This is a genomic window from Alkalicaulis satelles (assembly GCF_008630495.1).
In the GTDB taxonomy this organism is placed as follows: domain Bacteria; phylum Pseudomonadota; class Alphaproteobacteria; order Caulobacterales; family Maricaulaceae; genus Oceanicaulis; species Oceanicaulis satelles.
In genome coordinates this window covers 15001-71202 of the sequence record NZ_VWOJ01000002.1, presented here as the reverse complement: position 1 = coordinate 71202, position 56202 = coordinate 15001, and the positions used below count along the sequence as shown (strand labels likewise).

The following is a 56202-nucleotide window of genomic DNA, read 5'->3' as shown; positions in this document are numbered from 1 at the left end:
GCCGTGCTGACCGCCGGCGCGCTCTACTTCACCGCCGTGCAACCCGCCGTGACCGCGGCGCCCGCCGCCTCTGACGCGGTGTGGGCCGACTGGTCGCCCGAAGCGGTGGAGGAGGCGCGCGCCGAAGGACGCGCCGTGTTCGTCGATTTCACCGCCGCCTGGTGCGTGACCTGCCAGGTCAACAAGCTGGGCGCGCTGTCCGAGCGCGCGGTGGTGTCGCGCTTCAATGAGGAAAACGTGGCGCTGTTCCGCGCCGATTTCACCAACAGGGACCGGCGGATCGCCGACACGCTGGCGCAGCATGGCGCGGCGGGCGTTCCGCTCTATCTCATGTATCCCGATAATGGCGGCGAGCCTGACGTCTTGCCGCCATTATTGACCGGGAGCATCGTGATCCGCGCTGTGGAGCGCGCGATAAGCCGCCAGACTGACTGATCATCCATCAAGGGAGACTGTCTTATGAAGACCGCCAGCCTGAACCGCCGCAACCTGATCCTGGGAACCAGCCTGCTGGCTGCGTCCGCCCTGACCCTTTCGGTATTCGCCGGGGGCGCCAGCGCTGATCCCTTCCCGGGCAATCCCGCCCCGGCCTTCACCGGCCTGACCGCCACGGGCGAGAGCGTGTCCCTGTCTGACTTCTCCGGCCAGACCGTGATCCTGGAATGGACCAATCACGACTGCCCGTTTGTGGTGAAGCACTATAATCACGGCTCCACCATCCCTGACCTGCAGGCGCGCGCGGCCGAGGAAGGCCATGTCTGGCTGCAGATCATCTCCTCGGCGCCCGGCACCCAGGGCCATGTCAGCGCCGACGAGGCGATCGAGCTGAACGTGCAGCGCGGCGCGTCGCCCGCCCATGTCATCCTCGACGAGAGCGGCGTGATCGGCCGGGCCTATGATGCGCGCACCACCCCGCACATGTTCATCATCGATGGCGAGGGCGTCATCCAGTACGCCGGCGCCATTGACGACCAGCCCAGCGCCAATCCGGACTCGCTCGACGGCGCGCTGAACTATGTCAGCCAGGCGCTGGACGAGATGGCCGCCGGCCTGCCGGTCTCCATCAACGAGACCCGTCCCTATGGCTGCTCGGTGAAATACGCCGACGCGGAATCGTAAGATCCGCTCCGGCCACCGGCCTGTATACCGGACCCCGGCGCTGTGATCAGCGCCGGGGTTTGTTTTGGCCCTGACACGCTTTGCAAGGCTTGAACGGGCGCCCTAGTCTGCCCGCCATCCGCCCAGCCCGCCTTGAAGGAGACGCCCTCATGCGCACCGCTTTTGTGATCGCCGCATCCCTGATCGCGCTCGCCGCCTGCAGCCCGGAGCCCGCCCCTGAGGCCAATGGCGTCAATGGCGCTGAGGTCGAGGCCGCGCCGCGCGGGCCCTCCGCTCCGGTTTATCCCGAGAGCCGCGCCAGCGATCAGCGCGACACCTATCAGTCCGCGGCGCTGGGCGAGGTGGCGATCGCCGACCCCTATCGCTGGCTGGAAGCCGATGTGCGGGTATCGGATGAGGTGGCGGATTGGGTGCGCGCCCAGCAGGACGTGACCAACGCCTATCTCGAAGAATTGCCCGGCCGCTCGCGTATTGCAGAGCGCCTGACCGAGCTGTGGAACTATGAGCGCTACGGCCTGCCGTCCGAGCGCGGCGGGCGCTATTTCTTCACCCGCAATGACGGGCTGCAGAACCAGTCTGTGCTGATGGTCCAGGAGGGGCTGGACGGCGAGCCGCGCGTGCTCATCGATCCCAATACGTGGTCGGATGACGGCACGATTGCGCTGGCGGGGTCGGTGGCTTCGTCCGACGGATCGCTTGTGGCCTATCTCATCCAGGAGGGCGGGTCGGACTGGCGCACCATCCGCGTCATCGACGTGGATACCGGCCAGGTGCTGGACGATGAAATCCGCTGGGTGAAATTCTCGCCGCTGAGCTGGGCCAAGGACGGATCGGGCTTTTTCTACTCGCGCTATCCCGAGCCGGCGCCGGGCGAGGAGTTCACTTCGCTCAACATGGACCAGGCGATCTATTTCCACGCGCTGGGCACGGACCAGTCCGAAGACCGGCTGATCCAGGCCGACCCGGACAATCCCGAAGTCAGCTGGCGCGGATCGGTCAGCCATGACGGGCGCTATCTGGTGATCAATTCCAGCACCGGCACGGACGGCAATGGCGTGTGGATCCTCGATCTGGATGCCGAAGGCGCCGAGCCGGTGGAGATTTTCCAGGGCTTTGCCAATAACCACAGCTATGTGGGCAATGTGGGCGAGACCTTCCTGTTCCGCACCGATCTGGACGCTCCCAACCAGCGCGTCGTGGCGCTGGAACTGTCTGATCCGTCCGTGCGCCGCGATGTGATCGCGCAGGGCGATTTTCCCATCACCAGCGCCAGCCATGCGGGCGGGCATCTGATCGTCCAGACCATGCGCGATGTGGCCAGCGCGGTGACCATCCATGATCTGGACGGCGCCCTGGTGCGCGAGGTGGAGCTCCCCGGCCTGGGCGTGGCGGCGGGCTTCGCCAGCAATCCCGACAGCGCGGAGACCTTTTTCAGCTTCTCCAGCTTCAACCAGCCCGGCGCGCTCTACCGCCACGAGATCGATACCGGCGAGACGGAGGTGTTCCGCGCGCCCGAGCTGACCTTTGATCCCGATGACTATGTGGTCAGCCAGGTGTTCTTTGAGTCCACCGGCGCGGTGCAGGTGCCCATGTTCATCGTGCATCATCGCGACGTGACCCCGGACGGGGCGCGCCCGACGCTGCTGTTCGGCTATGGCGGGTTCAACATCCCCATGCGCCCGGGCTTTGACGTGCGCCGCCTGCAATGGATGGAGATGGGCGGGGTGTTTGCGCTGGCCAATATCCGCGGCGGGTCGGAGTATGGCCGCGACTGGCATGATGGCGGGCGCCTGGCCGAGAAGCAGAACGTCTTTGACGATTTCATCAACGCCGCCGAGCACCTGATCGAGACCGGCTGGACAAGCCCGGCCAATCTGGCCATCGAGGGCCGGTCCAATGGCGGGCTTCTGGTGGGTGCGGTGTCGAACCAGCGCCCGGACCTGTTCGCCGCCGGCCTGCCGGGCGTGGGCGTGATGGACATGCTGCGCTTCAATCAGTTCACGGCGGGCCGGTTCTGGGTGTCGGACTATGGCAGTCCGCAGGACCCGGCCATGTTCGACGTGCTCTACGCCTACTCGCCCCTGCACAATATCCCGGAAGGGCAGGGCTATCCGGCCACGCTGATCACCACCGCAGACACCGATGACCGCGTGGTGCCGGGCCATTCCTTCAAATTCGCCGCGGCGCTGCAGGCGGCGGATACGGGAGAGGCGCCCACCCTCATCCGCATCGAGACCAGCGCCGGCCATGGCGCGGGCACGCCGGTGTCAAAGCTGATCGAGGAAACCGCCGACAAATGGGCCTTCATCGCCTGGCATACCGGCCTGGCGATCGAGTAGGACGCACCAAACGCTCCGCCCCGTCCCGCCTCAGGCGGGGCGGGCGCTGAGCCCGGCCAGGATCTCGCATGCCCAGCGCCCCGCCGTGAGGGCGGTGATGGACGATACGTCGAGAGACGGATCAAATTCGGTGAGATCCACAAGGCGCACCCCGGGGTGAGCCGCGATCTGGCGGGCGGCGGCGAAGAAATCGTTCACCGCCATGCCGCCGGGCCGGGCGCCGGGCGCGCCGGGACATTGAGACCGGTCGATCACGTCGATATCGAAATCCACCACGATATGCGCGCAGCGCGCCGAGAGCTGGTCCAGAGCTTCGGCCACAATCGCGCCGACGCCGCGCGCACGCACATCGCTCATGGCGTGGACAGTGATCCCGGCGTTCTTGGCCGTTTCGTGCATGCGGCGCGTATTGGCGAAGGGGGCCAGGCCGATCTGGACAATGTTCTCGCCGGGCAGGCTGTCCTCCAGAAGGGCGCGCACGGGATTGCCATTGACCAGCCCGCAATCGGTGTCGCGCAAGTCGAAATGCGCATCCAGCGTGATCAGGCCCGTGGCTTGAAGATCGCCCAGCGCATGCACGCCCGGGCGCGTGACCGCATTATTGCCGCCCAGCATCATGACCAGCTCATGACGTTCGGCGAGGTTTGCGGCCAGCGCCCGCACCGGCTCGAACGCGTCGGCGGGGCGCACGCATTTGAGGTTCACATCGCCGGCGTCATGGACGGCGAGGGCGGCCAGATCTGTCCCGGTCTCCAGGTCATAGACCGAGAAGCGCTTCAGGGTCTCGCGAATCAGCCCCGGCGCCAGATCGCAGCGCCCCGGCGTCAGCGAGCCTTCGGCCAGCGGCGCGCCCATCAGGGCGGCGCGCGCCTGCGGGTGATGGCCCAGAAGATCGGCGATGGATCGCCAGCTGCGGCATTCCGATTGAGGCGCGTCGGCGGTCATCAGGCTCTCCCGCGCAGGCAAGGGGTGGATTTCCTGTGATTTTCGTAGCAGGCTGAAGCTGTATAGACAAGTTGGCGCCCATGACCGCGACCCTGTTTCATAACGCTTGCGCCGCCACGCTGGACCCGGCCCGGGAGGGTGTGTGGGGCGTGGTGGAACCTGCCGCCATCCTGAGTGAAAACGGGCGCATCACCTGGATCGGGCCGGAATCGGACCTGCCTTCGCAGCGCGCGTCCGGAGCTGAACGGATCGATCTGGGCGGACGCTGGGTCACTCCGGCGCTCATTGATTGCCACACCCATCTGGTTTTCGCCGGCGACCGTTCGGGCGAGTTCGAACAGCGCCTGTCGGGCGTCAGCTATGAAGAGATCGCCCGCGCCGGCGGCGGCATCCGCGCCACCATGACCGCCACGCGCGCCGCCAGCCTGGAGGCGCTGACGGACGCAGCTGAAGCGCGCATCCGCCAGCTCATGCGCGGGGGCGTGGCGAGCGTGGAGATCAAGTCCGGCTACGGGCTGGATATGGACACCGAGCGCGCCATGCTGATGGCGGCGACCGAGGCCGCCCGGCGCGCCGGCGTGCGCGTGCGGCGGACCTTTCTGGGCCTGCACGCCCTGCCGCCGGACTATCAGGGACGGCGCGCCGATTATGTGCGCTGGATGGCAGGCGATGTGCTGCCCGCCCTGCACGCCGAAGGCCTCGTCGATGCCGTGGACGCGTTCTGCGAGACCATCGGCTTTACCCCTGCCGAGACCGAACTGATGTTCGAGGCGGCGGCGCGCCTGGGCCTGCCGGTCTGTCTGCATGCCGAGCAATTGTCCGATCAGGGCGGCGCGGCGCTGGCGGCGCGCTATGGCGCCCTGTCGGCCGATCACCTGGAATATCTGAGCGAAGCGGGCGCGCAGGCCATGGCGCAGGCCGGAACCACTGCGGTGCTTCTGCCGGGCGCTTTCTATGCGCTGAAAGAGACAAAGCGCCCGCCTGTGGATTTGCTCCGCGCCCTGAATGTGCCCATGGCGGTGGCCACTGATCTCAATCCCGGCTCCTCGCCGCTGGTCTCGCCGGTGCTGGCCATGAACATGGCCTGCATCCTGTTCGGCCTCACCCCCGCAGAAGCCTTCGCAGGCATGACCCGGGACGCCGCCAAGGCCATGGGCGTGGCGGGCGAGGCGGGCATGCTGCGCGCAGGCCTGGCCGCCGATCTGGCCGTCTGGGATGTCAGCGGCCCGGCTGAAATCGTCTACTGGATCGGCCATCCGGGTCCGGAGCGCCTGTTCATCGCCGGGCAGGAGGCTAGCCTGTGAACGCACCCGAACCGCTCTATCAGCAGGTCAAGCAATATGTGCTCGAGCGCATCAGCTCGGGCGCGCTGGCGCCGGGCGAGCGCGCGCCGTCGGAATCCGAACTGGTGCGCGCGCTGGGCGTGGCGCGCATGACCGCCAACCGCGCGCTCAACGAGCTGCGCGATGAGGGCGTCATCATCCGCCGGGCGGGATCGGGCAGTTTTGTCGCCCAGCCGCGCGCCGAAGGGGCGCTGCTGACCTTGCGCGATATCGCCGAAGAGCTGGCGGACGAAGACGCGCCGCACCGGCTGGAGCTGTTGTCGCGTGAGCTCATCAGCGCCAGCGCGGCGGACGCGGCGCAGTTCAACACCGAACCCGGCGCAGCGCTGTTGCATCTGGTGATCCGCCATTGGCGGGGCGGGACGCCGCTGCTCATCGAGGACCGGCTGATTGATCCCGATGTGGCGCCGGGTGCGCAAACAGCCGATTTCGCCGCCGTGACCACCTATGCCTTCCTGATCAAGGCCGCGCCCTTGCAGGACGTGGAGCATGTGGTGCGTGCGGTGAACGCTGACGCCGCGCTAGCGCGCCGGCTGCACCTGGCGCCCGGTTCGGCCTGTCTGGAAATCCGCCGCCGCACCTGGTCGGACGGGCGCATCGCCTCACTGGCGCGCCTGACCTATGCCGGCGAACGTTATGAGCTGAGCGGCCATCCGGCCCGCCCCGCGGAAGGAGAGATGTCATGACCCGCGCCAATATCCGCGATATCCGCCCGCGCACCGGGCCTGAGCGCCGCGCGAAAAGCTGGGCCGCCGAGGCGGCCATCCGCATGCTGATGAACAATCTCCACCCGGACGTGGCCGAGCGGCCTGAAGACCTGGTGGTCTATGGCGGGATCGGCAAGGCGGCGCGCGACTGGCCCTCCTATGACGCCATTGTCGCCACGCTGGAGCGGATTGAGCCGGACGAGACCCTGCTGGTCCAGTCGGGCAAGCCGGTGGGCGTGGTGCGCACCCATGAGGATGCGCCGCGCGTGCTGATCGCCAATTCCAATCTGGTGCCGCGCTGGGCCAATTGGGAGCATTTCCGCGAGCTCGACCGCAAGGGCCTGATGATGTACGGCCAGATGACCGCCGGATCGTGGATCTATATCGGCTCGCAGGGCATTGTTCAGGGCACGTATGAAACCTTCGCCGAGGCCGGGCGCCAGCATTATGGCGGCGACCTTGCCGGGCGCTGGATCCTGACGGCGGGCCTGGGCGGCATGGGCGGCGCACAGCCGCTGGCCGCCGTGATGGCCGGGGCGTCCTGCCTGGCCGTGGAGTGTGATCCCGAGCGCATCGATTTTCGTCTGCGCACCCGCTATGTGGACGAGAAGGCGGATGATCTTGACGACGCGCTGGCGCGCATCGCGCGCTGGACGGCGGCGGGCGAGGCCAAATCGGTCGCCGTTGAAGGCAATGCCGCCGATATTTTCCCCGAACTGGTAAAGCGCGGCGTGCGGCCCGATCTGGTCACCGACCAGACCTCTGCCCATGACCCGGTCAACGGCTATCTCCCCTCGGGCTGGTCCCTCTCCCAATGGCGCGAGACGGCCGCGCGCGATCCCGAAGCGGTGACGCAAGCGGCGCGCGCCTCCATGCGCACCCAGGTGGAGGCCATGGCCGCCTTCGCCAAATCCGGCATCCCGACCGTCGATTACGGCAATAATATCCGCCAGATGGCGTTTGATGCGGGATTTGCCGACGCGTTCTCATTCCCCGGCTTCGTGCCCGCCTATATCCGTCCGCTCTTCTGCCGGGGCGTGGGCCCGTTCCGCTGGGCGGCGCTGTCGGGCGATCCCGCCGACATCGCGGCTACCGATGCGAAGGTGAAAGAGCTCATCCCGGACGACCGGCGCTTGCATCAATGGCTCGACATGGCCGGCGAGCGCATCGCCTTCCAGGGCCTGCCCGCGCGCATCTGCTGGGTGGGGCTGGGCGAACGTCACCGGCTGGGCCTCGCCTTCAACGAGATGGTGGCCTCGGGCGAGTTGAAAGCGCCGGTGGTGATTGGCCGCGATCATCTTGATTCCGGTTCCGTGGCGAGCCCGAACCGGGAGACCGAGGCCATGCGCGACGGCTCGGACGCGGTGTCCGACTGGCCGCTTCTCAATGCGCTGGTCAACACCGCCTCGGGCGCCAGCTGGGTTTCGCTCCATCATGGCGGCGGGGTCGGCATGGGCTATTCCCAGCATGCGGGCATGGTGATCGTCGCTGACGGCACGCCCGAGGCCGCGCGCCGGCTGGAGCGGGTGTTGTGGAATGATCCGGCCACCGGCGTCATGCGCCACGCCGATGCGGGATACGAGGAGGCGCTCGCCTGCGCGCGCGAGCAGGGCCTGGACCTGCCCATGATGGAGCCGCGCTGATGCCCGCTTCGCGCAAAACCGTCACCCTCACCCCCGGCGCGGTGACGCTGGCCGATCTGCGAGCCATTCACGCCGGCGCGGCGTTTTCGCTCGACGCGTCCGCCTGGCCCGGCGTGGAGGCGGCGGCCGCCAGCGTACGCCGCATCGTGGACAGCGGACACACCGTATACGGCGTCAATACCGGCTTCGGCCTGCTCGCCCAGACGCGCATCAGCACCGACAAGCTGGAAACCCTGCAGCGCAATCTCATCCTGTCCCACGCCTGCGGCGTCGGCCCGGCGCTGGAGCGCCCTGTGGTGCGTCTGATGATCGCGCTGAAGGCCGTCAGCCTGGCGCGCGGCCATTCGGGCGTCAGGCCGGTGGTGATCGAGCGCCTCATCGAGCTGTCCCGGCGCGATTGCCTGCCGGTGATCCCGGCGCAAGGCTCGGTGGGCGCCTCGGGCGATCTGGCGCCGCTGGCGCATATGGCCTGCCTGCTGATCGGGGAGGGCGAAGCCAGCTTTGAAGGCGAGCGCCTGTCCGGCGCGCAGGCTCTGGCGGGCGCGGGGCTGGAACCGCTGGTGCTGGGGCCAAAGGAGGGCCTGGCCCTGATCAACGGCACCGAGGCGAGCACGGCACTGGCGCTGGACGCGCTGTTCGCCGCTGAACGGGTCGCAGGCGCGGCCCTGGGCGCGGGCGCAATGTCGGTGGAGGCGCTGATGGGCTCTCACGCCCCGTTCGAGGCGCGTCTTCATACGGTGCGCGGACAGCCCGGACAGATCAAAGTGGCCGGACGCCTGCGCGCCCTGCTCGACGGCGGCGAGATGAAGGACGCCCATGCCGCGTGCGACCGGGTGCAGGATCCGTACTCTTTCCGCTGCCAGCCCCAGGTGATGGGCGCGGTGATCGATCTGCTGGCCCAGAGCGCGCGCACGCTGGAGACCGAGGCCAATGGCGTCAAGGACAATCCGGTGATCTTTCCCGATACGGACGAGGCCATATCGGGGGGTAATTTTCACGCCGAGCCGGTGGCCTTCGCCGCCGACCAGATCACCATGGCGCTGTGTGAAATCGGTTCGATCAGCGAGCGGCGCACGGCGGTGCTGGTGGACCCCAAGATGAGCGGGCTGCCGGCCTTTCTGGTGGAAGATGGCGGGGTCAATTCCGGCTTCATGATCGCCCAGGTCACCGCCGCCGCCCTGGTGGCGGAGAACCGCTCGCTGGCCTTCCCCGCCAGTGTGGACTCAGTGCCCACCTCGGCCAATCAGGAAGATCATGTGTCCATGGCCACCGGCGCGGCGCGCAAGGCGGGGCAGGCCGCGCGCAACGCCGCCTCCATCATCGCCGTGGAATTGCTCTGCGCCGCCCAAGGGCTCGATTTCCGCCGTCCGCTGAAGGCCGGCCCGCGGGTGGAGGACCTGCACGCGCGCATCCGCACGCACGCGGCGCATCTCGATGAGGACCGCTATATGGCCACCGATCTGCAAGCGCTCAGCGCAGCCGTGCTGGACGGTTCGCTGGGCGAAGCGGCGGCGTTCGAGTTGTGATCTGAAGGGGTGCGGTCGATCACATCGCGCCCGGTCTCCCCCCTCGCGTTTCCCCGGCGTGCGCCGGGAAAACGCTAAGGGGGAAGGATTGGGATAGCCGTCTGACGCAGGCGCCGCACCCCACACCGCCCCCCCAAAACAAAACGCCCCGCCGGCAGCGCCAGCGGGGCGTCATGGCGCGATCAGCGAACGCTATTCGCGCGCGATCAGGGTGAAGGTCACCGGCTCGCCGGCGGCGTTCTCGCCTTCCCAGCTATCGCCCAGCGACAGGTCTTCCATGAGCGGCTGGCAGTTGGCGTCGCCCGTGGCGCTGGAGACGCAAAACTCGCCGTCATCATTGATTTCCCACGTGCCGCCAGCGCCAATGCTGGTGGTGTAGGCGCCGTCAGCTTCGAAGAAGACGATATAGGTCAGCGCGCCGGTATCGACCTGCAGCGCATGTTCGGTCAGGGCGTCCACCGCCGGATTGGCGCTGGAGAGCATGATGGAGGCAAGGACAGTCGACAGCATGAGTACACACTCCTGTATGTCAGCACGGCGCATCATGCGCCGCTGCAGGCGCAGGGTTAACAAATTCTCAAAGCGCAGGGAATGGGGCTTGAAATCGGGCGCCTGCGCCAAACCCGCTCTTTCGGGCATGGCCGCAGCCTGATCTGCGGTGCTCAGACCGCCTTGACGGCGGTGGGTCTCAGCGCCGGGCGGGCGATGCCCAGTAGCGACTGGAGGCCGGGGATATCGAGCTGTTCGGGATTGGAGTCCGAGGCGTAGGACCAGCCATCGCGCACCGGTTCGGCGCCGGCTTCCTCCCAGGCGCGCTGCACGTCCTGCGCGCCCGGCGCCACCACCACATAGCGGTCGCCCGCATCCAGCGTGCAGCGCGAATCGTCGGGCGTGATCATCACTTCGTGCAGCTTCTCGCCGGGACGCGCGCCGATAATCCGGTGCGGCAGGCCCGGCGCGATGGCGCGGGCCAGATCAATGGTGCGCATGGAGGGCAGTTTGGGCACGAAAATCTCGCCCCCGCGCATATCGCTGAGCACCGAAAGGACGAAATTCACCCCCTGGTCCAGGGTGATCCAGAAACGGGTCATGCGCGGATCGGTGATCGGCAGGTCGCGCGCGCCACTGGACGCCAGCGACTGGAAAAACGGCGCCACCGAGCCCCTGGAGCCGACAACATTGCCGTATCTGACCACGCTGAAGCGCGTTTTTGACATGTCGCGGCGATTATTGGCGGCGATGAAAATCTTGTCCGAGGCCAGCTTTGTGGCGCCATAGAGATTGACCGGGGCCGCCGCCTTATCCGAGGACAGGGCGACCACTTTTTCAACGCCGCAGGCGATGGCGGCGCGCACGACATGCTCGGCGCCATGAATATTGGTCTGCACGCATTCAAACGGATTGGCTTCAGCCACCGGCACATGCTTCATGGCTGCGGCGTGAATGACGATCTGCGCCCCGCGCATGGCCTCGTGGACCCGGGCGGCGTCGCGCACATCGCCGATCACATATTCAAGAAAGGGAAAGGCCTCGGGGCTGAAGCGCTGGGCGGTTTCGTATTGCTTGAGCTCATCGCGCGAAAAGATCACCAGACGGCGCGGACGGAAACGGCGCGTCACCGTGTCCAGAAACTGATGCCCGAACGAGCCGGTTCCGCCGGTCAGGAAAAGGCTGGCGCCATCGAGATCGCAGGCCGTGCCGGAGAAATCGCGCAGCACGCGCGCGCCTGCGTCCGGCGATGCTCCCTGAAATCCGGCCATATGCTTCGCCCCGCAAGTGATTCTCTACACGCCAGTCTAACGCTGAACGGGGCCGGGTTAACGCTCCGTTTGCCGTCCGGCGCATGGGCGATTTTTCGCGATCATCCTAACCAATTGTAAGCGGTTCGCCGCTAACACTGCCCGCCTGCGGCGCGTGCGCGCCGCGATGAGCATGCTGGACGGGAGATCATGGCGTTTTCGGTGGATCTGCTTGGCGCCTGGTATGGCGCGCGCTCCGCCCGGCAGATGGCCGGGTTTGCAGGCGCGCCCAAAGGTGCGGGCGAAGCGGGCGCCAAGACCGATCCCAAGACAGGCGCCAAGCCCAAGGTGCTGCCGCCCTGGGACCCGCGCGGGTCGATCACGGCGCTGGAGACGCTGCGGCGCAATGTTCTGGGCAGTGGCCGGTTTTTCGACAGCGCCCTGTCCAATTTCGCGCGCAAGGATGTCAGCCGCGATGAAAAGCAGCTGTTCGCCCTTTATGAGGGCCTGCGCGGGCTGCAGGCGCTGGCCGATGCGGCCATGCAGCGCAATGTGAACGAGTTCGACCGCAATTTCTGGCAACGCCGGTTCGATGAGGGCCTGTCCCAGCTCACCGGGTTTTTCCAGGACCTGGATCTGGAAGGCGTCTCGGTCCTGCGCGGCAAGGAGCTCAGCAAGGCTGAAAGCGAGCTGGTCGTGTCGCGCGGCCTGTCGCAATACCAGACCAAAGCGTTCCATTCCGGCCCGTTCGACGCCGAGGTCGCGGCCTTCCAGGGCGATGTCGCCTTCACCATCACCGTGCGCAAGAATGGCGCAGACACCGATGTGGCCATTGATCTGTCCGAGCTGGGCGCCCAGCCGCGCACGCTTGATGCAGTGGTCGGGCTGATCAATCAGAAGCTTGAAGACGCCGAAATGCTGACCCGCTTCGAGCGCGTGCGGGTGGGAACGCCCAATGAGCGCGGCGTGATTGAGGGCAATGAGTGGGGCTTCAACATCCAGGGCATTCTCACCGAGCGCATCAGCTTCTCCGCCCCCGCCGCCGCGCCGGCGGTCTGGCTTGCCGGGGTGAGCGGGACGGGCGATGCCGCCGCTGGCCAGCTCAGCCGCATCAGCGGGCTGGACGCAGGCGGCAGCGTTGACTTCACCCGCCGCATCGAGGCGGACGCGGAGATCACCGAAACCACCAATGACCGCGGCGATACCCGCACGAGCCAGACAGCCAACCCCTTGAAAATACTTGATACCGCCCAGGCGCGCGATGGCGGGGTCTATGTGGTCGGCCATGCGGCGTCCAGCGTGTCCGGTCAGGCGCTCAAGGGCGAGCAGGACCTGGTGCTGCAGCGCTATGACACCACCGGCAAGCTGGTCTGGACCCGCACGCTGGGCGCGGCGGAGAGCGCCTCGGGCGCCTCGCTGGCGGTGGATGATGCAGGCAATGTGGTGGTGGCCGGTTCGGTCAAGGGCGGCTTGAGCGGCACAAACGCGCTGGGCGGGCAGGATTCGCTGGTGGTGAAATTCAACGCCGACGGCGTGGAGCAATGGGTGCAGCGCTTCGGCGGTCAGGCCGATGACCGCGCGCTCAGCGTCACCACCGGCGCGGACGGAACCATCTATGTGGCCGGCGAGACCCGGTCCGGCTTTGGCGGCATGGCCCATCAGGGCATGGTCGACGGCTATGTGCGCGCCATCGGCTCGGACGGAACCACGCTCTACACCCGCTCTGTAGAGGCCGGCGCCGGCATTGAGCGGGTGCGCGCTGTGGCCATGGCCGCCGATGGCGGGCTGATAACGGCCAGCGAGGTGGATGGCCGCGCCGTGCTGGTGAAATTCGCCGCTGGCGATGACGGCACGGGCGAGCCGGTCTGGCGTCAGGATCTGGGCGATCTTGATGGCGGGCGCATTGCGGGCCTGGCGGTGGACGAGGACGGGGCGATCTATCTCACCGGCGCAGCCGGCGCCGGGTTCGCGCCCAGCGATCCGCTCAATCCCAATGCCGGCGGCCGCGACGCCATGCTGGTCAAGCTCAATGACGGGCCTGAGCCTTCCGTGGCCTACACCACATTCCTGGGCGGGGAGGGCGACACCGCCGCCACGGCCATGCGCGTCGAGGACGGCAAGGTCTATCTGGCGGGCACGACCACCGACGCCCTGCCAGGCTCGGAGCAGTCGGGCGAGCGCAACAGCTTCGCCGCCGGGTTTGACGCCGCCACCGGCGCGCTGGACTGGACGCGCCAGATTTCCGGGCGCGGCGGGATGTCGGAAGCCACCGGCATCATGGTCGATCGCGGCGGCGACACGGTGCTCAACACGCTCGGCCTGCCCAATGGCGCCGTGGTCTATGCCGACAGCCGGGTGATCACCGAGCGCTCCAGCGTGCGCGCGGGCGATCATTTCTTCATCTCGGTGGATGGCGGGCGGCCCCGGCGCATCGAGATCGGCCCCAACGAGACCATGCGCTCGCTGACCTTCAAGCTGAACGCGGCCATGCTGTTCAACGGCTCGGCCGATGTGCGCCGCTCGCGCGAGGGCGACGGGCTGCGGCTGACGCCGAGAAAAGGCGTCACCATCGAGTTGACCCCCGGCGCCGATGGCCGCGACGCCCTGTCCGCGCTGGGCCTGCCCTCAGGCTCCATCACCGGCAAGGGTTCGCCGCGCGAGCGCAACAAGGATGCGACCTCGGACGCGCCGCCGGTCTTCGCGCTGGAACTGCCCGACCTGATGTCGATCCGTGACCGCGCCTCGGCCCAGGCCGCCTATGAGGCGCTGTCGGAGGCCCAGGCCAAGATCCAGCGCGCCTGGCGCGAGCTGACCATGGACCCGGCGCTCAAGGAAATGCTCAAGGGCCCCGCCAACGGCAAGCGTGGCGGGACCGTGCCCAGCTATCTCACCGCCCAGATCGCCAATTACCAGTCCGGCCTCGACCGCCTCATGGGCGGCGGCGGCGGTCAGACGCTGGGGTTTTTCTGAAGACCAATCAGGCCGTCTGATTGCACGCCAATGCGCCGACGGCGCCGTATTTGGCGGCGGACGGGCCGTAGCCGGCCTGGGCCTGTTTCTGGCGGGCGGCTTCCTCGGCGATGGCGCGCACCAGGCCTTCGGTCAGCACTTTGAGCGCTTCCACCGCGGCGTGATTGCGCGCCAGCGCGGTGTTGAAGCGTTCGGTGGCCTCTTGCAGCTTTGCCTTGAGGGCAGGCGTGATCCCGGTCAGGCGCTCGGGTTCGCGGGCGGCGCGCTGGGTCTCGGCGCGATAGAGCGTGGCCAGGCGCATTTTCTCGGTCTGGATGGTCACCGCTTCATGGGGGCGGCGCGCCTCGAACAGGCCGGTTTCCTGCTCCAGAAGGGCGATCAGGCGCTCGGTCAGGCGGATCAGCTCCGCAGCGCGTCCGTCGGGCGTGGTGGCGGCAAGTTCGCTCATGATTGATCGGCCTCCTGATAACGCAGCATTTCGCGGGCCAGCGAGTCGGCCAGGCCAATGCCGCCGGCTTTGGCGATCACCTTGGCGTATTCCTCGTTCAGCATGGAGCTGAAGGCGGCCTCGCCCGGTCCGCCGCCAAAGCTGGACTGTGTGCTCTCGCCCATCATCGCTTCGAGCACCTGGGCCAGGAACACCGCCTCGAATTCGCGCGCGGTCTCGCGGATCTGTTCGGGCGTGCGCGCCTGGCGCGGGTCCGGCGCGCCTTGCCCGGCGCGGGCGGTGAACAGGGCGGCGTGGAGCTGGGCGTCGGCGAGATTGTCCATCACAGCACCTCGATATCGGCCTGCAGCGCGCCGGCGGCCTTGATGGTCTGCAAGATGGTGATCAGGTCGCGCGGGCTGACGCCCAGCGCGTTGAGCCCGTCGACCAGCTCGCGCAAGGTCACCGTGCCTTGCAGCACGCCCATCTCGCGCTGGTCTTCCTCAACGGTCACGTCGGTGCGCGGCAGCACCACCGTTTCACCATCCGAGAAAGGCGCGGGCTGGCTGGCGATGGGGCTTTCGGCCACGGTCACGGTCAGCCCGCCCTGGGCGATGGCGACGGTGGACACGCGCACATTATCGCCCATCACGATGGTGCCGGTGCTCTCGTCAATGACCACACGCGCGCGCATATCGGCCTGGACGCGCAGCTGTTCGACCTCGGCCAGCAGCATCACCATATCGCCGCGAAAGCCCGACGGGCGGCTCAGCGCCACGGTGGAGGGGTTCTGCGCCGAGGCCGCGCTGGCGCCCAGATAGGCGTTGATGGCGTCAGCCATGCGCCGGGCGGTGGTGAAATCGGGATTGCGCAGGGACAGGCGGATCTCGCCGCGGCCGGCCAGATCAAACTCCATCTCGCGCTCGATCACCGCACCATTGGCGATGCGACCGCTGGTGGGCACACCGCGGGTCACGCTGGCGGCCTGGCCGCCGGCACTGAAGCCGCCTGCGGCCACCGAGCCTTGCGCCACGGCGAACACCTCGCCATTGGCGCCCATCAGCGGCGTGGCGATCAGCACGCCGCCCTGCAGGCTGTTGGCGTCGCCCAGCGCCGAGACCGAGACATCGATGCGCGTGCCCTGCATGGAGAAGGGCGGCAGCTCGGCGGTCACCATCACCGCGGCCACATTGCCGGTGCGCAGGTCAGCTTCGCGCACATTGATGTTGAAGCGCTCCAGCATGGAGTTCATGGCCTGGCGGGTGAAAGCGGCGTTGCGCAAAGTGTCGCCGGATCCGTCCAGACCCACCACCAGGCCATAGCCGACCAGCTGGTTGGAGCGCACGCCCTCCACATCGGCGATGTCCTTGATGCGCGGATTGGCCAGGCTGTCGCCGGCCAGGGCCGCAGCCAGAACGAAAGCGCAAATCAGGGCGGTCAGTCGGGTCATCATGGCAGGCGGCTCCGGCCAGCTTCGTCGCGTGTGCAGGCGTCCGTGCGAAAAGCGTGCCAGGGTTAACGATAAAATTCTCTCACTAAATCAATTAGATAGTTATTTTGCGCATGGGCGGGTTCTGCCGTGTGGCGTCTGAAGGCGGCAAAAACTGCCGCCCCGGACGGCGGGCTTAATCGCGCGTTAACCCAGGTTAAGCCAGCTTCGCATCCGGATCACCGCGTCAGGATCGCGCCCATGAAGATCAACGCTCCGCGCCCCGCACCGCCGGTCTCGTCCGCCCGCAAAACGCCGGGCGCGCGCGCCAGCGGCGATTTTGCGCCCGAGACGTCTGCCAGCGCTTCAGGCTCCGCTCTGGCGGGCGGTATCGGTGCGGCGGCCTCGGTCAATTCCATCGAGGCGCTGATGGCCCTGCAGGGCGCAGACGATTTCCAGGCCGCGCGCAAGCGCGCCACCGAACGCGCCTTCAGCCTTCTCGACGTGCTCGATGATCTCAAGCTGGCCATTCTCGACGGCGCCCTGCCGCGCGATACGCTGGAGCGTCTGATGGAAACGGTGCGTACCCAGCGCGACGCAACCCGCGACCCGCGCCTGGAAGCGGCCCTCGACGAGGTGGAGATTCGCGCCGCGGTGGAACTGGCCAAGCACGGCCGGTGACCCTTCATCTGCGCCAACGGCCTCAATGTTCACGAGAATTTCACACTGGCGCCAAACTTGCGCGATAACAGCGCCCGTCGATTGACTTGAGGTCTTTGCTGGATATTCTCCGCGCGCCCGGCTCGGGGAAGTCATGGAGTCGCGAGAATGGCCGTTACGGAATCCTCGATCGAACTGCCCAAGGGATACATCCCGAGCGATGGCGAGCCGTTCATGAACGATCGCCACAAGGAATATTTCCGCCGCAAATTGCTGGCCTGGAAAGACGAGATCATCCGCGAGAGCCGCTCCACCCTGTCAGCGCTTCAGGAAGATATCGGCGCGCTGCCCGACCTGGCGGACCGCGCCTCCACCGAGACCGACCGCGCGCTGGAACTGCGCGCCCGCGACCGCCAGCGCAAGCTGATCGCCAAGATCGACGCGGCCCTGCGCCGGATCGAGGACGACACTTACGGTTATTGCGAGGAAACCGGCGAGCCCATCTCGCTGGCGCGCCTGGATGCGCGCCCGGTGGCCACGCTGAGCCTGGAAGCCCAGGAGCGCCATGAGCGCTCCGAGCGCGTCCACCGCGACGATTGAAGCCTCAGGCCAGCTCCGCGCGGATCCAGCTTTCCGCCTCGTCCCAGCCGGGGAAGGCGCGCGCTTTCAATCCGGCCTTGTGCAGCATTTTGGTCATCATGAGCGCATGCATCATATTGGCCGGGCTGTAGACATAGGCCACCGTCACATGGCGGGGCATGGCCTCTGCGAAAATCTCCGCGATGGATGCGAATTGCGGCACGGTGTGCTCCAGCGCGCAATCGGAATAATCCAGGATCAGCCCGTCGCGGCCCTCTTCCTCCAGGCGCGCGCACAGGCGCGGCGCGTTGGCCCGGCTGGCGGCCACGGAATTGCGACCGCGCGTGCGGATGCACAAAACATTGGCGCCCTCCAGTTCAAAGCGCTCGATCTCAGGGCCGCTGGGCATGAGCGTCAGAACGGCCAGAGCAGGTTATAGACTTCCTGCCCGATGGGCGGGCGCTGCATTTCGGAGATATGCCCGCGTCCGCCATAGGATACCCGCGCCTCGGCGATCTTGCGGTGATCAATGGAATTGTCGGCGGCGATGTCCTGGGGACGTACGATCCCCGAGAGCAGCAGCTCGCGCACTTCGTTGTTGATGCGCACTTCCTGACGGCCATGGATCACCAGATTGCCGTTCCAGAGCACGTCCACCACGATGGCCGCCGCCGTCATGGTGATGGATTCCGACCGGTTCACGCTGCCCGTGCCCTGCATGGACGAGTTGGAGCCGAAGCGGGTCAGATTGGCCGGGTCGACCGCGTCATTGAAGAACCCGTCCAGCGCGGCTTCGCCGCCGAGGAAATTGGTCAGGTTGGAGCGCTCGGAGGTCTGGCGCGCGCGCGAGGTCTGGTTCTGCACCTGGGCGCGGTCGGAGATATTGATCTTCACCGTGACGATATCGCCCACATTGCTGGCGCGCGGATCGCCGAAGAAGGTGGTGGTGTTGGCGCTCCACAGCGAGTTGGCGTGACGCCGGGTCTGGTCGCGTTCAGCCATCAGCGTCTGGATGCGCTGGGCGCGCGCTGCGTCGATCTGGGCCGGGGTCATGCCTGCCGTGCTGACCGATCCGGTCAGCACCGCGGTGTTGTCCATGGGCGATAGCGGCGGGGGCTGGCCGATATAGGAGAGCCGGTCCTTGGCCGCGCAGGCGGTCAGGGCGGTGCTGACGATGACAATCGCGGCGGTGTTGGCGAGGGTGCGGCGCATGGCGCTCTCTCCTAGTTCATGAAGGCGGACGAAGCCGCGATGCGGGCCCGGCCGGCCCCTTCAGCGACCGCTTCGACGGTGCGGTTCGATTGCAGGTTCAAAAAGCGCGCGCTCTGGCCTTCGGCGGCGTTGTCCAGCGCGCGGGCGCGGGCGGTGAGGACGAGGCCGCCAACCTGATAGATCAGCTGCACTGTCTCCCCGCGCGTGATCATCACCGGGGCTTGCACATCAATGGCGCGCAGCGGCGTGTCGGCGCGCAGGGTGCGCCGGGCTTCCTGACCGACCAGGGCCTCCTCGCGCAATAGCGTGTCCGGGCGCACCTGGCTGGCGGGCCGTCTTTCCCAGCGGATATGATCTGAGGTGAGGGTTTCGCCCCGCGCCACGGCGCGCGCCAGCACCGGCACGTCGGTGACCGGCTGGACGCGTCCGCCCATACGCTCGGGCGCCGCTCCCGGCCAGGGTGCGATCTCGGCGCGGAACAGGCCCGCGCGCGCATCCACGTCAAGGCTGACCAGCTCCGGACCACCTGCGCTGTCCATGGGGGCGTGCAGGGTCTGGGTGCGGTTGGACAGCTCGATCAGGTGCGCCTGACCGGTCTCCACATAAAGCGCTTCCTCGATCAGACCGGTGATCTGGGCGGTGCTGACTGTGCGTCCGGCGCGCTCCACCGTGATGCGCATCACCCCGCCGGCATTGACCCAGTTGAGCCCCTGGCGCGCCGCCTCGGCGCGCACGAAAGCGGGATCCAGCGACAGGCGCTGGCCGGGGGCCGGGGCGCGCGCCAGCGCGGCCTCGCCCGCCTCGCCGGCATTGTCGAACAGATCGCCCAGCGTGATGACCCCGTCCGTGGTCACCAGCCGGTCCTTGAGCACCACGGTGCGCAATTCGCTGGCGGGCGCGCCGGGCGCAAGGGCCAGAACGAAGACCAGGGCGGCGATCAGGGCGGGCATGCGGATCAGAACGGTCATGGGTCAGCCTCAGCGCAGATTGGAGGACGCAGCGAGCATTTCGTCGGCGGCGCTGATCACCCGGGCGTTCATCTCATAGGCCCGCTGGGCCTTGATCAGGGCGGTCACCTCGGTGACGGCGTCCACATTGGAAGCCTCGATAAAGCCCTGATTGATCAGGCCGAAGCCGGGATCGCCGGGGACGCCGGGCTGGGGCGCGCCGGAGGCGGCGCTTTCGAGCAGGAGATTGCCCCCGATCTGCTCCAGGCCCGCCTCATTGGCGAAAATCACCAGCTCCAGCTGGCCGATCGTCTGGGGTTCGGCCTCGCCATCGAGCAGGATCTGCACCTGGCCTTGCTGGTTGATGATCATCTGGCGCGCTTCCTGGGGCACCACGATGCCGGGCTCGACCCGGTAGCCGTCAGCGGTGACCAGCTCGCCCTCCGGGCTGAGCGAGAAATTGCCCGCCCGGGTATAGGCGTCGCCGCCATTGGGAAGCTGGATGCGGAAATAGCCGTCGCCGGAAATCGCCACATCATAAGGATTGCCGGTCTGGGACAGGCTGCCCTGTTCGGTGACGCGGTAGACCGAGCCGGCATTGACCCCCAGCCCGATCTGCACCCCGGTGGGCACGATGGTGCCGGTGTCCGAGGAGTTGGCGCCGGGCTGGCGCAGGGTCTGGTAGAGCAGATCCTGGAACTCGGCCCGCTGGCGCTTGAACGCAGCAGTGTTCATATTGGCCAGGTTGTGGGCGATCACTTCGACCGCCAGCTGCTGGGCTTCCATTCCGGTGGCGGCGGTGGACAAGGCGCGCATGGGTTCAGTCTCCAGCTTGGTCAGCGTCAGGGCCGGCCAAGGCGTTCAATCGCCTTGCGGCTAAGTTCGTCTGCATCACGGATCATGCGGGTCACCGACTGATAGGCGCGGCTGACCTCCATCATCCGGGTCATCTCAAGGATCGGGCGCACATTGGAGGCTTCGCTGAAGCCCTGGCGCACCTCGGGGCGCGCATCGAGGCGTTCGGCATCGTCAGGCGCCTGATAACGGTTGTCCCCGGTCTTGGAGAGCAGGCCGGGCTGCTCGAACGCCGCCAGCGCCAGGCGCGGGCCGGGAATCCCGCCCTGGCTGAGCGCGCCATTGGCGCTGATCTCAACCGGGCCCAGCTCGCGATTGATCACGATGGGCGCGCCGCCTTCATCAAGAACGCGCGCGCCGTCAGCCGCTGTCAGCTCGCCCGCCGCGTTCAGGGTGAAGCGCCCGTCCCGGGTGAAGCGTTCGCCGGCGGGGGTGTCCAGAACAAAATAGCCCGGCCCGTCCAGGGCCAGATCCAGCGGACGGCCTGTCGGGGTCAGCACGCCCTGGGTGAAATCGCGGCCCATGGCCCATTCACCCACGAACTGCACGCGCGCCGGCCCGTCCTGATGGCGGGCGCGCGCGGCTTCGCGCGGCTCCAGCAGCACGCGCTCGGCCTTGAAGCCCTCGGTGCTGGCATTGGCGATATTATTGGCGGTGATGTCCATCTCACGGCGCAAGGTGAGCTGGCGGGACAGGCCGATCAGCATCGCATTGTCCATGGGGCGCCTCTCCTTCTGGCGTTGAGCCCCAGCCGCCGGTTTTGGCAGCCGTCGCTCACGTCAGCGCAAGGGCCGTGCCATGGTTAATCCATTGATTTATTTGACTTGAACGGCGTGCGCCCTGGCCTGGCGGGATCAGGTTTGCCGCCCCGCTGCACTCAAGGCGGCAATTTCTGCCGGGGACGGGCGGTTTCCCAACGAATCGTTAACCGCAGCGGCGGTTAATGCCCTCAGAGCCTGGAAAAACCTTTGCAGGAAGCCGCCGGGCGCGATGGAGCTGGCCATGGCCGAAGACGCCGAAACCGAAACCGGGACCGACGCTGAAGAGGGCGCCGAAGAGAGCGCCGCCAAGCCCAAGCCGGGCCTGATGAAGCTGGCGTTGTTCATCGGCCTGCCGGTATTGATCCTGGTGCTGGCGGGCGCTGCGGCGGCGCTGTTGTTCCTGGGCGGCGGGGATGAGGACGCCGAGAAGGAGACCGCCGAGATCGCCGAGCCTGATTACTGGGAGCAGGTACAGATCATCTCGCCTTTCGAGGAGGCGCTTCAGGTGTCCCTGAGCCGCCAGCAGGGGCGCTCGCCGACCCTGATCGTGTCGTTCAACATCTCCTATCTCGATCCCATGGTGCCTCAGCGCCTGAGCCAGCCGGAGCGCAAGCTGGCGCTGCGCGACAGCTATATCGAATTCCTCTTGACCTTAAGGCCGGAGGATCTGGACGGATCCATGGGCCATTTCCGTCTCAAGTCAGAGCTGGTGCGGCGCACCAATCTCATCCTTGCGCCGCACGAGGTGGAGGATGTGATGATCAACGAATTCATGCTGCAATAGCAGGAGGGCGGGCCTTGAGCGATATTGATCAGGACGCCCTGGCCGCGGAGTGGGAAGCCGCCGCCGCTGGCGACCAGCCGGACTTTGACGCCCTTCCGGGCGAAGAAGGGGAAGGCGATGCGCTGGCCTCCGAGTGGGAGGCCATGGTCGGCGACGACGCGCAGACTTTCCTGCCCACGCAAGGCGGCCAGGCCCAGGAGCGCATCCTCAATCAGGACGAGATCGATTCCCTTCTGGGCTTTTCGGTCTCCGATGACGAGGCGGGCGAGCGCTCGGGCATCCGCGCGATCATCAATTCGGCGCTGGTCTCCTATGAGCGCCTGCCCATGCTGGAGATCGTCTTTGACCGCCTGGTGCGGCTGATGACGACCTCATTGCGCAATTTCACCTCCGATAACGTGGAGGTGAGCCTGGACAATATCTCCTCCATCCGCTTTGGCGATTATCTCAACTCCATTCCCCTGCCGGCGATTCTGGCGGTGTTCCGCGCCCGGCAGCTGGACAATTTCGGCCTGCTGACGGTGGACTCCAACCTGATCTACTCCATCGTGGACGTGTTGCTGGGCGGGCGCCGGGGCACGTCGGCCATGCGCGTGGAGGGCCGGCCCTACACCACCATCGAACGCACGCTGGTCCAGCGCATGATCGAGGTGGTGCTCAATGATGCGCGCTCGGCCTTCGCCCCGCTGACCGAAGTGGATTTCGATCTCGACCGGGTGGAAACCAATCCGCGCTTCGCCGCCATCGCCCGTCCGGCCAATGCGGCGATCCTGGTCAAGCTGCGCATTGATATGGAAGACCGGGGCGGGCGCATCGAGATGCTGCTGCCCTACGCCACGCTGGAGCCCATCCGCAAAATGCTGCTCCAGCAGTTCATGGGCGAGAAGTTCGGCCGGGACAATATCTGGGAAAGTCACCTGGCCACCGAGCTGTGGTCGACCAAGGTGGAGGTCTCGGCGGTGCTCGATGAAATGTGCAAGCCGCTGGGCGAGGTGATGGCGCTGAAGGTCGGCGACACGCTGATGCTCGATACCGGTCAGGACGGCGCCATCGAGCTGCGCTGCGGGCCGATCCGTCTGACCCACGGCCGCATGGGCCGTATCGGCCACAATATCGGGGTCCGCCTTGATGCGCCGCTGTCGGCGGCGGCGCGCAAATCCATGATGGGGTTCACATGACGCTCGCCGCCCTCGCCTTTGAAGGCCTGATCTGCATCCTCCTGGCCGCCGCCGCCATCATGTGCTGGCGCGTGGACCGGCGCCTGCGCGCCCTGCGCGAGGGGCAGGACGGGCTGAAAGAAACCATTGCCGGGCTCAATGACGCCGTCGACCGCGCCCGCGCCAGCCTGGCGGCGCTGGACCGGGCCGCGCGCGAACAGGGCGCAGGCCTGAAGAGCGAGGTGGAACAGGCGCGCGCCATGGCCGACGAGTTGCGCCTTCTGGGCGCGGGCGCCGAGAGCCAGGCGGCCCGGCTGGTCGGGCGCCCCCAGCGCACAAGCGCGGCGCGGACGGCGGAGCCGGCGGCGGCGGATGCCTCGCGCCGGCGCCTTGAAACCCTCAAGGCCATGAGGTGAGCGTGATGAGTCCGCGTCCTCTGCTCTTGCTGTCGGTGCTGCTGGGCGGGCTTCTGGCGCTCAAGGCGCTGTCTTTGGCTGATGGCGCCATCAGCTGGATGTCGGGCGCCGCCCATGCGGTGGAGGACAATGAGCCTGCGCCCGCCGCGCGCGAGAGCGCGCCGCCGCCATTGCCGGCCTCACGGTCAGTGGAGGAGGAGCCGGCCATCGTCCTGCCGTCCCAGTCGGAGCTGGACCTGCAGAATCGCGTCGCCCAGCGTCTGCGCGCGCTCGACCAGCGCGAGGCGGAACTGGATACGCGCGAGCAGCTGATCGAAGTCGCCGAGCGGCGCATGGACGAGCGCGAGGCGCGGCTGATCGAGCTGCGCGATGACATTCACGCCCTTGTGGGTGAGCTCGACAGCCAGCGCGAGGCGCAGCTGAACGCGCTGGTGCGCGTTTATGCCACCATGGAGCCGGAAGCCGCCGCGCCGGTGATGCAGACCCTGATGGAGACCGATCGCGAGACCCTGCTCAAGATCGCCGCCCAGATGCAGGAATCCAACGCCCGGCGCTTCTCCCAGATCATGGAAAGCGCCAATCCGCGCTTCGTGGCCGAGCTGACCATGATGCTGGCCGCCCGGGCCCAGCCGCCCCAGACGCGGGCTGAACTGGAGGCTCGCCGTGTGGCGGCGGCGGACTGATGTCCCCATACTGGCGGCGGCGGCCCTTGCGGGGCTGGCCTCCGGCGCGCTCTGGGCGCAGACGCCCGCCAGCGTGTCGGTGGAGCGGCAAGGCCCGGTTGCGCGCGTTCTGATCACCTTGCCCGAAGAGGCGGGCGGCGCCCTGGACGCGCAGGCCGAGATCGCTGCGGGCGCCGTGCTCATCGCGCGACTGTCTGAACCGGTGGCGCTTGACGCCAACGCCCTGCGGGAGGCGGTCAGTGATTATGTCGCCATGGCGCGCCTGGATGCGGACGGCCGCACGCTGCGCCTGGCGCTCAACCGCGGTGTCGAACCGCAGGTGAGCGTGTCTCACAATGTGATTGCGCTGGACCTGGCGCCGCCGGGCGGCCCGGTGCTTGATCCTGTCGTAAGCCCGTATGAGCGCCGTCAGCGCGAGGCGGAGGCTGCGCGCCGGGCTGCGCAGGCTGAAGCCGAGGCGCGCGCCGCCGAGCTGCCGCCGCCTTTGCCGGTGAGCGTGCGCATCGGCGAGGCCAGTGACTGGACGCGCATGATTTTCACCTGGCCCGAACCGGTCGGCTGGACGCTGGACCAGGACGGGCGCGAGGGGCGGCTGAGCTTTGAGCGTGAGGCGGAGATTGATCTGTCCCGGCTCAACGGGGCGCCGCCGCGTTTCATCGATGCGGTGAGCCGCGAGCGCGATGGCGGGGCGCGCTTCACCCTGGTCTTCACGCTGCAAGAGGATGTGCGTCTGCGCGCCTGGAGCGATGCGCCGGGCGAGGTGACGGTGGATGCGGTGCGCGGCGAGGCCTCCGTTGACTCCGCTCTGGCCGCTCTGCAGGCCTATGCCGAGATCAATGGCGCCGGGCCGGCGCTGGCGGAGGCTGGTGAAGACGGCCCCGAGCCTGCGGATGCGGCGCCCGCCACGCAAGACACGGATGATTATCCGGACTTTCTTGAAGACGTGATCAGCGTGGAGCCGCCGCGCGTGGACCCGGTCCCTGCCGATGGGGTGGTGCGCGTGCGCGCCCAGCCGGGAACAGGCGGGGCGGTGAGCCTGCATTTCCCCTGGGAGGCGCTGCCGGGCGCGGCGGTGTTCCGCCGGGCGGGCGCCATCTGGATCGTCTTCGACGCCAGCGCCGAACTGGATATCAGCGCCCTTGAGACGGTCAGTTCCAGCCATATCCGGGCTGTTGAGGCCCTGCGGGGCGAAGATTACGCCGCTCTGCGCATCGACGCTGCGCCCGCCAGCCTGGCTGATGCGCGCGCTGCCGGGGCGGGGTGGACAGTGGTGCTGGACGACGCCCTGAGCGAAGCGCCCCAGCCGGTGCGCCTGGCCCGTGACACCGGTTTCGGGCGCCCGGCCGTGCTGCGCCTGTCGCTTCCTGGCGCCCGTCAGGTCGTCACGGTGGCCGATCCGGCAGTGGGTGATACGCTGCTGGTGCTCACCGCCGACGGGCGCATGGCCGGCGTTGCCGAGCCGCGCCATTTCGCCGACGCGGTGCTGCTGGCGTCCACCCATGGCGCCGCCGTGCAGGCGATTTCCGATGGCCTGTCCCTGAGCGTGCGGCCCGGCGGGGCGGAGCTGTCGCGCCCGGGCGGGCTGACCCTGTCGCGCGCCTCGGACCCATCCTTGAGGGCAGGATCGGACGCGCCGGTCTCGCCGGGATTTCTCGATCTGGCCGCCTGGCGCGGCGAACAGCCCTTCCTGGACGGGCGGCGCATGCATCAGCGCCAGGCCCGCGCGCTGGACCCGGAAAGCGTCCTGGCGCTGTCGCGCTTCCTGCTGGGCTGGGAGCTGGCCCATGAGGCCGCCGGCGCGGCGCGGCTGGCCGCCGATCTGCGCCCTGAATACGAGACGTCGCCGGAAATCGCAGCGCTTCTGGGGGCGGCGGCCTATATGGCCGGCCGCTTCAGCGAGGCCGAGCGTCATTTCGCCCATCCCGCCCTGGTCAATGACCCAGCCGCCAAGCCCTGGCAGGGCCTGCTGGCGGCGGCGCGCAGCGACTGGCCGCGCGCACGCCGCCTGTTCGAGGAAGGGCGCGAAGCGATGTTCTTCATGGACCCGGTCTGGCGCGCGCGCATCTCGGCGGCGGCGGCCAATGCGTCCCTGAACGCCCAGGACCTGGCGGGCGCCCAGGTGTGGCTGGACCGCGCCTTTGAAGAGACGCCGGACAAGCGCGCGCGCGCCGAAGCCGCCTTCGCCGAGGCGGGCCTGTCGGCGGCGCAGGGCGAGATTGAACTGGCTCTGGCGCGCTACGCCGCCCTGGACAATGACCCCTGGCGCCCGATCCAGGCGCGCGCCCGGCTGGAGCAGACCCGGCTGGAAATGGCCCATGGCCGCATCAACGCCGCAGAAGCAGCCACCCAGCTGGAGGGCCTGCTCTATCGTTGGCGCGGAGACGAGGTGGAGCAGGCGGTGGCGGGCATGCTGGGGCGCGCCTATGCCGAGGCGGGGCGCTATGACGAGGCCTTCGACATCATGGCCGCCGCCCAGGCGCGCTTCCCCGGCAGCCGGGTGGCGCGCCAGCTGAGCGTGGACATGCAGGCCGAGTTCGTGCGCCTGTTCGAGGGCGAGCGCTTTGACCGCATGGATCCGATGCAGGCGCTGGCCCTGTGGTACGAGCATAATGCGCTGACCCCGCAAGGTCCGGCAGGCCACCGCATCGTGCGCCGCATTGCGCGCCGTCTGGTGGATATCGGCCTGTACGACCGGGCCGCCGAACTCCTGGAGCACCAGTTGCGCCCGGACGTGACCATGACCAGCCTGGCGCGCGCCCAGATCGCCGGGGAACTGGCCCGGGTCCATCTCATGGACGGCAATCCTGAATCCGCCCTCAATGCGCTTGAGCGCACCCGCATGGCGGGCCTGCCCGGCGAGCTGGTGGCCTCGCGCCGCCTGTTGCAGGCGCGCGCGCTGGCGGGGCTGGGGCGCACCGATCATGCGCTGGAGCTGATCGAGACCGACCGTACCCGCGACGCGGACAGGCTGCGCGCCGACATCGCCTGGAATGCCCGGCGCTGGAGCGAGGCGGGACGGCGCCTGGAAGCCATGCTGGGCGACCGCTGGCGCAGGGATGAGGCGCTGGATGAGGGCGAGGCCCATGACGTGATGCGCGCCATCCTGGCCTATGCGCTGGCCGAGGACCGCGCCGGGCTGGAGCGGGTCGAGACGCGCTATGGCGCGGCCATGGCGCAGACCGGGCACGCCGATGCGTTTACGCTGGCCGCCGACAGCCGGTCGCGCGGCGCCGGGGCGGAGCTGGCGGCGCTGGCCAGCGCCCTGTCGGACGTGGGCGGCGCGCGCGCCTGGCGCGGCGGTTTCGGCGCCGGGCGCTGAGGGTTAGATCCGCCTGGCGTCTGCGGCTTCGGTCATCTGGTGGGCGATGAGGGCGGCCATCAGGTTCATGGAGCGCTTGGGCGTTTTGCCGTCCGCGAGCCTGAGGATATTGCGATAGAAGAACGCCATCACGCCAAAGCCCTGCACCGCTCGGCGCACATCTTCGGGCAGGGCGGCGGTGAAGATGGCGGGCATTTTCAACTGATTTTCCCAGGCGGGCAGCCAGTCCCATTCGCCATTGAGCAGTTTCAGCGGCGCGTCCGGATCCACGCAAAGCGGGCGGCCAAGCCCGATCAGCGCCACCTTGTCCTCCAGCGCCTCGGTCATGGCGCGCGCGGTTCTGAAACCGCCGGTCACCATGACCGGGATGGAGGAAGCGGCGATCATCTGGCGGGCATAGCTCATGAAATAGGCCTCGCGCGCCCTTGTGCTTTCGCGCGCATCGGCCTCGAACACCGGCTCAAGCCCGTCCAGCCCCATCATGCGCGGCTGTTCGTAATTCCCGCCTGAGATTTCCAGAAGGTCCACGCCCTCCTGCGCGAGCAGAGCGACGACCTGCAGGCAGTCTGCGAAATCATATCCGCCCTTCTGGAAATCGGACGAGTTGAGCTTCACGCTCACCGCCTTGTCGGGCCCCACCGCCGCGCGCACGGCGCGCACCGTCTCGATCAGCAGCCGGGCGCGGTTCTCCAGCGGGCCGCCCCAGCGGTCATGGCGCTGATTGACCCGCGGGCTCAGGAACTCGCTGATCAGATAGCCGTGGGCGCCATGGACCTGCACGCCGTCAAACCCGGCGCTGACCAGCGCGGCGGCGGTGCGCGAAAAGCGCGCGATCACGTCCATGATCTCGTCATCGCCGAGGGCGCGCGGTGCGGCGAACACCCCGCCGGGCAGGGCGACGGGTATGGCCGAAGGCCCCACCGGTTCGGGCGCGATGAGTTTCGGGCTCTGGCGCCCGGCGTGTGAGATCTGGGCGATCACCGCGCCGCCGCCTGCCTTGGCGGCCCCGGCGAAAGCAGCGAGCCCGGCCATGGCTTCAGCGCTTTGTTCACCGTCCACCACGATATTGGCTGGACGCTCGCGATAGCGCCGGTCCACCATGATATTGCCGGTGATCTGCAATCCCGCCCCGCCCTGGCCCCAGGCCTGGTAAAGCCGTGCAATGCGCGTCCCCGCCCTGCCGCCCGGCTCGGCCAGGCCTTCGGTCATGGCCGCCTTGGCCAGGCGGTTCGGGATTGTCACGCCGCACGGCAGGGTGAATGCTGAGCCCGTTATTGTCATGGCTGGAGATCTTCATGCTGGAAACGATGGGTCATCAGGGCGGGCTGGGACTGCGCCGGTTTCTGGGACGGCGCATGGCGCGCAAGGTGGGCCGCGCCTCGCTCTCGCGCGAGGCGCCGGTGGACGTGCAGCGCCAGCGCATGGACCATGCCGGTGACCGCCTGCCTCCGCCCAAGGGCGTGCATATTGACCGCATCAGCTATGCCGGCCTGCAGGCCCTGCGCTTCACGCCGGTGAAGCCGGCGCCGGGGGCGATCCTGTATCTGCATGGCGGGGGCTATTCGCGCGGATCGGCCCAGAGCCACAAGCCGCTGGTCGCGCGCCTGAGCACCCTGCTCAATATGAGCGCCATTTCGGTCGATTACCGCCTGGCGCCCGAGCACCAATGCCCGGCGGCGGTGGAGGACGGCGCTGCGGCGCTGGCTGAAATCTGCGCCGAAGCCGATGGCCCGGTCCTGCTGGCGGGCGACAGCGCGGGCGGCGGCCTGGCGCTCTCCAGCGTCATCCGCCAGCGCCAGGCGGGCGGGGTCATGCCCGCCGCCCTTTATCTCATCTCTCCGTGGACGGATCTGTCCTTGTCGGGCGCCAGCGTGAAGGCGCGCGCCGGCGCCGATCCCATGCTGACGCCGGGCAATCTCAAGGCTGGCGCCGATCTCTATCTCGGCCAGCTCGATTCGCGCGATCCCGAAGCCTCGCCCCTGTTCGCCGATCTTGCCGGCCTGCCGCCGGTCTTCATCCAGGTGGGCGAGGACGAGGTGCTGCTGGACGACGCCGTGCGCCTTCATGACGCGCTGGAAGCCGCCGGCGTGGAGACGCGCTGCGAGGTCTGGCAGGCGATGTGGCATGATTTCCAGCTGTTCGCGCCGCTGATCAGCGAGGCGGACGCCGCGCTGGCGCGGGCGAGGGACTGGCTGGCGCCTCATCTGGCCGCCGACCAGGCCTGATCATCGCGCCGGGCGAGGGTGCGGGCGAATCCGCTGGCGAGCCCGGCCCAGTTATTGGTGATCACCCCGTCGCGTGTCTTGTACCAGCTGGGACAATCCTCCGCCCAGACCGTGCGCGCGAGCTTCGCTTGCAGTTGTTCATTATAGGCGTCCTGAGCTTCGGCTGTGACCTCCAGCGTGCGCAGATCCTCCTTGAACAGACGGGCGATCTGGCGCGCGGCGTAGGCGCACTGGCGCTCGAGCATGTAGACGATGGAGTTGTGGCCCAGATTGGTGTTCGGGCCGTACAGGATGAACAGGTTGGGAAAGCCGTGCACCGCCACGCCGCGATAGGCGCTCGGGCTGGCGCCCCAGGCCTGGCGCAGGTCTGCGCCGCCGCGTCCGGTCACCGTGAGGGTGGGCAGAAAGTCTGTGGTCTGAAAACCGGTGGCGAACACCACCACATCAGCCGGTACGCGCTGTCCCCGGCCATTGATCAGCTCGCGCGCGCCCGCCCGCGCCACGCCGCTATCGTCCAGGGTGACGTGATCGCGCTGAAGCGTGGCGAAGACATCATTGGTCAGAAGTATGCGCTTGCAGCCCGGCGCATAGTCCGGCGTCAGCCGGGCGCGCAGGTCCGGGTCGCGCACCTCGCGCTTCAGCTTGCGCAGCATGTTCCAGCGCACAAAAGCGTTGGAGATGGTCCCTGACACAAAGGCCGAGTACCGGCTCTCATGGATCCAGAAACTGCCCGCCCGGTAGAGCGCCAGCCAGCCGGGTATATAGCGGAACGCGAAGCGCTCGGACGCCGTAAACGCGCGGTCGGGCTTGGCGATGATCCAGTTGGGGGTGCGCTGGAAAACGGTGAGGCGCCGGGCCTTGTCGGCCAGTTCGGGCAGCAGCTGGACGGCGCTGGCCGCATTGCCGATGACGGCCACGTCCTTGCCCGTCACATCAAGATCATCGGGCCACTGGGCGGCATGGACGGCGGCGCCGTCAAACCCCTGCATGCCCTGTATCGCCGGCGTGAAGGGCTCGCTGAGCTGGCCTACAGCGCTGACCACCGTGCGCGCGGTGAGGGTGCGGCCATCCTGAAGCGTGACCTGCCAGCGCCCGCCCGCCTCGTCGAAGGAAAGGGCGGCGACCGCCTCATTGAAGCGCATGCGCCCGCCCAGGCCGAACGCGTCTGCGGCGCGTTCGAGATAGGCGAGAATCTCGGCCTGGGGCGAGAATTTCCGGCTCCAGTCCGGGTTCGGATAATAGCTGAAGGAATAGAGATGGCTGGGCACGTCGCAGGCCGCGCCGGGATAGCGGTTGGCGCGCCAGACCCCGCCTGGCCCGTCTGCGCGGTCCAGGATCAGAAAATCGCGCACGCCCGCCCTGTCCAGCGCCCGTCCCATGGCGAGGCCGGCGAAACCGGCCCCGATGATCAGGACGCCGCACGTGCCAGGAAGGGCGTCAGTCCTCGGCGCCGGCATGGCCTTCGGCGTACATGGCGTCGATGAGCGCGCTGTTGCGCGCCGTCACCACATTGCGCCGCACCTTCATGGTGGGGGTCAGCTCGCCGGTCTCCACGGTCAGGGCCGCGGGCAGGACCCGGAACTTGCGCACATTCTCCACGCGCGCATAGCGCTTGTTGACTCCATCCACGGCGGTCTGGAGCGCGGCGGTAAGGGCCTCGCTGGCGCGCGCGTCCTCCACGCTGATGTCTTGCGTCTTGGCGAATTTGGCCAGCCCGTCCTCGCTCAGCGTGACCAGGGCGGTGAGATAGGGCCGCGCGTCGCCGACCACGACGGCATGCTCGATCAGCGGATCATTCATCAGGTCGGTCTCGATATTGGCCGGCGTGATATTCTTGCCGCCCGAAGTGATGATGATGTCCTTGATCCGTCCGGTGATGAAAAAGAACCCGTCCTCGTCCTTGCGCACCACATCGCCCGTGCGCATCCAGCCGTCTCGGGTGAAGGTGCTCTCGGTGGCCTCGTTATTCTTCATGTAGCCGGCGAAGACATTGGGTCCCTTCACCTGCAGCTCGCCCTCCTCGGAGATGCGCGCTTCCATATGGTCGATGAGCCGGCCCACCGAGCCCAGGCGCACCGCGCCAGGCTGGTTGAAACAGGTGGGCGCGCTGGTTTCCGACTGGCCATAGCCCTCATAGATCACCAGATCGAGCCCGGTGAAGAAGGTGAGAATCTCCTTCGAGATCGGCGCGGCGCCCGAGATCAGCATGCGCGCGCGCTCCAGCCCCAGGGCGGTCTTGATCTTGTTGAGCACCAGCGCGCGGGCGATGCCCATCTGCAGCGACAGGACCGGGCCGGGACTGCGCCCGTTGATGTCCGCGTCGTGATAGCGCCTGGCCACGCCCATGGCCCAGGCGGCGATTTTCGCTTTCGGGCCGGTGGCCTCGGCCAGGCGTCCGCGCAGGGCCTCGTGGAATTTCTCCCACACCCGCGGCACGCCGAAGAATACGGTCGGGCGCGCACCCTGCAGGTCCTCGGCCAGCGTTTCCATTGAGCGGGCGAAATAGAGATTGGAGCCCGAGGCCACGTGATTGTGCACGCTGGCCTGCTGCTCGGCGATATGGGCCAGCGGCAGGTAGGACAGGCCCGCATCCCCCTCGCGATGGTCGAACATCTGCGAGAGCATGCCTGCGCTCCAGGAGATATTGCCATGGCTCAGCATCACCGCCTTGGGCGGGCCGGTGGTGCCGGAAGTATAGATCAGCGAGCCGATGGTGGCCTCGGTAATGGCCTTGAGGCGCGCGCTGACGGCGTCGTCATGACGATCCTCGCCCAGCGCCATGAAAGCCTCCCAGCTCAAAACGCCCTCGGGCGCAGGCTCGGGACCCTGCATCATGATGATATGGGCGAGGTTCGGACACTCCGCCTTGAGCGCCAGCGCATTGCGCGCCTGCTCGGCGGTCTCGACCAGATAGACCGGGCTTTCGGAGTGCTGGAGGATATAGGCGATCTCCGGTTCCGAACTGGTCCAGTAGACCCCGGCCGGGCGCCCGCCGGCCATCATGGCGGCGATGGCGGTGATGGTCCATTCGGGCCGGTTGAAGCCCAGAATGGCGCACGCGTCATCGGGCTTGAAATCCAGCGCGATCAGGGCGCGGGCGGCCTGACGGGTCTGGGCGGCGTAGTCGCGCCAGTTCGTGCTAACCCAGCCTTCGCCGTCATGCACCGAATAGGCCGGCGCATCGCCGCGCCGTTCAGCCTGATCCAGAAGCCGCGCAGGCGTTGAGGGAAACAGTCCGTCCCCGATCCGCGGCAATTCCTGTGCGCTCGCCTGCATGGCGTCCTCCCGTGCGTCCGCCTCCGGTCCTTTTGGCCGGCGGTCTAGTGTGTCAGCCCCATGATCTTACGCGCTTCCAGCGGCGACGCCACCTCGCGTCCGGCGTTTCGCGCGCATTGCGCCAGCGCCTCGATCAGCGCGCCATTGCCCGGGGCGCGCTCGCCATCGGGCAGGTAGAACGTGTCTTCCAGCCCGGTGCGCAGCATGCCGCCCAGATCGGCCACGCGCTGATGGACCGGCCAGATCTCGGCCCGCCCGATCAGGGTCGCCTGCCAGGGATCGTCCGCGCGCTTGTACTTGATCAGGAGCTCCAGCAGCGCCGGGTCGCAGGGCATGCCCGAGGCCACGCCCATGACGAAATTATAGTGGGCCGCCGGCGACATGCCGTTCTCGATATACATGCCCACGCTGCGCACAATGCCCACATCGAAGCATTCAAACTCGGGATGGGCGCCCACCTCGGCCATGGCGTCCAGCATGGTCTGGATTTTCTCCACCGGATTGTCGAACACCATGGGCGGCCAGGCCCAGCTGCCATCGCTCCTGATTTTCAGATAGTTGAGCGAGCCGGCATTGCAGGCGGCGATCTCCGGCTTCACGCGCTTGATGCACGCCACAGGCCCGGACACATCCGGGCCGACAATGCCGGTGGTCTGGTTGATGACCACGTCCGGACAGGCCGCGCGGATGGCGTCGATGATGGCGGCGGCCACCTCCGGGTCCCAGCTGGGGAAATGACCAAAGCCCTCCTCCTGCATGCGAAAATGCACGTGCATCACCGAGGCGCCCGCGTCATAGGCTTCGCGCGCGCTGGCGGCCATCTGTTCGGGCGTCACAGGCACCGGGTGGGTCTTGGGATTGGTCAGCACGCCATTGAGCGCACAGGTCAGCACGGCCTTGTCCATTATGCCTGCTCCTTAAAGCTTGAGTTCGATTAGCAGTGCGCCGCCCGCGGCCTGCTGGCCGGGCGCGGCGTGAACGGCGGCGACAACCGCGTCCGCCGCCGCTGTGAGGCGCATTTCCATCTTCATGGCTTCCATAACCACCAGCACGTCGCCGGCCTTGACCTCGTCGCCGGGCTTGACGTGCACGGCGGCCACCGCGCCGCTGACCGGCGCGCGCACGGTTGAGGGATCGGCGGCGTCCGCGCGGCCCAGCAGGGCCGGCTCGCGCAGGCTCACGATGCGGTCGGAAAGGGCGATGTGGAGCACGCCGTCCTCGCCCCTCAGCGCCAGGCAGCGCCGGTCCACGCCGTCCAGCCGGTAGTCCAGATGGACCCCGCGCCAGTCCACCAGCGCGATTCTGTGGCTCTGGCCGTCCAGGGTGACTTTGAGCGCGTCCGGCCCGGTCTGCTCCACGAACGGCTCCAGCGTCTCGCCGTCGGCTTCCAGCGGCAGGGCGAAGCGGGTCACCGAGCCGGAGCGCACCACGCCGGACCCGTGGGCGGCCATGACAAGCGCGGCGATGGCGGCGGCCTCATGGGGAACGGGCTGCGCCGCGAACGGGCCTTCGCCCGCGCCGGCCCAGGCGTCGAGATCATCAATGGTCAGCGCGCCTGACCGGAAGGCCTGGCTGTCGATCAGGCGCATGAGAAAATCGCGATTGGTCTTCACGCCCATCATGGGCGCCTTGGCGAGCCCGGCGAGCAGAAGATCAATGGCCTCGTCGCGATTGGGCGCATAGGCGATGATCTTGGCGGCCATGGCGTCATAGGCGGTGGAGATCACATCGCCGGTCTCGAACCCGGTATCGATGCGCACCTGGCGGTCCGCCGCCATGGGATCGAACCAGGCGATCTCGCCTGATTGCGGCTTGAAGCCGTCCAGCGGGTCCTCGGCGTAGAGCCGCACCTCGATGGCGTGGCCGTGGGGCTCCATCTGGTCCTGGGTCGCGGGCAGGGCGCCGCCTTCAGCGGCCAGGAACTGCCAGCCCACCAGATCCATGCCGTACACCTCCTCGGTGACGGGATGCTCCACCTGCAGGCGGGTGTTCATTTCCAGGAAGTAGAAGGCGCCGCTGTCATCAAGCAGGAACTCCACCGTGCCCGCGCCGGCGTAATTGACCGCCTGGGCCACCCTGACGGCGACCTCGCCCATGGCTGCGCGCAGGACCGGACTGACCGCCGGAGAGGGGGCTTCCTCGACGACTTTCTGGCGCCGGCGCTGGGCCGAGCAATCGCGCTCGCCGATATGCAGCACATTGCCGTGCATGTCGGCGAAGACCTGCACCTCCACATGGCGGGCCCGCTCGATCAGCTTTTCCAGCATGACCGTGTCATCGCCAAAGGCCGACTTCGCCTCCCGGCGGGCCGAGGCCAGGGCGTCTGCGAATTCCGCCGGATCATGGACCGCGCGCATGCCGCGCCCGCCCCCGCCGGCCACCGCCTTGATCAGCAGGGGATAGCCGATTGTTTCGGCCTGCCGGGCGAGATTGGCGTCAGACTGGTCCTCGCCCTGCCAGCCGGGGATCATGGGCACGCCCGACTGGGCCAGCAGCGCCTTGGCGCGCGCCTTGTCGCCCATGGCCTCGATGGCGTCGGGCGGCGGGCCGATCCAGATCAGCCCCGCCTCGATCACCGCGCGCGCAAAGCCCGCGTTCTCCGACAGGAAGCCGTAACCGGGATGGATGGCGTCAGCGCCTGTGGCCCGGGCCGCCGCCAGGATCGCGTCCATATCCAGATAGCTTTGCGCGGCGGGCGCCGGGCCGATGCGCACGGCCATGTCCGCCTCGCGCACATGCATGGCGTCTGCGTCCGCGTCAGAATAGACCGCGATGGCCCGCATCTGGTTGTTCTTTGCATGGCGCAGCACGCGCACAGCGATCTCGCCGCGATTGGCGACCAGGACGGAACGGATGCGGCGGCGGGCGGTCATGGATTTGTCCTGCAGAAGGCGCGTCTCTTTCCTCCCCCGTTTACGGGGGAGGTGTCAGCGCAGCTGACGGAGGGGGGATGCAGCGGTGTGTGCAAGCGCAAGGGTTTGATGCGCTGCTCTCCCCCCTCCGTCTGGCGCTGCGCGCCATCCACCTCCCCCGTAAACGGGGGAGGAAAGGAAGTATGCGATTGCATGACAGGTCTCATCCCCGCACCCATTTGGCCGGGCGTTTTTCCAGGAAGGCGGTCAGGCCTTCGGCGCCTTCGGCGCTTTTCACGGCGGAGGCGAAAATCCCGGCCGCTTCATCAATGAGATCACCCGCATCGGTCAGGCGCGCCTTGCGCATCAGACGCTTGGTGGCGGCGATGGCGCCGGGCGCGCCCTTGCGGATATCGCCCAGCACGGCGTCCAGCGCGCCCTGAAGCGCCTCTTCCCCCTCATGCACGCCGTGGACAAGGCCAAGGGAGAGGGCGGCGCGCGCATCGATCTTGCCGCCGGTGACGGCGAGGCGCCGGGCCTGGGAATACCCCAGGCGTTCCACGAGGAAGGGCGCGATCTGGGCGGGCACCAGGCCGAGGCCTGTTTCGGGCAGGCGGAACACCGCCGTCTCACGCGCCAGCGCCACATCGGCAACGCAGGCCAGGCCAAACCCTCCGCCCATCACCGCGCCGTCCAGCACCGCGACGACCGGGAGCCCGGTTTCCGCATACGCCTTGCACAAATAGCCGAAGCGGGCATTGACCCTGGCCGCAGGATCGACGCCGTCCGTGCCCGGAGCGCCTTGCGCCGCGCTCATGTCTTTCAGATCACCGCCCGAACAGAAATGCCCTCCCGCTCCACGCAGCACGATGGCGCGCGCCCCGCTTTCCTGCGCGGCCTGCAGCGCCGCCAGCAGCTCGTCTACCATGGCCAGCGACATGGCGTTGCGCAGCTCGGGCCGGTTGAGCGTGACATGCATCACGCCCGACCGGGTCTCGCAAAGGAGGGTCTGATACCCGTCAGGCATTGCCTTCCACCGGTTTCTTGCGCCGGGGCAGGGTGCCTTCCAGCTTGGCGATAATGCCCAGCATGATCTCGTCGGCGCCGCCGCCGATGGAGACTAGGCGCCCGTCGCGATAGGCGCGCGCGATAGGATTGTCGGCGGTGTAGCCCATGCCGCCCCAGTATTGCAGGCAGGTGTCGGACACCTCGCGCGAGAGCCGGCCGGTCTTCAGCTTGGCCATGGAGGCGAGCTTGGTCACGTCCTTGCCCGCGATGAAGTCCTCCACCGCCCGGTAGGTCAGCGAACGCAGGGCTTCGACTTCCGTGCGCAGCTCGGCGAGGCGGAAATGGACGACCTGATTGTCCAGGATCGGCGTGCCGAAGGTCTTGCGCTCGCGAGTGTATTCGATGGTCAGGTCAATCTGGCGGTCGAGCGCTTTGAGCGAGGAGGCCGCGCCATAGATGCGCTCTTCCTGGAACTGGAGCATCTGGTACAGGAAGCCCGCGCCTTCCTCGCCGATGCGGTTGCGTTTCGGGACCCGCACCTCATCGAAGAAGAGCTGGGCGGTGTCGGAGGAATGCATCCCGATCTTGTGGATTTTCTGGCGGGTGATGCCCTTCTCGTTCATGGGCACGATGATCAGGGTCTTGTTCTCGTGCGGCTTGCCGTCCGAGGTGTTGGCCAGCAGGCAGCACCAGTCGGCCTTCATGCCGTTGGTGATCCACATCTTGGTGCCGGTGATGACGTAGTCGTCGCCATCGGAGACAGCCCTTGTGGTCACCGCAGCCACGTCCGATCCGCCGCCCGGCTCGGACACGCCAAGACAGCCCACATAATCGCCGGCGATGGAGGGGGCCAGGAACTCGCGGCGCAATTCGTCAGAGCCGAAATTGGCGAGCGCGGGCGTGCACATGTCAGTGTGCACGCCGATGGCCATGGGCACGCCGCCGCAATTGATCAGGCCCAGCTCCTCGGCCATCACCAGCGCGTAGGACATGTCCAGCCCCGCGCCGCCATATTCTTCCGGCCAGCGCAGGCCCAGAAGGCCCAGATCGCCCATTTTCTTGAACACGGCGTGGGAGGGGAACTCGCCCGCGGCCTCCCATTCCTCCACATACGGATTGATTTCCTGGGCGACGAATTTCGCCACCGTGTCGCGAAGCTGCTCGTGCTGTTCGGTGAATTGCATCATGTCCTCCCGGGGCCTGGCCCCTGTCCAGTCGTGTGCGGGCGGGCGCTCAGAAGCGCGCCACGCCGAATGTGTTGGGCCGCAAGGTCCGCGCTTCGGCCTCGGCGCAGATATTGAGGCATTCGATCAGGATGGCGCGGGTGTCGCGCGGGTCGATAATGCCGTCATCCCAGAGCCGGGCCGTGCCGAACAGAGCCTGGGATTGCTCGTTCAGGCCCTGCTCGATCATGGCGCTCATCTGGGACAGGGCGTCTTCGTCCGTCTCCTGACCATCGCGGGTGTTCTTGGCGCGGGTGACGATCTCCATCACCTTGGCGGCCTGGGCGCCGCCCATCACGGCGGTGCGCGCGGTGGGCCAGGCGAAGATGAAGCGCGGATCGAACCCGCGCCCGCACATGCCGTAATTGCCCGCGCCGAAACTGCCGCCCAGCACGATGGTGAGCTTGGGCACGCGGGCATTGGCCACGGCCTGGATCATTTTCGAACCATGCTTGATCGCCCCGTCGCGCTCGGCGCGCGTGCCGACCATGTAGCCGGTGGTGTTCTGCAGAAAGACGATGGGCGTGCCCGACTGGTCGCACAGCTGGATGAACTGGCCCGCCTTCATGGAGCCTTCGGGCTGGATCGGGCCGTTATTGCCAATGATCCCCACCAGCCGGCCGCCCATGCGGGCGTGGCCGCACACCGTCTCGGCGCCGTAGCGTTCCTTGAAGGCGAGGAAGTCCGACCCGTCGACGATGCGCGCGATCACCTCGCGCACATCCCAGGGCGTGCGGTCATCGGGCGGGATGACGCCCATCAGCTCGTCAGCGTCAAACAGCGGCGCGGTTCCGGCGCCCGGCGGCGTGGCCGGATCCCATTTGAGCTTGTCCATGATCTCGCGCGCGCAGGCCACCGCCTCGGCGTCGGTATCGACGATGTATTCGCCCAGCCCCGTGACTTCCGCATGCAGATCGGCGCCGCCCAGGGATTCGTCGTCCGCATCCTCGCCGATAGCGGCTTTCACCAGGGGCGGGCCGGCCAGGAAGATTTTCGACTGGCCGCGCACCAGCACCACATAATCCGACAGGCCCGGCAGATAGGCGCCGCCCGCCGTCGACGAGCCGTGCACCACGGCGATCTGGGGGATGCCGGCCGCACTCAGGCGCGCCTGATTGGCGAAACTGCGCCCGCCATCGACGAAAATCTCGGCCTGGTAGAGCAGGTTCGCGCCGCCCGATTCCACCAGATGGATCATGGGCAGCCTGTTCTCCAGCGCGATCTCCTGGGCGCGCAGGCCCTTCTTGAGACCCATGGGCGCGACCGTGCCGCCCTTGATGGCGCTGTCGGAGGCCGAGATGACGCAGCGCTTGCCCGCCACCACGCCGATGCCCACAACCGACCCGCCGCCCGAGGCGCCGCGTCCGCCGTCATCATCGTGCATTTTGAGGCCGGCGAGGGTGGAGAGCTCGATGAAGGGCGCGCCGCGATCGGCCAGCTGGGCCACGCGCTCGCGCGGCAGGATTTGTCCGCGCTCGGTAAAGCGCGCCCGCTTGGAGGCCGAATTGGCGCGCACCTTCTCTTCCAGCTCGCGCGCGCTGGCGAGCTTGTCTTCCATGGCCGCACGGGCGGCCTGAAACTCATCCGAGGACGGATTGAGGCGCGAGCTTATCACCGGCATCAGCCTTCTCCGCGCAGCACAGCCGGGTCCACGGCCCGGTGAAATCCATTATAGACCGGCATGTTCTCATGGGCCTCCAGCGGCCAGTGGCGTCCGCCCAGCGGCGCCCCGCCATCCACGCGCAGCAAGGTCCCGTTGATGAAGGCGGCCGCAGGGCTCAGGAGGAAGGTGACCGCCGCGGCGATCTCGGCTTCCGAGCCCAGGCGCTGGGCGGGCAGGTGCTGTTTGAGATAGGGGATCATGGCGCGCACCGCGCCGCCATAGGTGTCCATGCCGGACGACGCGACCCAGCCCGGAGCCACGGCGTTGACCCGGATGCCGTGCCTGGCCCACTCCACCGCCGCGGTCATGGTGAGATTTTCCATGCCCGCGCGCGCCGCGCCCGAATGGGCCATGCCGGGCATGCCATTGTGCATGTCGGCGGTGATGTTCACGACAGCCCCGCCAGCGTCGCGCATGGCCGCTTCGAACACCGCCTTCATCACCAGAAAGCCGCCGGTGAGATTGGTGGCGACCACCGCCTCCCAGCCCTTCTTGGAGATGTCCTTGATCTCCGCCGGGAACTGGCCGCCGGCATTGTTCACGAGGCCATGGATGGCGCCATGGCGCGACATGATCGCGGCGATGCCCGCGTTCACGGCCTCCTCGTCGCGAATGTCGAAGGCTTGCGTGTCAGCCAGGCCGTCATCGCCGGTGATCTCTTCGGCGACAGACGCGAGCTTCTCCGGCTTGCGCCCGGCCAGCACGACCTGCGCGCCCAGCGAGGCCAGCTCGTGGGCGATGCACCGGCCGATGCCTGATCCGCCGCCCGTCACCAGCATCACCTGGCCGTCGAACAGGCCGGGCCGGAACACGCTGTCATAGTGCGCTGGCGTGTCGGTCATGCGGCCCGTCTCCTCCCTGACTGGTCCGGCGATGCATGCCGCCGTGATCCATGCACTCAGCCTCTCCCAAGCTAACGTATACGTCAAGCGTCTCTTGTTTACGTCAGCAGCCTTGGCTAGGCTGGGAGCGTGAGGGAGAAGCCATGGGCTCGAACATCAAGACAGACAGCGCCAGCGAGACGCTCTACGGGATCGCTGAATTGGCTGAGGCCCATGGCGTCAGCCAGCGCACCATACGCTTCTATGAGGACAAGGGGCTGATCAGCCCGCGCCGTGTGGGCGGCCAGCGCGTCTATACCGAGCACGACTCCAAGCGGCTGAGCCTGATCCTGCGCGCCAAATCCATCGGCACGAAGCTGTCTGACATCCGCACCTTCCTGGAGCTCTATGGCCGCGAAGGCGAGGGGCGGGTGCGCCAGCTGGAGTTCGTGATCGAGAAGACCGCCGCCGAGATCGAGGCGCTGGAAGCCAAGAAGCGTCAGATCGACCAGACGCTGGCGGAGCTCAAACTCATCCATGACGGCGCGCGCGAGCGGCTGGGGCGCAGGCGCGGCTGAGGGCTCGCCACTGCGCATCCGCCCCGCTAGGGTGCGCCGCAACACATTTCGATCAAAACACCACCGGGAGGAAATCCATGTCCGAACAGGATCTGTCGCTCAAGGGCAAGGTCGCGCTGATCGCCGGCGCCAGCCGCGGCATTGGCGAGGCCGCCGCCAAGCGCCTGGCGCGCAATGGCGCCACAGTGATCTGCTCCAGCCGCAAGCTGGAGGATTGCAAGCGCGTGGCTGACGAGATCAAGGCTGAGGGCGGCCAGGCCCGCGCCATGGTTCTGCACCTGGGCGAAGCCGAGCACCGCGAGGCGGCGATTGACTCCATCCAGAAGACCGAAGGCCGTCTGGACATTCTGGTCAATAACGGCGCCACCAGCCCCTATTTCGGCGAGGCCGCCAAGACCCCGGACAATGCCTGGGACAAGACCATGGAGGTCAATGTCAAAGGCCCGTTCTTCCTGTCCTCGCTGGCGATCCCGATGATGTCGGCCCAGGGCGGCGGCTCCATCGTCAATGTGGCCTCCATCAACGGCATCCGCCCCGGCTTCTTCCAGGGCGTGTATTCGGTGTCCAAGGCCGCGGTCATCTCCATGACCCAGGTGCTGGCCCAGGAATACGGCGCCCACAAAATCCGCGTGAACGCGCTGTGCCCCGGCCTGACCGAGACCAAGCTCGCCTCGGCGCTCACCTCCAATCCGGCGCTGGACGACATGATGAAGCGCAATTTCTCCATCCAGCGCGTGGGCCAGCCCGAGGACATGGCCGCGGCCATCCACTTCCTGTCCAGTGATGCGTCCAGCTATATGACCGGCCAGTGCCTGATCATTGACGCGGGCATCAGCGCGCGCGGGCCGCTCTGACGCCATGCGCACGCGCGAGGCTTGCGCGGCGCTGGACGCCGCCGATCCGCTGCACAGCCGCCGGGCGCTGTTTGCGCTGGCGCAGGGCGATATCTATCTCGACGGCAATTCCCTGGGCCCGCCGCCCCACAGCGCGCTTGAGCGTCTGGAGGCGGCGGCGCGCCATGAGTGGGGCGCCGGGCTGATCGGCTCGTGGAATGCGGCCGGCTGGATGGATCTGCCGCTGAAGCTCGGCGCGCGCCTGTCCCGCCTGATCGGCGTGGAGAGCGACGAGGTCATCGCCATCGACACGGTGACGGTCAATATCTTCAAGCTGGCCGGCGCCCTGATCGCGCGCGAGGGCGGGGCGCTGGCCGCGGAAGCGGGCGAGTTTCCCACCGACGGTCATGTGCTGGAGGGCTTGTCGCGCATTTCCGGCGCGCCCTTCCACCGGGTGACGGCGGACACGCCGCCCTCACAGCTGCCCGATGACGTGCGCGTGCTGGTCAAGAGCGCGGTCCATTACAAGAGCGCGCGCATCGCCGATTTCGAGCGCTGGGAGCGTGAGGCGGCGGCGCGCGGGATCGCCATCATCTGGGATCTGAGCCACGCCACGGGTCTCGTAAACCTGAAGCTCAAGGCCTGGGGCGCGAAATACGCCGTGGGCTGCGGATACAAATTCCTCAATGGCGGGCCGGGCGCGCCGGCCTTCCTCTATTGCGCGCGCGATGAGATCGCACGGCTGGAACATCCGGTGTCCGGCTGGCTCGGCCACAAGCAGCCGTTTGAATTTGAAGACGGCTACGCCCCGGCGGACGGGATCGGGCGCTGGCGCACCAGCTCGCCCTCCATCCTGGCCCTGTCGGCGCTGGATGGCGCGCTGGACGCCTATGATGGCGTGGACATGGCGCTGGTCGAAGCCAAGGCGCAGGTGCTGGGCGATATCCTTCTCGAACGCGCCGCCTCGCTGGGGCTGGAGACCGCGTGTCCGGGCCTTGGCGAGCGGCGCGGCGGGCATGTGGTGCTGCGCCATGAGCAGGGCTACGCCATCGTACAGGCGATGATCGCGCGCGGCATCACCGGCGATTTTCGCGCGCCGGACCTGATGCGCTACGGGTTCAACCCGCTCTATCTTTCCCATGAGGAGGTGTTCGATGCGGGCGCAGCGCTGGCCGAGGTGATCGAAACCCGCGAATGGGACCAGCCGCAGTTTACGCAGCGCAAGGCGGTGACCTGAGCGCCCTTGCGCCGCCGGGCCGCCTCGCGCACGCTTCGCCTTGAAGACGCCGGGGAGGGCTCGTCATGTTGCGCTGGATCGTTTCCATCTTCGCCACACTGGTCTTGCTGATTGTGCTGGCCGCCTACGGGCCGGGCGCGCTCAACGCCGTGAAGTTCGAGCCCACGACGCCTGATCCTGCGCTGGCCGCCCTGTTCGACACAGCAATCGTCGAGCCGGAGATTCGCGAACCGGGCCTGATCGGCGCGGAAGATATCGAGCCCGGCCCGGACGGGCGGCTGTATGCCGGTCTGCAGGACGGGCGCATCATGGCGCGCGATCCTGAGGGCGGCTGGAGCGAGTTCGCTAACACCGGGGGGCGCCCGCTGGGGCTGGGTTTTGGTCCGGACGGGACGCTTTTCGTCGCCGACGCCCTGCGCGGGCTGTTGCGCCATCAGGGCGGCGATGACTGGGAGGTGTGGCTGGCGCAGGAACCCGACGGCCGGCTGGTCTTTACCGATGACATCACCGTGCTGGACGATGGCTCGGTGATCCTGTCGGACGCCTCCAAGCGCTATGGCTACGGGAACTACATGTCCTCCTATCTGGAGGGCGAGGCGACGGGCGTCATCTACCGCGTGCGCGGGCCGGACGATTACGCGGTGCTGGCCGAGGGCCTGGCCTTCGCCAATGGCGTCACCCATGATCCGGCCACGGGCGTGGTCTATATCAACGAGACCTGGGCGGCGCGGGTATGGACGCTGGACCCGGACACCAGCGCGATGGAGCTCTTCCTCGACGGCCTGCCGGGCTATCCCGACAACATGCATTTCGATCCTGAAGCGGGCCTGCTCTGGATCGCCATGCCCTCCCTGCGCGCTGACGATATCGAGGCGCTGCATCCGCGCCCCTTCGTCAAGCGCCTGATCTGGCGCTGGATACAGATCGCCGGCCTGCCGCCCCTGCCGCCGCGCCCGGTGATGATCCTGGCTGTGGATCGCGACGGGACGCCCGTCCACGTGATCCACGGACCGGACGACCAGCCCTATGGCGCCACCGGCATGGCGCCCTGGCAGGGCCGCATCTGGGTCGGCGGGCTGGAGCGCGAGAGCGTGGACGCGTTTGCTTATCCCGAGAGACTGCCGTGACGCAGACCGCGCTCATCACCGGCGGATCAAGCGGGATAGGCCTCGCCCTGTCGCGCCGCCTGGCCGGGCGGGGCTGGCGCTTGCTGTGGGCCTCCTTGAGCGAAGACGAGATCGCCGCGGCGCGCGGTGACATTCTCACCGCCCATCCGGACGCAGTGATCAGCGGGCTCGCCCTGGATCTGGCCGCCCCGGACGCGCCCGCGCGTGTTCTGGACTGGGCGCAAGGGCAGGGCGGGTGCGATCTCCTGATCAATAATGCCGGATTTGGCGTCTATGGCCCGTCGGCGGACCTCGCGCTGGAGGCCGAGCAGGCCATGATCGCGGTCAATATCTGCGCCCTGCACGCCCTTACCCGCCTGTTCCTGCCGGTGATGGAAGCGCGCGGGGGCGGGACCATCGTCAATATCGCGTCCAATTCCGCCTTTGTCCCTGCGCCCGACCTCGCCGTCTATGCGGCCACCAAGGCCTTCGTGAAGCATTACTCCGAGGCCCTCACCGCCGAGCTGGAGGAAGCCAACAGCCCGGTGCGGGTGATGACGGTGTGCCCGTCGGCCATATCCGACACCCCCTTCCTCAAACGCGCCGGGATGGAGGGCGTGCGCACCTTCACCAGCTTCACTGCCACCACGGCCGAAGAAGTGGCGCGCGACATAATCGAAGGCCTCGACAACAAACGCCCCTTCGTCCTCACCGGCGCCGCCATGCGAAGGGCCATGTGGCTGATGAAGCTCGCGCCCGCGCCGGTGCTGAGGTGGATGACGAGACGGGAGACGCGGCGGGTTTGAGGGGGGGCTTCTCCAATCCCAAGGCCTTGTTGGAGCCGACTGCTTGGGTGAGTGGTGCCAAACAGATTTAATCTTTGCCGCATTCGACGGAGCTAACTCGCTAGGCGTTACAAGCGAAACAACGGAAATACGTTATCAGAAATCCTCCCCTTCAAATGGCGTGAGAAACTGAAAAGCCTCAAGCACTAGAATTGAGGCAACCAATGAATTTTAGTCTCGTGCCAAGCGTCGTGCTGGCAGACCAGTCGGCAGCAGATAATGAAGTTGCGATCGCATTTCAGCGATTGGTCGCGCTGTTAGAACTAAAGCGCCGCACCTTCGATTTTCCCGCTATGACCCGCAGGGGGCCGTGCCTTTTTGTCGGTGAAGGTGATCTCAGTTTTTCGCTCGCTCTGGCGCGACACCCGAAAAGTCAAGCGGCACACATCGTTGCGTCTACATACGAGTCTCAGCGTGCTCTGAGCCCGAGCGGTCGGCTCAATGCGCTTGCACTGGCGGATACAGGGGCAAAAGTCCTTCACGATATTGATGCCCGCCATCTGGAAGACGCTCGATTGCCCTCCCGAGCTGAGTTGATCGCATTCCAGTTCCCAAACACGGGCACCCGCCGGTCTGTTCACGGACGTACGGACAATCATGTGCTTGTGAGGCGGTTTCTCAATTCTGCGCGCTCGCGCTTAACCGGAAGCGGACTTATCGTGGTGACCATTGTAAACAATCCACATCATCTCGGGGCTTTTGATTTGCCGGCAGCCGCCCAATGGGCAGAGTGTGAGGTGATCGAAGTGTTGCCATTTTATAGGTCGGCATGGTCGGGATATGGTCATGTCAACACGAACAATGCGAATGAAAGCGCATTGGGGAAGTATCGATCCTGCAGCACATGGATTTTCAGGCCGGTTGGGCGGTGAAACCTTGGCAGAGATGACTATGCCTCCCGGGGCATTTTCCTTTCGAGACTTCGTCTCGCCTGAGACTGCAAGCCGCCTTCTGGCCGAAGTCGACGCCAACCCATGGCGTGATGATCTCAAACGGCGGGTTCAGCATTACGGGTGGCGCTATGATTATCGTGCGCGGCAGGTGACGCAGGATTTGCGTCTGGGACCTTTGCCGGGCTGGCTGGCGCCACTGGCTGAGGCGGTGGGGGTTGAGGGCGGGTTCGGCGCCATTCCCGATCAGGTGATCGTCAATGAGTATCTGCCGGGGCAGGGCATTTCTGCGCATATCGACTGCGTGCCTTGCTTCGGTCCGGTCATCGCCTCACTCAGTCTGGGCGGCATGGTCGAAATGGAGTTCCGCCACGCGGCTACAGGCGTGCGCCGAAGCCATGTGCTGCCGGAGGGGAGCTTGCTCGTCCTGTCCGGCCCCGCGCGATATGAGTGGACTCACGCCATTCCTGCGCGGCGTTCTGATGTCATCGAAGGCGTGCGCACAGCGCGCACCCGCCGCGTGTCACTCACATTCAGGTCGGTGACGCAGACGCCGTAACGGCTTTCAGAACAATGGGCAGCCCACCTCCGAACCCATCCGGGTTAGCAAGCGCGACGGCCCGTCCACAGCGTTAGCGAGGACCGACCGAGCGGAGCGAGAGAGGACACAGCCTCCGGGGCGAAGCCCCGCAAGCGCGACCGCGCGCCCGCACCCCGGACTTGATCCGGGGGAGGACGCGAAGACCCGGACGGGTCTGAGCACAAGAAAAACTGGTGGGCCCGGAGGGACTCGAACCCCCAACCAAGCGGTTATGAGCCGCCGGCTCTAACCAATTGAGCTACAGGCCCGGCGCGTGTCGCGCGAGGCCGGTTTCATAGCGCGCTACTGCGCGCGCGCCAAGCGCGCATCGCGGGGCGCGGGGTGGTAGAGTGCAGGCGCGCAGCGTGGCGGGGCGCCGAGGGCGCGTTAACGCCATTTCCCCGTCACCGCCTTGCGCCCGCCCCAATCGCGCCGCGAAGCGGGCGTCAGCTGCGAACCTGTCATTTGCATAAAGGAGATCGCCCATGCGCCGCCTTGCCCTCATCCCGGTTCTCACCGCCCTTGTCGCCTTCACCCCTGCGGCTCTGGCCGATGAGGAGCCCGCCCGCCTGTCGCTGAGCGCCACCGGATCGGTGTCCGTCACGCCTGATCAGGCGCGGGTCTCGTCCGGCGTGGTCACGCGCGCCAATACCGCCGCCGAGGCGCTGCGCGCCAACAGCCAGGCTATGGAGCGCGTCTTCGCCCAGCTGCGCCGCGCCGGCGTGGCTGAGCGCGACATGCAGACGCGCCAGCTCACCGTCTCGCCGGTCTATTCCCAGCCTGCGCGCGGATCGGAAGAACCGGCCCGCATCGTCGCCTATGAGGCGCGCAACACGGTCAGCGCCCTGATCCGCGATCTCGACCGCACCGGCGCGGTGATCGACGCGCTGGTCAATGCCGGCGCCAACCAGCTTGAAGGGGTGAACTTCTCCTATTCGGGCGAGGCCGAGGCCCGCAACGCGGCGCGCCGCGCCGCGGTGACCGAGCTCAACGGCCTGCGCGATCTCTATGCCGAGGCGGCCGGTTTCCGCGTCACGCGCCTGGTGAGCATCAGCGAAAGCGGTGGCTACCGCCCTCAGCCGGTCTATGCCTCGGTGGCCATGCGCATGGAAGATGCGTCCACGCCGGTGGCGGCGGGCGAGCTGACCATCGAGGTCACCATCAACGCCTCGTGGCAGATCGAAGGCTAGGGCGTGCTCTGACCTGACTGCGTCAGGCCGCACGCGCCTAGTCAATTATCTGGAGCGCAATTTATCCGAAAACCGGTCCCCACTTTTCGGATTGCGCTCTAGCGCTCGCCGCCGGCCGGTTTGACAAGGAAATGGCCATGGAGCGCCGCGACCGGTGCGGCGCGGCGCTCCTGCCAGGCTTCCACCCGCACATTGGAGACGCGTGAACCCTGGCGCGTGATGGCCGCGCGCGCATAGACGTCGGCGGGCCGGACCGGGCGCAGATAGTCGATGGACACATCGATGGGCTTGGGCAGGGCGGCCAGATCGCTGGCGGCCAGCAGCCCGGCGGCCGCCGTGATCTCCATGAACGCGCCAATCGCCCCGCCATGCAGGGCCGGGATCAGCGGATTGCCCACCAGCGTGTCGGCATAGGGCAATATGCCCGTCAGCTCGTCACCATGATCATCAAACCGCACGCCCAGGCGGCGCACATAGGGGCTGTTCATCAACAGGGCGAGGCGTTCGCTCATCGTGCGCCTCCCCTCTCGCCCGGACCCGGCGTGCGGGTGAAGGGGCCGGCGCGGCCCGCCTCGATATCGGCGCGCACCCGGTCGGCGGCCTCCTGGCTGACGCGCGAAACCATGAAGGCGGCGTGAGCGGTGGCCACCGGATCAGTGCGGTCGCCGTCATGGGCGATGGCGCTGACAAAGGCGATCAGGCCGGAGACCTTGACCGTGTGCGCTTCGGCGATCACGTCACAGCCCGGCTTGGCGGGACGCATGTAATCAATGCGCAGATCCAGCGTGGCCAGCGCCTTGTCGCCGCCGAGGCCTGCAAAGGCCGCCGTGCCTGCAGCGTGGTCCAGAAGCGCGGTCACCACCCCGCCATGCATCACGCCGGTTTCGGGATCACCGATGAGATCATCGCGATAGGGCGCGCGCACCACGGCCTTGCCCGGGCTGACAGCGTCCAGGGTGAAGCCCAGATCGGCGGCATGGGGGCTGCCGGCCACCAGAAGCGGGGCCAGCTGGTCCAGCCGGGATTGAAGGTCTTGGCTCATGGAAACCGGTTTAGGTCGGGCGCGCGCTTTGCGCCAGCCCCTCAGGCGGCGCGGCGGCGGGTGGTGAGGCGCTCCAGGCTGTCCACGATTTCGGCGCGCACGTCCTTGGGGGCGGCGTGCAGGTCTTCCAGCTTGGCCAGGGTGGCGCGGTGCAGGGTGGTGATCTCGGCTTCTGCGGGACCCAGCGTGCGTGCGCCGTCCAGGAAGGCCATAAGCGATGCGCCCACGCGCGCAGCCAGCGGATCGCGTTGGCGGCGCATACGCATGATCATGGCCTCGGCCTGGGCGCGGGCGGCCTCCAGCGGCGTGGTCAGGCCCGCCTTGATGTCCGCGCCGCGCTTGAAGGCGGCGCCGGCGCCCGGGCGCAGGCGCCGGTCAGGACCCTTGAAGAATTCGCTTTGCACAAACGGGCGTGTGCGCGCAGCCGCCGCGTCCAGACGCAGCGTCACATCGCGCGGGGCGGCCGGGCGCAGGGCCAGCGCGTCCACCCCGCTGTCGCGGGCGCGTTCAATGTCTTGTGAGGCGCGCCGGGATGAGAGGATCACAGCCGGCGCCAGGCCCGCCGGGCCGGTCTCCTGGCGCAGGCGGCGCACCAGGGCGGCGGCGTCCGGCGCTCCGCCCGCCTCGCCCCAGCCCGCCACCAGTACGGCGCGGCGGGTATTGCGCATGAACCAGAGCGCGGCGTCAGGATCGTCCACAGCCGTGATGCGCCCGGCGCCCGACTGGCGCAGGATGTCGGCGGTAAGCCGGCGCAGAAAGGCGGACGGCTCGCACACCACCACCGGGCGCGCGCGCCAGTCGGCGCGGCTGATCGCCTCGGCATTGCCTGTATGCGGTCCGGTCATGAAGACGCCCCCCTGATGGCCGACTTCATACCGCGCATGGCGCTGCATTGCGCGTGAAACCGGGCGGCGTGGTGAACGCCCGGTTTACGCTGCCAGCCCGGCTTAATCCTCGATGCGGAAATACAGCCCCGCCCGGGGTGCGGTCAGGCGTTTGATCACCGCTTCGCCCAGCGCCGGGGCGGGCGTCCACACCCCGCCAGGGGTCTGGTCCCGGCTGACATCATGGGCCAGAGCCAGGGCGCACTCGCTGATCATGCGCGAGGTGGAGCCATAGCCGGGATCCCTGTCGCCTCCGGCGATGGCGGTCAGGCGCTCGCCATTGGCCATCAGGCCGGTGAACATCACCTGATAATGACCTGCCTCGCGCTCCTCGCGCGAGGGGCCTTCGCCGGGCTTGGGCGGATTCTCGGCCATGGAGCGGTCCCTGGCCACGTGATTGGCGATCGCCTCGCCCTCATCGCCCGGTCCGGTCAGCAGCATTTCGTCATAGACGAAGTCCGTCCCGTAGAGATGGCCGAGCAGAAGATTGGAGCGGTGGACATTCTTGGTGTTGATGGCGGCCATGATGAAGGGCGCCGACCAGCTGCCCAGATCCTCTTCATAGACAGGCTTGGCGCCATGGGGCTGGTCGGGGCCGCGGAAACCCGGAGTCAGGGAAAAGGGATCCTTGAGCCAGTCGATGACCTCGGGCTCGCGTGCGGCGCGGGCCATGGTCTCGGCGAAGCTCGCCGCCGTGCCGCCTGAAAACGTGCCCTTCATCTTGCGTACCCGGCCCTTGACCCGGGTGACGGGCTTGCCGGTGCGCGCCATGGCTTCGCGCTGCAGGAAGTAGACGCCCAGATCAAACGGGATCGAATCAAAGCCGCACGACAGCACGATGCGGGCGCCGGAGGCTTTGGCCGCCGCGTCATGGCGGGTGATGATGTCGCGCATCCAGGCCGGTTCGCCGCACAGATCGACATAATCAGTCCCGGCCGCGATGCAGGCTTCCACCAGCGGTTCGCCGTATGTCTGATAGGGGCCCACAGTGGTGATCACGGCTTTGGCGCGTGCGGCCATGGCCTTGAGAGAGGCCGGATCGGCGCTGTCGGCGGTGATCAGGGGCGTGCCGGGGCTGGCGCCGATTTCATCACGCACCGCGGCCAGCTTGTCCGCCGAGCGCCCCGCCATGGCCCAGCGCAACTGCGCGCCATAGTTCTGGGCGAGATATTCGGCCACAAGCTTGCCGGTGAAGCCGGTGGCGCCGAACACCACAATGTCAAATTCGCGCTGGTCCATGGGATCTCTCTGCTGGCTGAGGCTGATGGGAGGGGAAGCGCCATGGTTTCACACCCGCGCGCGCGCGAACAGCCCGTCTGGGCGCCCGGTCAGAAAAACCCCCGGATCAGGCTGATCCGGGGGCGTAAAGGCCTTTGGGTGGGTGATCTGCGGTCAGTTCTGCGTGCGGGTGGAGAAGGTGGCGGCATTGCCCACCGCCGTTGCAGAACTGGAGATGAAAGGCGTGTAGCCGGGTGAGCGGGTGCGCGCATGCGCGCTCACCGCGCCTGAATTGGCCTGGTCGATATTGGCGGTCAGGCCCACCGGGCAGTCCGCGCAGATATAGCCCGACTGGGCGTTGCCGATGGCCGAGGCGGACGCCACGACGCCGCCGCCCACGCCCGATCCGCCATTATGCCCGCCGGTGAACCAGGCTTCGGCCGTGACCGCGCCGCTATTGGTCTGGGTCACGCCGGTCCAGGCGTCTGCGCCGATATTGGACACCAGCGCGTTATTGCCCACGCCATGGGCGCTGGCCGTGGCCACGCCATTGGAGAACTCGCCCAGATTGACCACCGTGCGCGCGGTCACATCGCCGGAATTGGTCTGGGCGCCCTGCAGATGGGCATAGCCCCAGTCATTGGTGATGACGGCGGTATTGCCGGCCGCCTCGCTGGCGGCGGTCAGGCCCCAGTGCACGTCGCGCGCGGTGATTTCGGTCTCGGCCGTCACCGTCCCGGTCTGGGACTGGTCGATATAGGCGATGGGATCGGCGTCATAGCCGGCGGCCACAAGGCTGTTGCCGGCGGCCTGGGCGGCGGTGGCCACATCTTCGATACGCGCGTTTTCCGCATCGAGGCGCACATCGGCCCGGGTTTCGCCGTCAGCGCTCTGGACCAGATTGACATCGGGCGCGCCATAGGCCGCGCTGATCTCAACCGCATTGGCGCTGGCCGAGGCGGTCTGGATCACGTGGGCGGTATAGTCCGAGATGCGCAGCTGTGACAAAGCGCTCACGCGCGAGTCTGCGCCCGCGGACTGGACAAGGTCCATATCCAGATCATCCATGGACGTCACGCTCAGGCCATTGCCCTGGGCCGAGGCGCCGGAAATGATCCAGGACCAGATCTCGTCCGCTTCCACTTCCGAGCGCGCATCGGCGCTGCCGGTGAAGGTCTGGGACCCGGTCACGGCGGTCCAGTCGGTAATGAAACCGGTGGCCGAATTGGCCTGGACCAGAGCGCTGGAGTTCACCGATTCGCCCACCCCCACGCTCACCTCGTCCGAGGCGGTGTTGGGGCCGGAATTGGCCTGGTCCAGCGTGACCTTACTGGAAGGTTCCGCGAAGCTGGCTGCGGATATCAGCGTCGCGGCGCTGGTGCCCGCGATCAACGCTCGTGCGAGCCTGGACATAGGGAGCCTCCGTGGGCGCGTAACGGGTGTGAAGCTGGACGCCGCCGGTGACATTGGACGGACCCAGCGGGTCGTTATAGGCGCAGACCCGTTCCGGGTTTACGCCATAGAGGGTGGAGGTCATCTCCAGCACGGCGCGCTCGATCACCGAGCGCACGGCCAGCTGGACCGGCTCCAGCGAGCGCCCGCCGGCGGACACGTCCACCACGGCGTCGCCGAAGAAGGCGAACACGCCTGCAGACAGTTCGCGGCCGATGATCTGCTTCTGGTAGGAGACCACATCGACCACTTCCAGCGTGCGCGAATCGATCAGGCGCAGGTCGAGACCCACATTCATCACATAGAGCCGGCGCGAGAATACGCCCGCAGGGCTGGAATCGACGCGGTCGCCGGCGAACACGTCCTGGCCGTTGGAACGGATATTGGCGTTCAGCTCGGTGATGCCGCCCACCAGGAAATAGTCCGAGCCCGGGATCGAGCCGGCATAGATCTGGCGGAAGCCCTGTTCCTCGCTCTCGTCGGTGATCAGCTGGTTGTTGGCGTAGCGCAGCTCCAGCTCGGCCACCGATGTGTCAAAGCGCTCCACCAGGCGCACGCCGGCCTTGGCCAGCGCACTCATCGCCATCAGCGAGCCGCCCTGGGTGACACGCGTGCCGCCTTCAGGCGCCAGCTGGCCGGTATAGTCGGCGATGCGGCCAACCGCGATGCGCGGCGCAGCGCGCCCGGCATTGCGGGCATGGGCCGACATGCACACCAGCGCCTGGGAATAGGGGGTCGGGTTGGGCACCACGGGCGAGCCGCCGGTGGGCTCCGCGTACAGCCCGTCCGAGCCGGACTGGCTGGTGGCGCAGGCGGTGACGCTGAGCGCGCTGACCGCCGCCACGAGAAGGGAACGCATCCTAGTCATTGTCATTGTCCCCCGCTTGCGCGGCCTGACCGGAATTGCCGGCATTGGCGTTGATCTGTCCGGTATTGGTCTGGCGGCTATTGACCACCACCACATTATAATTGCCCTGGACCACCACATTGAGCTGATTGCCGATGGCGGTGGCCTGGTTGAAGCCCATATGGCCCCCGGCGCCGCCCTGGAGCGCCCCGCCGACCCCGGCTTGCGCCTGAGCGCTGGCCTGGGCCGAGACGCCGACGCCGGTCTGGATCACGCCATTGATCACCACGCGATTGCCCGCCCGGCTGCGTGCGCCGGGATAGGGCTGGCTGGCGTCGGCATGGGTCTGGCCGTAGGGGCGGTTCCAGTCCGACGGATTGGCGCTGGCGGCGCCAGCGCACAGAACGCAGCCGATAACGGCGGCAGGAAGGGCTACAAGGGGGCGGGCCATGGTGTATGTGTCCTCTTTGAAGACGTTTCGGCCCTGAGGGTGCAACCCGCGTGCCACCGCCCGCCCGCGCCCGATCAAAGGACACGCCATGACCGGTCCCGGACAGGACGCGCCCCCGCCGCCCTCAGACCCGCAGCCGCCTGCGCCCCGCCAGCCGGTGTTCAACGCCATGCCGCCGGCCATACTGGCGCTGTCGGCCCTGATCATCGCCGCTCATACGCTGGACTGGTGGTCGGCGAGCTATGGCGACGGGGCCTTCCATCAGGCCCTGGTCAATCTGGCCGGCGTGCGCACCGGAGAGATGGCCGAGCGCATGGGAACGGGGCCGCTGGGCGGGCTGGCGCCGGCCTTCGCCCATGTCTTCCTGCATTTCGGCTGGGTGCACATGCTGCTCAATCTGGGCGTTGTGCTGGCCTTCGGATCGGCGGCGGCGCGCCCGTTCGGGACCGATCTGCGCGGCGCGGCCGGGTTTTTCCTGTTCTTCTTCGCCTGCGCGGGCGCGGGCGCGGGCCTGCACATGCTGTTTCATATGGATCAGTCCACCGTCATGGCGGGCGCGTCGACGGCGGCCATGGGGCTGTGGGCGGCGGGCGGCTGGGCCGAAGGCGGGCGGCGCGGCATGCTGCGCCTGTCCGTGCCGCTTCTGGGCCTGCATATCGTGATGGTGCTGATCGATCCCTGGCTCAACCTGCCCATCGCCTGGACCGGCCATATCGGCGGGCTGCTGACGGGGATGATCGCCTATCCCGCCTTCGTGCGGGTCTTTGGCGTGCGGCGCGGGTGATCAGGCCGGCGCTTTCACGAACAGTCAGAACAGGCGGTCGAGATGATCCTCGCCGTCAATCTCCAGGCCCTTGATCACCGCATCGCCTGATGCGCCCACCGACACGATCAGGCGCAGGCGCGATTCCTCGCGCAAACGCTCCAGCGCCAGCGCTTCCTCGCGCGCGGCGTAATAGCGCTCCAGATTATAGCGGATGGTCAGCTGGACGCGCGGCTCAGCCTCGCGCTCATCCGCCTGCGGATCGGTCACGGACCGGTCAAAGCGCGCCGGGCGCAGGGAGCGGGTGGCATACACCATGCCGCGCATCACCACGCCCTCGCCAGGATGGCGCTTGTGCACGCCCCCGGCCCGCCAGGCGCCGGCCTCGTCCGGGACGAGGGACACAAAGATCACATCCCCGCGCGCGAAGGCCTCAGGCATATCGGTGAGGCCGGTCAGCTCCAGCGTGTGCAGGGGGGTGTTGAGAATGGCGTAATGGCCCAGAAGCAGGTCGCGCGGATCGACGGGCGTCATCTCCAGCCGGACTTCCGTCCCCCCGGCGCGCTGCAGGGCGTGGCCGGCCACCATGGCGGACAAAACGCCGGTCATGGCGATGGCGATGAGGATCAGGCGCACGGGCGCGCTCATGATGCGGTGTCCTGGCCGGCGCGGCGCGCCCAGCGCCCGATCACCACGGACAGGGCGATCAGCAGCAGGCCGCCAATGAAGAAGAAGGCCGCCGTGTTCAGCAGATCGCCGAACAGGCGGGTGTAGACATAGAGCGATTGCAGGGCGAACACCGTCACCCCCAGCGCCCCGGCGAAGCGGCGCGAGGGCGCAGCGCCTGCAATGACCAGCGCCGCAGCGCCGGCATAGATCACGGCGCCCAGCACGATGTCAGCGGCCAGACCGGGCAGGGGCATGGCCGGAAACAGTGCGATGAAGGCGGCTGCGCCCGCCAGCCCGGCGGCGGCGAGAGGCGCGAGCGTCTCCTGGCGCCAGCGCGCGAACAGGCCTGCGGCGATGATGGCGAAGCTGGCGCCGGCCGCGATCCAGTATCGCAGGTGCGCGGCGGCATCCTCATCGGCGCCATAGCGCCCCTCGCCCTGCAGGAACAGCGCGCCCAGCGCCGCTGCGCAGGCCATCCAGCCCGCCAGCACGCCTGCGCCCTCCACCTGTCTGTCGCGCGCCAGGCTGGCGCTGACCGCCAGCGCGCCGGTGACCAGGATGAAGGCGGCGGCGCCGTGGCGCGAATCGAACGCGTATCCGCCCAGCAGCTCATAGAGCGTGTGGCCGGTCCATATGATCAGGCCCGCCGACAACAGATGCAGGCTGATGGCCGATTTCAGGCGCACGGCGAAGAGGGCTGTCACAGCCCACACGGCCAGATAGCTCCACACAGGCCCGGGCGCGAAGGGATTGTCCGCCTCCAGCCCGGCCCACAGCCCGCCCAGCGCGGCGGCGAGAATCAGCACCGGCCGGGAGGGCAGGGCGATGGCGGTGATCAGCGCGCCTGCGGCCCAGATCAGGACCCCGGTATTGCGGAAGGCGCTGATATTGAAGGTCTGGGCGGTGAGCATGATAGCCGCCCCGAACAGCGCCGCGCCCAGCAGCGCCAGCGCATGGCCCAGGGCTGTGTTGGCGCGGGCGAACGCTGC

At 67.7% G+C, this 56202-nt stretch carries 54 protein-coding genes and 1 tRNA gene (2 of these 55 cut by a window edge); 25 read left to right on the top strand and 30 right to left on the bottom strand.

Annotated features, from left to right (window positions below; genetic code table 11):
- The 3 genes from F1654_RS06030 to F1654_RS06020 all read left to right on the top strand — a co-directional run.
- Window positions 1–435, top strand: the 3' end of a protein-coding gene (locus F1654_RS06030) for a protein-disulfide reductase DsbD family protein (RefSeq protein ID WP_233205164.1). 1722 nt of this gene lie to the left of the window's left edge; only the last 435 of its 2157 coding nucleotides appear in the window; the start codon falls outside the window, past its left edge; its stop codon occupies window positions 433–435.
- Between the two features lie 24 nt (window positions 436–459).
- On the top strand, window positions 460–1119 hold the full coding sequence (locus F1654_RS06025; protein ID WP_150022631.1) for a redoxin family protein: 660 nt from the start codon (window positions 460–462) through the stop codon (window positions 1117–1119).
- Between the two features lie 149 nt (window positions 1120–1268).
- Entirely contained in the window at window positions 1269–3458 is a 2190-nt protein-coding gene (locus tag F1654_RS06020; RefSeq protein WP_150022630.1) for a prolyl oligopeptidase family serine peptidase, read from the top strand.
- 30 nt (window positions 3459–3488) lie between these two features.
- On the opposite strand, the gene F1654_RS06015 is transcribed toward F1654_RS06020, so the two are convergent.
- Entirely contained in the window at window positions 3489–4403 is a 915-nt protein-coding gene (locus F1654_RS06015; protein WP_150022629.1) for an agmatinase family protein, read from the bottom strand.
- Between the two features lie 80 nt (window positions 4404–4483).
- Between F1654_RS06015 and hutI the strand changes: the two genes are divergently transcribed.
- The 4 genes from hutI to hutH are packed head-to-tail and all read left to right on the top strand — an operon-like array spanning window position 4484 to window position 9622.
- Window positions 4484–5707: an imidazolonepropionase gene (hutI, locus tag F1654_RS06010; protein WP_150022628.1), complete on the top strand. Its 1224-nt coding sequence runs from the start codon at window positions 4484–4486 to the stop codon at window positions 5705–5707.
- Window positions 5704–6432, top strand: coding sequence for a histidine utilization repressor (hutC, locus tag F1654_RS06005; RefSeq protein WP_150022627.1), 729 nt, complete (start codon window positions 5704–5706; stop codon window positions 6430–6432). Before hutI ends, hutC begins: the two co-directional genes overlap by 4 nt.
- A complete protein-coding gene (gene hutU, locus F1654_RS06000; protein WP_150022626.1) occupies window positions 6429–8096 on the top strand; it encodes a urocanate hydratase in 1668 nt (555 codons plus the stop codon). Before hutC ends, hutU begins: the two co-directional genes overlap by 4 nt.
- Window positions 8096–9622: a histidine ammonia-lyase gene (gene hutH / locus F1654_RS05995; protein ID WP_150022625.1), complete on the top strand. Its 1527-nt coding sequence runs from the start codon at window positions 8096–8098 to the stop codon at window positions 9620–9622. Before hutU ends, hutH begins: the two co-directional genes overlap by 1 nt.
- A gap of 192 nt (window positions 9623–9814) precedes the next feature.
- On the opposite strand, the gene F1654_RS05990 is transcribed toward hutH, so the two are convergent.
- Together F1654_RS05990 and pseB are read right to left on the bottom strand one after the other, a co-directional pair.
- Window positions 9815–10132, bottom strand: coding sequence for a hypothetical protein (locus tag F1654_RS05990; RefSeq protein ID WP_150022624.1), 318 nt, complete (start codon window positions 10130–10132; stop codon window positions 9815–9817).
- A 152-nt stretch (window positions 10133–10284) separates the two neighbouring features.
- Window positions 10285–11382, bottom strand: a complete 1098-nt coding sequence (gene pseB, locus F1654_RS05985) for a UDP-N-acetylglucosamine 4,6-dehydratase (inverting) (RefSeq protein ID WP_150022623.1) — start codon at window positions 11380–11382, stop codon at window positions 10285–10287.
- Between the two features lie 189 nt (window positions 11383–11571).
- Between pseB and F1654_RS05980 the strand changes: the two genes are divergently transcribed.
- The gene (locus tag F1654_RS05980; RefSeq protein ID WP_150022622.1) at window positions 11572–14331 is read left to right on the top strand and encodes an NHL repeat-containing protein; all 2760 of its coding nucleotides are present in this window, start codon (window positions 11572–11574) and stop codon (window positions 14329–14331) included.
- Window positions 14332–14338: 7 nt separating this feature from the next.
- On the opposite strand, the gene F1654_RS05975 is transcribed toward F1654_RS05980, so the two are convergent.
- The 3 genes from F1654_RS05975 to F1654_RS05965 are packed head-to-tail and all read right to left on the bottom strand — an operon-like array spanning window position 14339 to window position 16208.
- On the bottom strand, window positions 14339–14779 hold the full coding sequence (locus F1654_RS05975; RefSeq protein WP_150022621.1) for a flagellar basal-body protein FlbY: 441 nt from the start codon (window positions 14777–14779) through the stop codon (window positions 14339–14341).
- Complete coding sequence (locus F1654_RS05970) at window positions 14776–15102, bottom strand: rod-binding protein (RefSeq protein WP_150022620.1); 327 nt, start codon at window positions 15100–15102, stop codon at window positions 14776–14778. The genes F1654_RS05975 and F1654_RS05970 overlap by 4 nt, the downstream gene beginning before the upstream one ends.
- Window positions 15102–16208 carry a flagellar basal body P-ring protein FlgI gene (locus tag F1654_RS05965; RefSeq protein WP_150023362.1) on the bottom strand — a complete coding sequence of 369 codons (1107 nt, stop codon included), beginning with the start codon at window positions 16206–16208 and terminating at the stop codon, window positions 15102–15104. Before F1654_RS05965 ends, F1654_RS05970 begins: the two co-directional genes overlap by 1 nt.
- Before the next feature lie 240 nt (window positions 16209–16448).
- Between F1654_RS05965 and F1654_RS05960 the strand changes: the two genes are divergently transcribed.
- Window positions 16449–16868, top strand: a complete 420-nt coding sequence (locus F1654_RS05960; protein WP_150022619.1) for a flagellar assembly protein FliX — start codon at window positions 16449–16451, stop codon at window positions 16866–16868.
- Between the two features lie 147 nt (window positions 16869–17015).
- Window positions 17016–17447, top strand: coding sequence for an RNA polymerase-binding protein DksA (gene dksA, locus F1654_RS05955; protein WP_150022618.1), 432 nt, complete (start codon window positions 17016–17018; stop codon window positions 17445–17447).
- Window positions 17448–17451: 4 nt separating this feature from the next.
- Here the strand turns inward: dksA and F1654_RS05950 are convergent, their stop codons facing one another.
- Genes F1654_RS05950 through F1654_RS05930 form a run of 5 tightly spaced genes read right to left on the bottom strand, consistent with a single transcriptional unit; the run spans window position 17452 to window position 21159 of the window.
- Complete coding sequence (locus F1654_RS05950; protein ID WP_150022617.1) at window positions 17452–17835, bottom strand: hypothetical protein; 384 nt, start codon at window positions 17833–17835, stop codon at window positions 17452–17454.
- Between the two features lie 5 nt (window positions 17836–17840).
- Entirely contained in the window at window positions 17841–18638 is a 798-nt protein-coding gene (gene flgH / locus F1654_RS05945) for a flagellar basal body L-ring protein FlgH (protein WP_150022616.1), read from the bottom strand.
- A gap of 11 nt (window positions 18639–18649) precedes the next feature.
- Window positions 18650–19606 (bottom strand): flagellar basal body P-ring formation chaperone FlgA, encoded by a 957-nt coding sequence (gene flgA / locus F1654_RS05940; RefSeq protein ID WP_150022615.1) that lies wholly within the window; start codon window positions 19604–19606, stop codon window positions 18650–18652.
- A gap of 9 nt (window positions 19607–19615) precedes the next feature.
- A complete protein-coding gene (flgG, locus tag F1654_RS05935) occupies window positions 19616–20401 on the bottom strand; it encodes a flagellar basal-body rod protein FlgG (protein WP_150022614.1) in 786 nt (261 codons plus the stop codon).
- 26 nt (window positions 20402–20427) lie between these two features.
- Window positions 20428–21159 (bottom strand): flagellar hook-basal body complex protein, encoded by a 732-nt coding sequence (locus F1654_RS05930; RefSeq protein WP_150022613.1) that lies wholly within the window; start codon window positions 21157–21159, stop codon window positions 20428–20430.
- A gap of 283 nt (window positions 21160–21442) precedes the next feature.
- On the opposite strand from F1654_RS05930, the gene F1654_RS05925 reads away from it, so the two are divergent.
- Genes F1654_RS05925 through F1654_RS05905 form a run of 5 tightly spaced genes read left to right on the top strand, consistent with a single transcriptional unit; the run spans window position 21443 to window position 27560 of the window.
- On the top strand, window positions 21443–21985 hold the full coding sequence (locus F1654_RS05925) for a flagellar basal body-associated FliL family protein (protein ID WP_199200480.1): 543 nt from the start codon (window positions 21443–21445) through the stop codon (window positions 21983–21985).
- Between the two features lie 14 nt (window positions 21986–21999).
- Window positions 22000–23163 carry a flagellar motor switch protein FliM gene (fliM, locus tag F1654_RS05920; protein WP_233205162.1) on the top strand — a complete coding sequence of 388 codons (1164 nt, stop codon included), beginning with the start codon at window positions 22000–22002 and terminating at the stop codon, window positions 23161–23163.
- Window positions 23160–23558, top strand: a complete 399-nt coding sequence (locus tag F1654_RS05915; protein ID WP_150022611.1) for a DUF6468 domain-containing protein — start codon at window positions 23160–23162, stop codon at window positions 23556–23558. Before fliM ends, F1654_RS05915 begins: the two co-directional genes overlap by 4 nt.
- Window positions 23559–23563: 5 nt before the next feature.
- A complete protein-coding gene (locus F1654_RS05910; RefSeq protein ID WP_150022610.1) occupies window positions 23564–24241 on the top strand; it encodes a MotE family protein in 678 nt (225 codons plus the stop codon).
- On the top strand, window positions 24222–27560 hold the full coding sequence (locus F1654_RS05905) for a hypothetical protein (RefSeq protein WP_150022609.1): 3339 nt from the start codon (window positions 24222–24224) through the stop codon (window positions 27558–27560). Before F1654_RS05910 ends, F1654_RS05905 begins: the two co-directional genes overlap by 20 nt.
- A gap of 3 nt (window positions 27561–27563) precedes the next feature.
- Here F1654_RS05905 and F1654_RS05900 read toward each other — a convergent pair whose 3' ends face one another.
- Window positions 27564–28841, bottom strand: coding sequence for an NADH:flavin oxidoreductase/NADH oxidase family protein (locus F1654_RS05900; protein WP_150022608.1), 1278 nt, complete (start codon window positions 28839–28841; stop codon window positions 27564–27566).
- 14 nt (window positions 28842–28855) lie between these two features.
- On the opposite strand from F1654_RS05900, the gene F1654_RS05895 reads away from it, so the two are divergent.
- Window positions 28856–29785, top strand: a complete 930-nt coding sequence (locus tag F1654_RS05895; RefSeq protein ID WP_150022607.1) for an alpha/beta hydrolase — start codon at window positions 28856–28858, stop codon at window positions 29783–29785.
- Here F1654_RS05895 and F1654_RS05890 read toward each other — a convergent pair.
- The 8 genes from F1654_RS05890 to F1654_RS05855 all read right to left on the bottom strand — a co-directional run bounded on the left by F1654_RS05890 (window position 29761) and on the right by F1654_RS05855 (window position 40649).
- A complete protein-coding gene (locus tag F1654_RS05890) occupies window positions 29761–31242 on the bottom strand; it encodes a flavin-containing monooxygenase (protein ID WP_150022606.1) in 1482 nt (493 codons plus the stop codon). The two genes, F1654_RS05895 and F1654_RS05890, sit on opposite strands and share 25 nt — an antisense overlap.
- Window positions 31223–33061: an AMP-dependent synthetase/ligase gene (locus F1654_RS05885; protein ID WP_150022605.1), complete on the bottom strand. Its 1839-nt coding sequence runs from the start codon at window positions 33059–33061 to the stop codon at window positions 31223–31225. The genes F1654_RS05890 and F1654_RS05885 overlap by 20 nt, the downstream gene beginning before the upstream one ends.
- Before the next feature lie 44 nt (window positions 33062–33105).
- Window positions 33106–33966 carry a BKACE family enzyme gene (locus F1654_RS05880; RefSeq protein WP_150022604.1) on the bottom strand — a complete coding sequence of 287 codons (861 nt, stop codon included), beginning with the start codon at window positions 33964–33966 and terminating at the stop codon, window positions 33106–33108.
- A 12-nt stretch (window positions 33967–33978) separates the two neighbouring features.
- Complete coding sequence (locus F1654_RS05875; RefSeq protein ID WP_150022603.1) at window positions 33979–35934, bottom strand: acetyl/propionyl/methylcrotonyl-CoA carboxylase subunit alpha; 1956 nt, start codon at window positions 35932–35934, stop codon at window positions 33979–33981.
- Window positions 35935–36136: 202 nt separating this feature from the next.
- Entirely contained in the window at window positions 36137–36940 is an 804-nt protein-coding gene (locus F1654_RS05870) for an enoyl-CoA hydratase/isomerase family protein (RefSeq protein ID WP_150022602.1), read from the bottom strand.
- On the bottom strand, window positions 36933–38105 hold the full coding sequence (locus tag F1654_RS05865) for an acyl-CoA dehydrogenase family protein (protein ID WP_150023360.1): 1173 nt from the start codon (window positions 38103–38105) through the stop codon (window positions 36933–36935). Before F1654_RS05865 ends, F1654_RS05870 begins: the two co-directional genes overlap by 8 nt.
- A 49-nt stretch (window positions 38106–38154) precedes the next feature.
- Window positions 38155–39765 carry an acyl-CoA carboxylase subunit beta gene (locus F1654_RS05860; protein WP_150022601.1) on the bottom strand — a complete coding sequence of 537 codons (1611 nt, stop codon included), beginning with the start codon at window positions 39763–39765 and terminating at the stop codon, window positions 38155–38157.
- Window positions 39765–40649 carry an SDR family oxidoreductase gene (locus F1654_RS05855; RefSeq protein WP_150022600.1) on the bottom strand — a complete coding sequence of 295 codons (885 nt, stop codon included), beginning with the start codon at window positions 40647–40649 and terminating at the stop codon, window positions 39765–39767. Before F1654_RS05855 ends, F1654_RS05860 begins: the two co-directional genes overlap by 1 nt.
- A gap of 143 nt (window positions 40650–40792) precedes the next feature.
- Here F1654_RS05855 and F1654_RS05850 point away from each other — a divergent pair, with 143 nt between their 5' ends.
- From F1654_RS05850 to F1654_RS05820, 7 genes are all read left to right on the top strand, one after another.
- On the top strand, window positions 40793–41206 hold the full coding sequence (locus F1654_RS05850; protein WP_150022599.1) for a MerR family transcriptional regulator: 414 nt from the start codon (window positions 40793–40795) through the stop codon (window positions 41204–41206).
- Window positions 41207–41283: 77 nt separating this feature from the next.
- Complete coding sequence (locus F1654_RS05845; RefSeq protein WP_150022598.1) at window positions 41284–42060, top strand: glucose 1-dehydrogenase; 777 nt, start codon at window positions 41284–41286, stop codon at window positions 42058–42060.
- Between the two features lie 4 nt (window positions 42061–42064).
- Window positions 42065–43276 carry a kynureninase/PvdN C-terminal domain-containing protein gene (locus F1654_RS05840; RefSeq protein WP_150022597.1) on the top strand — a complete coding sequence of 404 codons (1212 nt, stop codon included), beginning with the start codon at window positions 42065–42067 and terminating at the stop codon, window positions 43274–43276.
- A gap of 65 nt (window positions 43277–43341) precedes the next feature.
- Window positions 43342–44403: an SMP-30/gluconolactonase/LRE family protein gene (locus tag F1654_RS05835; RefSeq protein ID WP_150022596.1), complete on the top strand. Its 1062-nt coding sequence runs from the start codon at window positions 43342–43344 to the stop codon at window positions 44401–44403.
- Entirely contained in the window at window positions 44400–45188 is a 789-nt protein-coding gene (locus F1654_RS05830; protein WP_199200479.1) for an SDR family NAD(P)-dependent oxidoreductase, read from the top strand. The genes F1654_RS05835 and F1654_RS05830 overlap by 4 nt, the downstream gene beginning before the upstream one ends.
- Window positions 45189–45391: 203 nt before the next feature.
- Window positions 45392–46099, top strand: coding sequence for a Rossmann-like fold-containing protein (locus F1654_RS05825; protein WP_150022594.1), 708 nt, complete (start codon window positions 45392–45394; stop codon window positions 46097–46099).
- Between the two features lie 19 nt (window positions 46100–46118).
- On the top strand, window positions 46119–46676 hold the full coding sequence (locus F1654_RS05820) for an alpha-ketoglutarate-dependent dioxygenase AlkB (RefSeq protein WP_150022593.1): 558 nt from the start codon (window positions 46119–46121) through the stop codon (window positions 46674–46676).
- 213 nt (window positions 46677–46889) lie between these two features.
- Here the strand turns inward: F1654_RS05820 and F1654_RS05815 are convergent.
- Window positions 46890–46966, bottom strand: a tRNA-Ile gene (locus F1654_RS05815).
- Between the two features lie 216 nt (window positions 46967–47182).
- Here F1654_RS05815 and F1654_RS05810 point away from each other — a divergent pair.
- A complete protein-coding gene (locus tag F1654_RS05810) occupies window positions 47183–47887 on the top strand; it encodes an SIMPL domain-containing protein (protein WP_150022592.1) in 705 nt (234 codons plus the stop codon).
- Window positions 47888–47985: 98 nt separating this feature from the next.
- Here F1654_RS05810 and F1654_RS05805 read toward each other — a convergent pair whose 3' ends face one another.
- The 7 genes from F1654_RS05805 to hfaA all read right to left on the bottom strand — a co-directional run bounded on the left by F1654_RS05805 (window position 47986) and on the right by hfaA (window position 53781).
- On the bottom strand, window positions 47986–48399 hold the full coding sequence (locus tag F1654_RS05805) for a PaaI family thioesterase (RefSeq protein ID WP_150022591.1): 414 nt from the start codon (window positions 48397–48399) through the stop codon (window positions 47986–47988).
- On the bottom strand, window positions 48396–48929 hold the full coding sequence (locus F1654_RS05800; RefSeq protein WP_150022590.1) for a PaaI family thioesterase: 534 nt from the start codon (window positions 48927–48929) through the stop codon (window positions 48396–48398). The genes F1654_RS05805 and F1654_RS05800 overlap by 4 nt, the downstream gene beginning before the upstream one ends.
- A gap of 41 nt (window positions 48930–48970) precedes the next feature.
- On the bottom strand, window positions 48971–49774 hold the full coding sequence (locus tag F1654_RS05795; protein WP_150022589.1) for a hypothetical protein: 804 nt from the start codon (window positions 49772–49774) through the stop codon (window positions 48971–48973).
- Window positions 49775–49876: 102 nt separating this feature from the next.
- Window positions 49877–51052 (bottom strand): saccharopine dehydrogenase family protein, encoded by a 1176-nt coding sequence (locus tag F1654_RS05790; RefSeq protein ID WP_150022588.1) that lies wholly within the window; start codon window positions 51050–51052, stop codon window positions 49877–49879.
- Between the two features lie 153 nt (window positions 51053–51205).
- Complete coding sequence (gene hfaD / locus F1654_RS05785) at window positions 51206–52444, bottom strand: holdfast anchor protein HfaD (protein ID WP_150022587.1); 1239 nt, start codon at window positions 52442–52444, stop codon at window positions 51206–51208.
- Window positions 52359–53351 carry a holdfast anchoring protein HfaB gene (hfaB, locus tag F1654_RS05780; protein ID WP_408628090.1) on the bottom strand — a complete coding sequence of 331 codons (993 nt, stop codon included), beginning with the start codon at window positions 53349–53351 and terminating at the stop codon, window positions 52359–52361. The genes hfaD and hfaB overlap by 86 nt, the downstream gene beginning before the upstream one ends.
- The gene (gene hfaA, locus F1654_RS05775) at window positions 53344–53781 is read right to left on the bottom strand and encodes a holdfast anchoring protein HfaA (RefSeq protein WP_150022585.1); all 438 of its coding nucleotides are present in this window, start codon (window positions 53779–53781) and stop codon (window positions 53344–53346) included. Before hfaA ends, hfaB begins: the two co-directional genes overlap by 8 nt.
- A gap of 88 nt (window positions 53782–53869) precedes the next feature.
- Here hfaA and F1654_RS05770 point away from each other — a divergent pair, with 88 nt between their 5' ends.
- A complete protein-coding gene (locus F1654_RS05770; RefSeq protein ID WP_150022584.1) occupies window positions 53870–54565 on the top strand; it encodes a rhomboid family intramembrane serine protease in 696 nt (231 codons plus the stop codon).
- A 24-nt stretch (window positions 54566–54589) separates the two neighbouring features.
- Here the strand turns inward: F1654_RS05770 and F1654_RS05765 are convergent, their stop codons facing one another.
- Both F1654_RS05765 and F1654_RS05760 read right to left on the bottom strand, forming a co-directional pair.
- Window positions 54590–55192, bottom strand: a complete 603-nt coding sequence (locus F1654_RS05765) for a GDYXXLXY domain-containing protein (protein WP_150022583.1) — start codon at window positions 55190–55192, stop codon at window positions 54590–54592.
- On the bottom strand, window positions 55189–56202 hold the 3' portion of the coding sequence (locus F1654_RS05760) for a DUF2157 domain-containing protein (protein ID WP_150022582.1). The gene runs 273 nt beyond the window's last position; only the last 1014 of its 1287 coding nucleotides appear in the window; its start codon lies off the right edge, out of view; it ends in the stop codon at window positions 55189–55191. Before F1654_RS05760 ends, F1654_RS05765 begins: the two co-directional genes overlap by 4 nt.

Coding starts and splice junctions, on each gene's coding strand:
- F1654_RS06025 (WP_150022631.1), top strand. CDS start 460: ATGAAGACCGCCAGCCTGAACCGCCGCAACCTGATCCTGGGAACCAGC.
- F1654_RS06020 (WP_150022630.1), top strand. CDS start 1,269: ATGCGCACCGCTTTTGTGATCGCCGCATCCCTGATCGCGCTCGCCGCC.
- F1654_RS06015 (WP_150022629.1), bottom strand. CDS start 4,403: ATGACCGCCGACGCGCCTCAATCGGAATGCCGCAGCTGGCGATCCATC.
- hutI (WP_150022628.1), top strand. CDS start 4,484: ATGACCGCGACCCTGTTTCATAACGCTTGCGCCGCCACGCTGGACCCG.
- hutU (WP_150022626.1), top strand. CDS start 6,429: ATGACCCGCGCCAATATCCGCGATATCCGCCCGCGCACCGGGCCTGAG.
- hutH (WP_150022625.1), top strand. CDS start 8,096: ATGCCCGCTTCGCGCAAAACCGTCACCCTCACCCCCGGCGCGGTGACG.
- F1654_RS05990 (WP_150022624.1), bottom strand. CDS start 10,132: ATGCTGTCGACTGTCCTTGCCTCCATCATGCTCTCCAGCGCCAATCCG.
- pseB (WP_150022623.1), bottom strand. CDS start 11,382: ATGGCCGGATTTCAGGGAGCATCGCCGGACGCAGGCGCGCGCGTGCTG.
- F1654_RS05980 (WP_150022622.1), top strand. CDS start 11,572: ATGGCGTTTTCGGTGGATCTGCTTGGCGCCTGGTATGGCGCGCGCTCC.
- F1654_RS05975 (WP_150022621.1), bottom strand. CDS start 14,779: ATGAGCGAACTTGCCGCCACCACGCCCGACGGACGCGCTGCGGAGCTG.
- F1654_RS05970 (WP_150022620.1), bottom strand. CDS start 15,102: ATGGACAATCTCGCCGACGCCCAGCTCCACGCCGCCCTGTTCACCGCC.
- F1654_RS05965 (WP_150023362.1), bottom strand. CDS start 16,208: ATGACCCGACTGACCGCCCTGATTTGCGCTTTCGTTCTGGCTGCGGCC.
- F1654_RS05960 (WP_150022619.1), top strand. CDS start 16,449: ATGAAGATCAACGCTCCGCGCCCCGCACCGCCGGTCTCGTCCGCCCGC.
- dksA (WP_150022618.1), top strand. CDS start 17,016: ATGGCCGTTACGGAATCCTCGATCGAACTGCCCAAGGGATACATCCCG.
- F1654_RS05950 (WP_150022617.1), bottom strand. CDS start 17,835: ATGCCCAGCGGCCCTGAGATCGAGCGCTTTGAACTGGAGGGCGCCAAT.
- flgH (WP_150022616.1), bottom strand. CDS start 18,638: ATGCGCCGCACCCTCGCCAACACCGCCGCGATTGTCATCGTCAGCACC.
- flgA (WP_150022615.1), bottom strand. CDS start 19,606: ATGACCGTTCTGATCCGCATGCCCGCCCTGATCGCCGCCCTGGTCTTC.
- flgG (WP_150022614.1), bottom strand. CDS start 20,401: ATGCGCGCCTTGTCCACCGCCGCCACCGGAATGGAAGCCCAGCAGCTG.
- F1654_RS05930 (WP_150022613.1), bottom strand. CDS start 21,159: ATGGACAATGCGATGCTGATCGGCCTGTCCCGCCAGCTCACCTTGCGC.
- F1654_RS05925 (WP_199200480.1), top strand. CDS start 21,443: ATGGCCGAAGACGCCGAAACCGAAACCGGGACCGACGCTGAAGAGGGC.
- F1654_RS05915 (WP_150022611.1), top strand. CDS start 23,160: ATGACGCTCGCCGCCCTCGCCTTTGAAGGCCTGATCTGCATCCTCCTG.
- F1654_RS05910 (WP_150022610.1), top strand. CDS start 23,564: ATGAGTCCGCGTCCTCTGCTCTTGCTGTCGGTGCTGCTGGGCGGGCTT.
- F1654_RS05900 (WP_150022608.1), bottom strand. CDS start 28,841: ATGACAATAACGGGCTCAGCATTCACCCTGCCGTGCGGCGTGACAATC.
- F1654_RS05895 (WP_150022607.1), top strand. CDS start 28,856: ATGCTGGAAACGATGGGTCATCAGGGCGGGCTGGGACTGCGCCGGTTT.
- F1654_RS05890 (WP_150022606.1), bottom strand. CDS start 31,242: ATGCCGGCGCCGAGGACTGACGCCCTTCCTGGCACGTGCGGCGTCCTG.
- F1654_RS05885 (WP_150022605.1), bottom strand. CDS start 33,061: ATGCAGGCGAGCGCACAGGAATTGCCGCGGATCGGGGACGGACTGTTT.
- F1654_RS05880 (WP_150022604.1), bottom strand. CDS start 33,966: ATGGACAAGGCCGTGCTGACCTGTGCGCTCAATGGCGTGCTGACCAAT.
- F1654_RS05875 (WP_150022603.1), bottom strand. CDS start 35,934: ATGACCGCCCGCCGCCGCATCCGTTCCGTCCTGGTCGCCAATCGCGGC.
- F1654_RS05870 (WP_150022602.1), bottom strand. CDS start 36,940: ATGCCTGACGGGTATCAGACCCTCCTTTGCGAGACCCGGTCGGGCGTG.
- F1654_RS05865 (WP_150023360.1), bottom strand. CDS start 38,105: ATGCAATTCACCGAACAGCACGAGCAGCTTCGCGACACGGTGGCGAAA.
- F1654_RS05860 (WP_150022601.1), bottom strand. CDS start 39,765: ATGCCGGTGATAAGCTCGCGCCTCAATCCGTCCTCGGATGAGTTTCAG.
- F1654_RS05855 (WP_150022600.1), bottom strand. CDS start 40,649: ATGACCGACACGCCAGCGCACTATGACAGCGTGTTCCGGCCCGGCCTG.
- F1654_RS05850 (WP_150022599.1), top strand. CDS start 40,793: ATGGGCTCGAACATCAAGACAGACAGCGCCAGCGAGACGCTCTACGGG.
- F1654_RS05845 (WP_150022598.1), top strand. CDS start 41,284: ATGTCCGAACAGGATCTGTCGCTCAAGGGCAAGGTCGCGCTGATCGCC.
- F1654_RS05840 (WP_150022597.1), top strand. CDS start 42,065: ATGCGCACGCGCGAGGCTTGCGCGGCGCTGGACGCCGCCGATCCGCTG.
- F1654_RS05835 (WP_150022596.1), top strand. CDS start 43,342: ATGTTGCGCTGGATCGTTTCCATCTTCGCCACACTGGTCTTGCTGATT.
- F1654_RS05825 (WP_150022594.1), top strand. CDS start 45,392: ATGAATTTTAGTCTCGTGCCAAGCGTCGTGCTGGCAGACCAGTCGGCA.
- F1654_RS05820 (WP_150022593.1), top strand. CDS start 46,119: ATGCCTCCCGGGGCATTTTCCTTTCGAGACTTCGTCTCGCCTGAGACT.
- F1654_RS05810 (WP_150022592.1), top strand. CDS start 47,183: ATGCGCCGCCTTGCCCTCATCCCGGTTCTCACCGCCCTTGTCGCCTTC.
- F1654_RS05805 (WP_150022591.1), bottom strand. CDS start 48,399: ATGAGCGAACGCCTCGCCCTGTTGATGAACAGCCCCTATGTGCGCCGC.
- F1654_RS05800 (WP_150022590.1), bottom strand. CDS start 48,929: ATGAGCCAAGACCTTCAATCCCGGCTGGACCAGCTGGCCCCGCTTCTG.
- F1654_RS05795 (WP_150022589.1), bottom strand. CDS start 49,774: ATGACCGGACCGCATACAGGCAATGCCGAGGCGATCAGCCGCGCCGAC.
- F1654_RS05790 (WP_150022588.1), bottom strand. CDS start 51,052: ATGGACCAGCGCGAATTTGACATTGTGGTGTTCGGCGCCACCGGCTTC.
- hfaD (WP_150022587.1), bottom strand. CDS start 52,444: ATGTCCAGGCTCGCACGAGCGTTGATCGCGGGCACCAGCGCCGCGACG.
- hfaB (WP_408628090.1), bottom strand. CDS start 53,351: ATGACTAGGATGCGTTCCCTTCTCGTGGCGGCGGTCAGCGCGCTCAGC.
- hfaA (WP_150022585.1), bottom strand. CDS start 53,781: ATGGCCCGCCCCCTTGTAGCCCTTCCTGCCGCCGTTATCGGCTGCGTT.
- F1654_RS05770 (WP_150022584.1), top strand. CDS start 53,870: ATGACCGGTCCCGGACAGGACGCGCCCCCGCCGCCCTCAGACCCGCAG.
- F1654_RS05765 (WP_150022583.1), bottom strand. CDS start 55,192: ATGAGCGCGCCCGTGCGCCTGATCCTCATCGCCATCGCCATGACCGGC.